Origin of the sequence: Streptomyces sp. CA-251387 (genome assembly GCF_050936625.1) — a bacterium.
Taxonomy (GTDB): Bacteria; Actinomycetota; Actinomycetes; order Streptomycetales; family Streptomycetaceae; genus Streptomyces.
The window spans coordinates 394,423-450,472 of the sequence record NZ_JBNJMJ010000001.1 but is presented as its reverse complement, the minus strand read 5'-3'; the positions used below and the strand labels follow the sequence as shown (position 1 = coordinate 450,472).

General features: G+C 71.1%; 50 protein-coding genes and 1 pseudogene (2 of these 51 running past the window's edge). 26 read left to right on the top strand and 25 right to left on the bottom strand.

Annotated features, from left to right (window positions below; genetic code table 11):
• On the bottom strand, positions 1 to 429 hold the start of the coding sequence (locus tag ACQEV2_RS02065; RefSeq protein ID WP_433035793.1) for a penicillin acylase family protein. The gene continues 2,001 nt to the left of window position 1, outside the view; 429 of the gene's 2,430 nt are visible here — the first part of the coding sequence; it begins with the start codon at positions 427 to 429; its stop codon lies beyond the left edge, outside the window.
• A gap of 132 nt (positions 430 to 561) precedes the next feature.
• Here ACQEV2_RS02065 and ACQEV2_RS02060 point away from each other — a divergent pair, with 132 nt between their 5' ends.
• Entirely contained in the window at positions 562 to 2,061 is a 1,500-nt protein-coding gene (locus tag ACQEV2_RS02060; protein ID WP_433035790.1) for an acyl-CoA synthetase, read from the top strand.
• Positions 2,062 to 2,094: 33 nt separating this feature from the next.
• On the opposite strand, the gene paaK is transcribed toward ACQEV2_RS02060, so the two are convergent.
• Positions 2,095 to 3,390, bottom strand: a complete 1,296-nt coding sequence (paaK, locus tag ACQEV2_RS02055; protein WP_433035787.1) for a phenylacetate--CoA ligase PaaK — start codon at positions 3,388 to 3,390, stop codon at positions 2,095 to 2,097.
• An 84-nt stretch (positions 3,391 to 3,474) separates the two neighbouring features.
• Between paaK and ACQEV2_RS02050 the strand changes: the two genes are divergently transcribed.
• Complete coding sequence (locus ACQEV2_RS02050; RefSeq protein ID WP_433035784.1) at positions 3,475 to 5,199, top strand: alpha/beta fold hydrolase; 1,725 nt, start codon at positions 3,475 to 3,477, stop codon at positions 5,197 to 5,199.
• A 15-nt stretch (positions 5,200 to 5,214) separates the two neighbouring features.
• On the opposite strand, the gene ACQEV2_RS02045 is transcribed toward ACQEV2_RS02050, so the two are convergent.
• The 3 genes from ACQEV2_RS02045 to ACQEV2_RS02035 all read right to left on the bottom strand — a co-directional run bounded on the left by ACQEV2_RS02045 (position 5,215) and on the right by ACQEV2_RS02035 (position 9,336).
• Positions 5,215 to 5,664, bottom strand: coding sequence for a hypothetical protein (locus ACQEV2_RS02045; protein ID WP_433035781.1), 450 nt, complete (start codon positions 5,662 to 5,664; stop codon positions 5,215 to 5,217).
• Positions 5,665 to 5,803: 139 nt separating this feature from the next.
• Positions 5,804 to 7,402, bottom strand: a complete 1,599-nt coding sequence (locus tag ACQEV2_RS02040; RefSeq protein WP_433054132.1) for a sulfatase — start codon at positions 7,400 to 7,402, stop codon at positions 5,804 to 5,806.
• A 305-nt stretch (positions 7,403 to 7,707) separates the two neighbouring features.
• Positions 7,708 to 9,336 carry an acyl-CoA synthetase gene (locus tag ACQEV2_RS02035; RefSeq protein ID WP_433035778.1) on the bottom strand — a complete coding sequence of 543 codons (1,629 nt, stop codon included), beginning with the start codon at positions 9,334 to 9,336 and terminating at the stop codon, positions 7,708 to 7,710.
• Between the two features lie 176 nt (positions 9,337 to 9,512).
• On the opposite strand from ACQEV2_RS02035, the gene ACQEV2_RS02030 reads away from it, so the two are divergent.
• From ACQEV2_RS02030 to ACQEV2_RS01995, 8 genes and pseudogenes are all read left to right on the top strand, one after another.
• Positions 9,513 to 10,316, top strand: a complete 804-nt coding sequence (locus ACQEV2_RS02030; RefSeq protein WP_433035775.1) for a crotonase/enoyl-CoA hydratase family protein — start codon at positions 9,513 to 9,515, stop codon at positions 10,314 to 10,316.
• A gap of 116 nt (positions 10,317 to 10,432) precedes the next feature.
• Positions 10,433 to 11,404 carry a Zn-ribbon domain-containing OB-fold protein gene (locus tag ACQEV2_RS02025; RefSeq protein ID WP_433035772.1) on the top strand — a complete coding sequence of 324 codons (972 nt, stop codon included), beginning with the start codon at positions 10,433 to 10,435 and terminating at the stop codon, positions 11,402 to 11,404.
• Positions 11,401 to 12,450 (top strand): thiolase domain-containing protein, encoded by a 1,050-nt coding sequence (locus tag ACQEV2_RS02020; protein ID WP_433035769.1) that lies wholly within the window; start codon positions 11,401 to 11,403, stop codon positions 12,448 to 12,450. Before ACQEV2_RS02025 ends, ACQEV2_RS02020 begins: the two co-directional genes overlap by 4 nt.
• A complete protein-coding gene (locus ACQEV2_RS02015; RefSeq protein WP_433035766.1) occupies positions 12,447 to 13,613 on the top strand; it encodes a thiolase domain-containing protein in 1,167 nt (388 codons plus the stop codon). Before ACQEV2_RS02020 ends, ACQEV2_RS02015 begins: the two co-directional genes overlap by 4 nt.
• Before the next feature lie 119 nt (positions 13,614 to 13,732).
• A complete protein-coding gene (locus ACQEV2_RS02010) occupies positions 13,733 to 13,975 on the top strand; it encodes a DUF397 domain-containing protein (RefSeq protein WP_433035763.1) in 243 nt (80 codons plus the stop codon).
• Between the two features lie 179 nt (positions 13,976 to 14,154).
• A complete protein-coding gene (locus ACQEV2_RS02005) occupies positions 14,155 to 15,060 on the top strand; it encodes a universal stress protein (protein ID WP_433035760.1) in 906 nt (301 codons plus the stop codon).
• A gap of 486 nt (positions 15,061 to 15,546) precedes the next feature.
• Complete coding sequence (locus tag ACQEV2_RS02000) at positions 15,547 to 16,044, top strand: hypothetical protein (RefSeq protein ID WP_433035757.1); 498 nt, start codon at positions 15,547 to 15,549, stop codon at positions 16,042 to 16,044.
• Positions 16,045 to 16,287: 243 nt separating this feature from the next.
• Positions 16,288 to 18,520, top strand: a pseudogene (locus tag ACQEV2_RS01995) (glycoside hydrolase family 95 protein).
• 18 nt (positions 18,521 to 18,538) lie between these two features.
• On the opposite strand, the gene ACQEV2_RS01990 reads toward ACQEV2_RS01995, so the two are convergent.
• Complete coding sequence (locus ACQEV2_RS01990; protein ID WP_433035754.1) at positions 18,539 to 20,506, bottom strand: N-acetylmuramoyl-L-alanine amidase; 1,968 nt, start codon at positions 20,504 to 20,506, stop codon at positions 18,539 to 18,541.
• 258 nt (positions 20,507 to 20,764) lie between these two features.
• Entirely contained in the window at positions 20,765 to 21,907 is a 1,143-nt protein-coding gene (locus tag ACQEV2_RS01985) for an aminoglycoside phosphotransferase family protein (RefSeq protein ID WP_433035751.1), read from the bottom strand.
• A gap of 245 nt (positions 21,908 to 22,152) precedes the next feature.
• On the opposite strand from ACQEV2_RS01985, the gene ACQEV2_RS01980 reads away from it, so the two are divergent.
• Positions 22,153 to 23,646: a DNA-binding protein NsdB gene (locus ACQEV2_RS01980; protein WP_433035748.1), complete on the top strand. Its 1,494-nt coding sequence runs from the start codon at positions 22,153 to 22,155 to the stop codon at positions 23,644 to 23,646.
• A 65-nt stretch (positions 23,647 to 23,711) separates the two neighbouring features.
• Here the strand turns inward: ACQEV2_RS01980 and ACQEV2_RS01975 are convergent, their stop codons facing one another.
• A complete protein-coding gene (locus tag ACQEV2_RS01975; RefSeq protein ID WP_433035745.1) occupies positions 23,712 to 25,148 on the bottom strand; it encodes a PP2C family protein-serine/threonine phosphatase in 1,437 nt (478 codons plus the stop codon).
• Between the two features lie 431 nt (positions 25,149 to 25,579).
• On the opposite strand from ACQEV2_RS01975, the gene ACQEV2_RS01970 reads away from it, so the two are divergent.
• Positions 25,580 to 25,993: an SsgA family sporulation/cell division regulator gene (locus tag ACQEV2_RS01970; RefSeq protein WP_433035742.1), complete on the top strand. Its 414-nt coding sequence runs from the start codon at positions 25,580 to 25,582 to the stop codon at positions 25,991 to 25,993.
• A gap of 66 nt (positions 25,994 to 26,059) precedes the next feature.
• Here ACQEV2_RS01970 and ACQEV2_RS01965 read toward each other — a convergent pair whose 3' ends face one another.
• Both ACQEV2_RS01965 and ACQEV2_RS01960 read right to left on the bottom strand, forming a co-directional pair.
• Positions 26,060 to 27,157 (bottom strand): chemotaxis protein, encoded by a 1,098-nt coding sequence (locus ACQEV2_RS01965; protein ID WP_433035740.1) that lies wholly within the window; start codon positions 27,155 to 27,157, stop codon positions 26,060 to 26,062.
• Positions 27,158 to 27,221: 64 nt separating this feature from the next.
• The gene (locus ACQEV2_RS01960) at positions 27,222 to 28,805 is read right to left on the bottom strand and encodes an alpha/beta fold hydrolase (RefSeq protein ID WP_433035737.1); all 1,584 of its coding nucleotides are present in this window, start codon (positions 28,803 to 28,805) and stop codon (positions 27,222 to 27,224) included.
• A 271-nt stretch (positions 28,806 to 29,076) separates the two neighbouring features.
• On the opposite strand from ACQEV2_RS01960, the gene ACQEV2_RS01955 reads away from it, so the two are divergent.
• Positions 29,077 to 29,745: a chaplin family protein gene (locus tag ACQEV2_RS01955; protein ID WP_433035734.1), complete on the top strand. Its 669-nt coding sequence runs from the start codon at positions 29,077 to 29,079 to the stop codon at positions 29,743 to 29,745.
• 205 nt (positions 29,746 to 29,950) lie between these two features.
• The gene (locus ACQEV2_RS01950; RefSeq protein WP_433035731.1) at positions 29,951 to 30,805 is read left to right on the top strand and encodes a GNAT family N-acetyltransferase; all 855 of its coding nucleotides are present in this window, start codon (positions 29,951 to 29,953) and stop codon (positions 30,803 to 30,805) included.
• On the opposite strand, the gene ACQEV2_RS01945 is transcribed toward ACQEV2_RS01950, so the two are convergent.
• From ACQEV2_RS01945 to ACQEV2_RS01930, 4 genes are all read right to left on the bottom strand, one after another.
• Positions 30,802 to 31,530 (bottom strand): class I SAM-dependent methyltransferase, encoded by a 729-nt coding sequence (locus ACQEV2_RS01945; protein ID WP_433035728.1) that lies wholly within the window; start codon positions 31,528 to 31,530, stop codon positions 30,802 to 30,804. The genes ACQEV2_RS01950 and ACQEV2_RS01945 overlap by 4 nt on opposite strands.
• Positions 31,531 to 31,537: 7 nt before the next feature.
• The gene (locus ACQEV2_RS01940) at positions 31,538 to 35,827 is read right to left on the bottom strand and encodes an aminotransferase class I/II-fold pyridoxal phosphate-dependent enzyme (RefSeq protein WP_433054129.1); all 4,290 of its coding nucleotides are present in this window, start codon (positions 35,825 to 35,827) and stop codon (positions 31,538 to 31,540) included.
• 154 nt (positions 35,828 to 35,981) lie between these two features.
• Positions 35,982 to 36,467: a nucleoside deaminase gene (locus tag ACQEV2_RS01935; protein ID WP_433035725.1), complete on the bottom strand. Its 486-nt coding sequence runs from the start codon at positions 36,465 to 36,467 to the stop codon at positions 35,982 to 35,984.
• A gap of 42 nt (positions 36,468 to 36,509) precedes the next feature.
• Positions 36,510 to 37,709: an MFS transporter gene (locus tag ACQEV2_RS01930; protein WP_433035722.1), complete on the bottom strand. Its 1,200-nt coding sequence runs from the start codon at positions 37,707 to 37,709 to the stop codon at positions 36,510 to 36,512.
• A gap of 58 nt (positions 37,710 to 37,767) precedes the next feature.
• Between ACQEV2_RS01930 and ACQEV2_RS01925 the strand changes: the two genes are divergently transcribed.
• A complete protein-coding gene (locus ACQEV2_RS01925) occupies positions 37,768 to 38,157 on the top strand; it encodes a MerR family transcriptional regulator (protein WP_433035719.1) in 390 nt (129 codons plus the stop codon).
• Positions 38,158 to 38,197: 40 nt separating this feature from the next.
• Positions 38,198 to 38,971 carry a GNAT family N-acetyltransferase gene (locus tag ACQEV2_RS01920; RefSeq protein WP_433035716.1) on the top strand — a complete coding sequence of 258 codons (774 nt, stop codon included), beginning with the start codon at positions 38,198 to 38,200 and terminating at the stop codon, positions 38,969 to 38,971.
• 204 nt (positions 38,972 to 39,175) lie between these two features.
• Here the strand turns inward: ACQEV2_RS01920 and ACQEV2_RS01915 are convergent, their stop codons facing one another.
• Both ACQEV2_RS01915 and ACQEV2_RS01910 read right to left on the bottom strand, forming a co-directional pair.
• Entirely contained in the window at positions 39,176 to 39,439 is a 264-nt protein-coding gene (locus ACQEV2_RS01915) for a GlsB/YeaQ/YmgE family stress response membrane protein (RefSeq protein WP_433035714.1), read from the bottom strand.
• Between the two features lie 69 nt (positions 39,440 to 39,508).
• Positions 39,509 to 40,078, bottom strand: a complete 570-nt coding sequence (locus tag ACQEV2_RS01910; protein ID WP_433035711.1) for a hypothetical protein — start codon at positions 40,076 to 40,078, stop codon at positions 39,509 to 39,511.
• Between the two features lie 78 nt (positions 40,079 to 40,156).
• Here ACQEV2_RS01910 and ACQEV2_RS01905 point away from each other — a divergent pair, with 78 nt between their 5' ends.
• The gene (locus ACQEV2_RS01905; protein WP_433035708.1) at positions 40,157 to 40,897 is read left to right on the top strand and encodes a phosphotransferase; all 741 of its coding nucleotides are present in this window, start codon (positions 40,157 to 40,159) and stop codon (positions 40,895 to 40,897) included.
• A gap of 22 nt (positions 40,898 to 40,919) precedes the next feature.
• Here ACQEV2_RS01905 and ACQEV2_RS01900 read toward each other — a convergent pair whose 3' ends face one another.
• Positions 40,920 to 41,399, bottom strand: coding sequence for a hypothetical protein (locus ACQEV2_RS01900; protein WP_433035705.1), 480 nt, complete (start codon positions 41,397 to 41,399; stop codon positions 40,920 to 40,922).
• 192 nt (positions 41,400 to 41,591) lie between these two features.
• Between ACQEV2_RS01900 and ACQEV2_RS01895 the strand changes: the two genes are divergently transcribed.
• Positions 41,592 to 42,359: an ArsR/SmtB family transcription factor gene (locus ACQEV2_RS01895; RefSeq protein WP_433035702.1), complete on the top strand. Its 768-nt coding sequence runs from the start codon at positions 41,592 to 41,594 to the stop codon at positions 42,357 to 42,359.
• A gap of 98 nt (positions 42,360 to 42,457) precedes the next feature.
• Here the strand turns inward: ACQEV2_RS01895 and ACQEV2_RS01890 are convergent, their stop codons facing one another.
• The gene (locus tag ACQEV2_RS01890) at positions 42,458 to 42,901 is read right to left on the bottom strand and encodes an SPW repeat protein (protein WP_433035699.1); all 444 of its coding nucleotides are present in this window, start codon (positions 42,899 to 42,901) and stop codon (positions 42,458 to 42,460) included.
• A gap of 236 nt (positions 42,902 to 43,137) precedes the next feature.
• On the opposite strand from ACQEV2_RS01890, the gene ACQEV2_RS01885 reads away from it, so the two are divergent.
• Positions 43,138 to 43,491: a YciI family protein gene (locus ACQEV2_RS01885; RefSeq protein WP_433035696.1), complete on the top strand. Its 354-nt coding sequence runs from the start codon at positions 43,138 to 43,140 to the stop codon at positions 43,489 to 43,491.
• Entirely contained in the window at positions 43,491 to 44,681 is a 1,191-nt protein-coding gene (locus ACQEV2_RS01880) for an RNA polymerase sigma factor (protein ID WP_433035693.1), read from the top strand. The genes ACQEV2_RS01885 and ACQEV2_RS01880 overlap by 1 nt, the downstream gene beginning before the upstream one ends.
• A 56-nt stretch (positions 44,682 to 44,737) precedes the next feature.
• On the opposite strand, the gene ACQEV2_RS01875 is transcribed toward ACQEV2_RS01880, so the two are convergent.
• Entirely contained in the window at positions 44,738 to 45,850 is a 1,113-nt protein-coding gene (locus tag ACQEV2_RS01875; RefSeq protein ID WP_433035690.1) for a substrate-binding domain-containing protein, read from the bottom strand.
• 158 nt (positions 45,851 to 46,008) lie between these two features.
• Between ACQEV2_RS01875 and ACQEV2_RS01870 the strand changes: the two genes are divergently transcribed.
• Together ACQEV2_RS01870 and ACQEV2_RS01865 are read left to right on the top strand one after the other, a co-directional pair.
• On the top strand, positions 46,009 to 46,452 hold the full coding sequence (locus ACQEV2_RS01870; protein ID WP_433035687.1) for a MarR family winged helix-turn-helix transcriptional regulator: 444 nt from the start codon (positions 46,009 to 46,011) through the stop codon (positions 46,450 to 46,452).
• Positions 46,453 to 46,702: 250 nt separating this feature from the next.
• Positions 46,703 to 47,413 (top strand): chitinase, encoded by a 711-nt coding sequence (locus ACQEV2_RS01865; protein ID WP_433035684.1) that lies wholly within the window; start codon positions 46,703 to 46,705, stop codon positions 47,411 to 47,413.
• Positions 47,414 to 47,663: 250 nt separating this feature from the next.
• Here the strand turns inward: ACQEV2_RS01865 and ACQEV2_RS01860 are convergent, their stop codons facing one another.
• Positions 47,664 to 48,986, bottom strand: coding sequence for a cytochrome P450 (locus tag ACQEV2_RS01860; RefSeq protein WP_433035681.1), 1,323 nt, complete (start codon positions 48,984 to 48,986; stop codon positions 47,664 to 47,666).
• An 88-nt stretch (positions 48,987 to 49,074) separates the two neighbouring features.
• Complete coding sequence (locus ACQEV2_RS01855; protein ID WP_433035678.1) at positions 49,075 to 49,254, bottom strand: hypothetical protein; 180 nt, start codon at positions 49,252 to 49,254, stop codon at positions 49,075 to 49,077.
• Positions 49,255 to 49,342: 88 nt separating this feature from the next.
• On the opposite strand from ACQEV2_RS01855, the gene ACQEV2_RS01850 reads away from it, so the two are divergent.
• Positions 49,343 to 51,001 carry an NAD-dependent malic enzyme gene (locus ACQEV2_RS01850; RefSeq protein WP_433035675.1) on the top strand — a complete coding sequence of 553 codons (1,659 nt, stop codon included), beginning with the start codon at positions 49,343 to 49,345 and terminating at the stop codon, positions 50,999 to 51,001.
• Positions 51,002 to 51,180: 179 nt separating this feature from the next.
• On the opposite strand, the gene sph is transcribed toward ACQEV2_RS01850, so the two are convergent.
• Both sph and ACQEV2_RS01840 read right to left on the bottom strand, forming a co-directional pair.
• Positions 51,181 to 52,107, bottom strand: coding sequence for a sphingomyelin phosphodiesterase (gene sph / locus ACQEV2_RS01845; RefSeq protein ID WP_433054126.1), 927 nt, complete (start codon positions 52,105 to 52,107; stop codon positions 51,181 to 51,183).
• A gap of 171 nt (positions 52,108 to 52,278) precedes the next feature.
• Entirely contained in the window at positions 52,279 to 52,737 is a 459-nt protein-coding gene (locus ACQEV2_RS01840; RefSeq protein ID WP_433035672.1) for a pyridoxamine 5'-phosphate oxidase family protein, read from the bottom strand.
• A 163-nt stretch (positions 52,738 to 52,900) separates the two neighbouring features.
• On the opposite strand from ACQEV2_RS01840, the gene ACQEV2_RS01835 reads away from it, so the two are divergent.
• Together ACQEV2_RS01835 and ACQEV2_RS01830 are read left to right on the top strand one after the other, a co-directional pair.
• Positions 52,901 to 53,287, top strand: a complete 387-nt coding sequence (locus ACQEV2_RS01835) for a VOC family protein (RefSeq protein WP_433035669.1) — start codon at positions 52,901 to 52,903, stop codon at positions 53,285 to 53,287.
• Between the two features lie 55 nt (positions 53,288 to 53,342).
• The gene (locus tag ACQEV2_RS01830) at positions 53,343 to 54,422 is read left to right on the top strand and encodes an adenosine deaminase (protein ID WP_433035666.1); all 1,080 of its coding nucleotides are present in this window, start codon (positions 53,343 to 53,345) and stop codon (positions 54,420 to 54,422) included.
• Between the two features lie 14 nt (positions 54,423 to 54,436).
• Here ACQEV2_RS01830 and ACQEV2_RS01825 read toward each other — a convergent pair whose 3' ends face one another.
• Both ACQEV2_RS01825 and ACQEV2_RS01820 read right to left on the bottom strand, forming a co-directional pair.
• The gene (locus tag ACQEV2_RS01825; RefSeq protein WP_433035663.1) at positions 54,437 to 54,946 is read right to left on the bottom strand and encodes a mycothiol transferase; all 510 of its coding nucleotides are present in this window, start codon (positions 54,944 to 54,946) and stop codon (positions 54,437 to 54,439) included.
• A 69-nt stretch (positions 54,947 to 55,015) separates the two neighbouring features.
• Positions 55,016 to 55,903, bottom strand: coding sequence for a LysR substrate-binding domain-containing protein (locus ACQEV2_RS01820; protein WP_433035660.1), 888 nt, complete (start codon positions 55,901 to 55,903; stop codon positions 55,016 to 55,018).
• Positions 55,904 to 56,041: 138 nt separating this feature from the next.
• Between ACQEV2_RS01820 and mgrA the strand changes: the two genes are divergently transcribed.
• Positions 56,042 to 56,050, top strand: partial view of an L-glyceraldehyde 3-phosphate reductase gene (mgrA, locus tag ACQEV2_RS01815; RefSeq protein WP_433035657.1) — the start only. The gene runs 987 nt beyond the window's last position; 9 of the gene's 996 nt are visible here — the first part of the coding sequence; its start codon is at positions 56,042 to 56,044; its stop codon lies beyond the right edge, outside the window.

The window sequence follows — 56,050 nt, the reverse complement described above, 5'->3', positions numbered from 1 at the left end:
GCTCGGGCCTTGCGGCGCCGCTTCGGCGAGCAGCTTCTCCACCGTGCGCGCCTGCCGTACGCCGCGGAAGTACAGGTCGCTGGAGAGGTTGCTGGTGGCCGAGGAGAGCGAGAAGTCGGTCGCCGCGTCCGGCCCGAAGAAACGCGACCGCTCGCCGCGCACGGTCACGAACCCGTCGGCGAGCGTGCACACCTGGTCGGCGGCCTGCGCCCAACCGGTGCCGAAACCAAGGTCCTTGTAGCCCTTGGCGACGATGTGCGGGATGCCGTACTCGGTGTAGCGAATGACGGCGGACAGACCGCCGTTCGAGAGGTGTTCCTGCCGGTCCTGCGAGTCCTGCCGCTCGGCCGCGGTCGCGGGCAGCCCGGCCGCCGTGGCGGCGAGCAGGGCGACGGCCGCGACGACGAGCCGTCTGGGGCGGGTGCGCATCGTGCCTCCCAACGTCATTGAGGGAAGGAGCCGTTGAGCGTACCAACGGGTATGTGTCCCCGGCACGGTGTTCTGTGTCCTGTGCGGTGTCCTGCTTGACCTGTCCGTGCGACGCACCGAGGATCATGTGTCATGACGCCTGGACACGGCAGCACGGTTGACGGGGTCCTGCGACGCAGCGCCCGGCGCACCCCCGCGCGCGTGGCGGTCGACTACCACGACCGCTCCTGGACGTACGAGGAACTCGACGAGGCCGTATCGCGCACGGCGAGCGTCCTGCTCGGTCAAGGCCTCACCCCCGGCGACCGGGTCGGCGCCTACGGCCACAACTCGGACGCCTATCTGATCGCCTTCCTCGCCTGCGCCCGTGCCGGACTCGTCCACGTCCCGGTCAACCAGAACCTCACCGGCGACGACCTCGCGTACATCGTCGGCCAGTCCGGCAGCTCCCTGGTCCTCACCGACCCGGACCTGGCGGACCGGCTCCCGGACGACGTCCGTACGGTGCCCCTGCGCGACGCCGACGACTCCCTGCTGGCTCGGCAGGTCACGGCGCCCGCGTACGACGGCCCGGAGGCGCGCAGCGAGGACCTCGTACAACTGCTCTACACCTCGGGTACGACCGCCCTGCCCAAGGGCGCGATGATGACCCACCGTGCCCTGGTGCACGAGTACCTGAGCGCGATCACGGCCCTGGACCTGAGCGCCGGCGACCGCCCCGTCCACTCACTGCCGCTGTACCACTCCGCGCAGATGCATGTGTTCCTGCTGCCGTATCTCGCGGTCGGCGCCACCAACACGATCCTCGACGCGCCCGACGGCGACCGGCTCTTCGACCTGATCGAAACAGGCCGCGCGGACAGCCTCTTCGCCCCGCCCACCGTATGGATCGGGCTCGCGGGCCGCCCCGACTTCACCACCCGCGACCTCGACGGCCTCCGCAAGGCGTACTACGGCGCCTCGATCATGCCGGTGCCGGTACTGGAGCGACTGCGGGAGCGGTGGCCGAAGCTGGCCTTCTACAACTGCTTCGGGCAGAGCGAGATCGGCCCGCTGGCCATGGTCCTGGCCCCGGACGAGCACAAGGGCCGCATGGACTCCTGCGGCCGTACCGTCCTCTTCGTCGACGCCCGAGTGGTCGACGAGAAGGGCGAGGACGTGCCCGACGGCACCCCCGGCGAGATCGTCTACCGTTCCCCGCAGTTGTGCGAGGGCTACTGGGACAAACCCGAGGAGACCGCAGAGGCCTTCCGCGACGGCTGGTTCCACTCCGGCGACCTCGCGGTGCGCGACCCGCACGGCTACTACACGATCGTCGACCGGGTGAAGGACGTCATCAACTCCGGTGGCGTGCTGGTCGCTTCACGCCAGGTGGAGGACGCGCTGTACACGCACGAGGGCGTCGCCGAGGCCGCCGTGATCGGCCTGCCCGACGAGCGGTGGATCGAGGCCGTCACGGCGGTCGTCGTGCCGCGCGGCGAGGTGACCGAGGCCGAACTGATCGAGCACGCCCGCGACAAGCTCGCCCACTTCAAGGCGCCGAAGCGGGTGGTGTTCGTGGACGGGCTTCCGCGCAACGCCAGCGGCAAGATCCTCAAACGGGAGCTCAGGGACCGCTTTTCGGGGAGCTAGGTCCTCTTCTCGGGCAGCCGGGTCATCGCGCGCCTAGCGTGGCCGCAGGTCCTCGATCCGCCGGATCTTGCCCACGGAGCGTTCCAGCGACTCCGGTTCGACGATCTCCACGGCGACCGACACGCCGATGCCGTCCTTCACGGCCGCCGCGATGGACTGCGCCGCGGCGTCCCGGGTCTCGGGGGACGCGTCGGGGCGGGCCTCCGCCCGTACGGTGAGCGCGTCCAGACGGCCCTCCCGGGTCAGGCGCAGCTGGAAATGGGGTGCGACCCCGGGCGTGCGCAGCACGATCTCCTCGATCTGGGTGGGGAAGAGGTTCACCCCCCGCAGGATCACCATGTCGTCACTGCGGCCGGTCACCTTCTCCATCCGCCGGAACGCCCGCGCCGTGCCCGGCAGCAGCCGCGTCAGGTCCCGTGTCCGGTACCGGACGATCGGCATCGCCTCCTTGGTGAGCGAGGTGAAGACCAGTTCGCCCTCCTCACCGTCGGGCAGCACCTCCCCGCTGATCGGGTCGACGATCTCGGGAAAGAAGTGGTCCTCCCACACATGGAGCCCGTCCTTGGTCTCCACGCACTCCTGCGCGACCCCCGGCCCGATCACCTCGGACAGCCCGTAAATGTCGACGGCGTCGATCGCGAACCGCTCCTCGATCTCCTGACGCATCTGCTCGGTCCAGGGCTCGGCGCCGAAGATGCCGACACGCAGGGAGGTGCCGCGCGGATCGACGCCCTGCCGCTCGAACTCGTCGAGGAGGGTGAGCATGTACGACGGCGTCACCATGATGATCTCGGGCTTGAGGTCCTGAATCAGCTGCACCTGGCGGGCCGTCATCCCGCCGGACGCCGGGATGACCGTACAACCCAGTCGTTCGGCACCGTAGTGCGCGCCGAGTCCACCGGTGAACAGCCCATAGCCGTACGCCACATGGACCTTGTCCCCAGGCCGTCCACCGGCCGCCCGAATCGACCGGGCCACCATGTCGGACCACAGGGAAAGGTCGGCGTCGGTGTAGCCGACGACCGTGGGGCGTCCGGTGGTGCCGCTGGAGGCATGGATGCGGCGGATACGGTTCTGGGGCACGGCGAACATCCCGTACGGGTAGTTCTCGCGCAGGTCGGCCTTGGTGGTGAACGGGAAGCGGGTCAGATCGGCGAGCGAACGGCAGTCGTCGGGCCGTACGCCGGCCTTGTCGAAGGACTCCCGGTAGAACGGCACGTTGTCGTACGCGTGCCGCAGCGAGGCTCGCAGCCGCTCCAGCTGCAACGCCCGCAGCGCCTCCGGGTCGAGCCGTTCCCCCGAGTCCAGTAGCTCCGTCGCATCCGCCATGGGGAGTTCTCCCTCGCCAACCGCATCAATCCGGACGACCGATCATTCGGTCCGGGTGTTCGGGATCAGTAATCCAGGCGGTGAATGATCAGACAAGAGGGCGGGCCGCACTTTCTGCGGCTGGCACAACTCGGTTGCCGCGGCGGTGTCTCGGCGACCAAGATCGGCGCCATGCCGTACTTCACCGCCACCGACGGGACCGAGATCGCCTACCACCTGCGGGGTGAGGGCGAACCTCTCGTCGTCCTCCCCGGGGGGCCGATGCGGGCCTCCGCCTACCTGGACGACCTGGGCGGACTCGCCGCGCACCGACAGCTCGTGCTGCTCGACCTGCGGGGCACCGGGGACTCGCCCGTACCGGCGGACCCGGCGACGTACCGCTGCGACCACCTGGTGGACGACGTTGAGGTGTTGCGCGCCCACATGGGGCTGGCCCACATGGATGTGCTCGCCCACTCGGCCGGCGGCAGCCTCGCCATGCTGTACGCAGCCCGGTATCCGGAGCGGGTGTCGCGGCTGGCCCTGGTGACCGCGAATCCGTGGGCCCTGGGGATGCCGGCCACCACCGAGGACCGGCTGGCCGCCGCTCGGCTGAGGGAGGACGAGCCGTGGTTCGCGGACGCCTTCCCGGCGTACGAAGCCTGGCTGGCGGGGACGGGCGACTACGATCCCGTGTTCGCGCCCTTCTTCTTCGGGCGCTGGGACGACGCGGCCAAGGAGCACGACGCGCGCGGCGACGACGAGACCAATGAAGAGGCCGCCGACATCTACGGGTCCGACGGCGCCTACGACCCGCCCGCCACCCGCTCCGCACTCTCCCGGCTCGCCGCCCCGGTCCTCGTCCTCGCGGGCGAACTCGACGTCGCCCCCGGCCCCGAGCTCGCCCACCGCACCGCCGACGTCTTCCCGAACGCCGAGGTCGCCGTGCAACCGGGCGCCGGGCACCATCCGTGGCTGGACGACGCGGAGTGGTTCGTACGGCGTGTCGTGACCTTCCTGGACGGGGGAGCGTCGCCTGCCGGACCAGGTCTGGTCAATGGCCAGGGCTTGATGAGGAACGGACGCCTGAGCGACCCAGGGCCACGTGAGCCGGGGTCCCGCACTGTCAAGGCAAACGGCATCACCCTGGCCTACCGCGCCTGGGGCCCCGATGACGCGCCGCCCGTCCTCCTGCTGCACTGCCGCGGCGCCGACGGCGCGGACTGGGCGCGGATCGCGGAAGGGCTGGCGGCGGAGCCGCGCCCACGTCGGGTGTACGCGCCTGATCTGCGGGGGCATGGGCGCAGCGACTGGCCCGGCACGGATCCGGGCGCGGGGCCGGAGGTGTACCGGTACGAGGTGATGCGCGACGACATACGAGCCTTCCTCGTCGCCCTCGGCCTCGACCGGGTCGATGTCGTCGGCCACTCGCTCGGCGGCGCGGTCGCCTACCTCCTCGCGCAGCAGTCACCCGAGGTCGTACGGCGGCTGGTCCTGGAGGACGTACCGGCACCGTTCCCGCTCGACCCGCCACGCCCGCCCGCTGAACGGCCGGAGGGGGAGCTGCCGTTCGACTGGGCCATGGTGCGGGCGACCGACGAACAGCGCAACGCCCCCGATCCTGTGTGGTGGGACCACATGGGTCGGATCACCATGCCGACCCTGCTGATCGGGGGCGGCCCCACCAGCCTCATCCCGCAGGCGCAGATCGCCGAGCTCGCCGACCTGATCCCCGACACCCGGCTGGTGACCTTCGACACGGGACATCTGGTCCACGAGACCCGGCCCGAGGAGTTCCTGGTGGCCGTAGAGGCGTTTCTGGCGGAGTGACGGTGCAGACCCGCCTCAGTGGCCGGTCCGACGCCGGTACACGACGTAACCGAGGGTCAGAGCCAGCGCACCGGCGGCCAAGCCGGCTCCCAGCGCCACTTCGAAGTCCGCCGGCCCTCGCCCACCGCCCAGGCCGCCCCTGACCCCCTGCGTGGGGATCACCGAGCGGGTCGGGGTCGGGAGGGGAGACAGCGTGGGCAGGGGCGTCAGCGTGGGGAGCGGCGGCGAGACGGCAACGTCCCGGCGCGGCAGCGTCTCACAGGCGATGCCGTCGTCCACTCCATGGTCCTCGTCCAGACGGTGCGGGTCCCCGGAGTCGCGGTTGAACTCCGCCTGTGCGTCTTCCCGGAAGGTGAAGTCGGCGCAGTCCAGGTCGTTCTGGGCGTGGGCAACGGGGGCCGCCGGTCCGGCGGTGACGAGAACGGTGATCGCAGTCGTGCATATCGCGCGGATGCGTCTCTTCACGGGGGTTCCCTTTCGGTCCAGCGGTCACGACGACCGTCATTGCGACCGTAGGGACGCCCCCCGCACACCGGCGCGTCCTGTTACGCCGTACGAAGCCTTTCGCTCAGCGAATGTCCCCGAACGGCCCAGCACCGGTTGCTCAGTCCGTCCGGGGCCCGTATGCGGTCATGAAGCGGTCCCGGAACTTGTCCATGCCCCACGTCGGTGCGTTCTCGGCGGGCTTGAGTCCGTCCGTCCAGCCCCAGTCGGCGATCCGGTCCAGAACCTTCTTGTCACGGGCGACGATCGTGACCGGAACATCCCGGTTGGTGCTGCCCGCGGTGACCGTCGGGACGGGCTGGTGGTCGCCGAGGAAGACGAGGACGGTGTTGTCGTCGCCGTAGCGCTCGACCCACTGGGTCAGGCTGTCCAGGGAGTACTGGATGGCCTTGCGGTACTCGGTCCGCACGCGCTTGGCGCTCTTCCAGACCTCGGTGGGGTTCGTGCCCTCCTTCTTGATCTTGTGGAAGACCGAACCGTCGCCGAGGTCGTTCCAGTCGATCGTGTGGGCGATGGGAGACCAGGGGTTGTGGCTGGACGCCAGGATGATCTCCGCCATGATCGGCTCGCGGTTCTTCTTGCCGTGCTCCAGCTTCTGGAAGGACTCCAGGCTGAACTGGTCCGGCACGGGCGTCCAGCTGAAGTACGGGCCCTGATAGCCGAGGTGGGTGGAGTCGTAGATGTGGTCGAGGCCGAAGTACTTGCCCTCGGGCCAGGACTTGCGGACGCCCGGGACGATGCCGACGGTCCGCCAGGCGCCGCTCTTCTGGAAGTAGCTGGTGAGGGTCGCGCGGTCACTGGTGGTCAGGGTGCGGTACCGCTGCTGGTTCTTGACCCACAGGCCGGACAGGAACGTCGAGTGGGCGAGCCAGCTGCCGGCGCCCGTCACGGGCGACCTGAGCCAGCCGCTGCGCGCCGCGAAACCGGCCGACGCAAGCCTGGCGTCGCCCTCCTTGAGCGTCGCGTCGACCTCCGGTGCCATCGCCGGATCGTCGATGGCCACCCGGCCGTAGCTCTCGATGAAGGTGAACATGACGTCCTTGCCGCGCAGTCCGGTCAGCAGCTGGTCGGGCGGGGTGTCGGCGAAAGCGTCGACAGGGAGCTGCTTCTTGAAGTCCTCGGCGTCCCCGAGGCCGTCGCGGACGTACTGCACACGGTTGGCGAGGTACTGGGCGTAGCTCTTGGTGGCGACCGTGACCCCGCCGAACTGCATCCCCAGGGTGAAGCAGATGATCCACACGACGCCGAGGACCAGCGTGGTGCGTACGGCCACGGGGCGGTGCCGGGCCAGTACATCCGCGAGCCGCATCACCGCGAGCGCGCTCACCACGAGCAAGGCGACGATCAGGACGATCACCCCGGCCACCGCGAGCACCTGCCCCGAGCGGCCGAGCGAGTCCTTCAGGAAGTCCGCCGCGTCGTACAGCAGCACCCAGTCGAAGACCAGGTCGAACGGCCGCGCCAGGGTCTGGCGGAAGCCCATGTCGAGGCACTTGAGAAGGGTGGACAGCCCGAGCAACGCCCCCAGGGCGACGGCCGTGATCCGCCGTGCCTTTGTTGGCAGTGCGAGCAGGACGGCCGCGAGGAAGATCGCCTCGACGGGGAGACGGAGGAACTGCTGGACCGTGATCCAGTCGAGGCGGTTCGGCACGAGGAGTGCGGCGAGGACCAGCGCACAGGCCAGGACATTCGTCCCCATCCGCACGGCACGTGCGGCGCGCGGGTAACGACGGCGCCAGCCGAACCAGCCGGGCCGGTCCGCGGGGCGGGGCGCGCTGGTCTCGTCGACCGGCTCGGCGGCCTCGGCCCCGTCGGCTTGCTCGACCGCTGCCGTCTCCGCTTCCTGCGTCTCTCGTCCTGCTTGCTCTGTTGCTGCCTCCTGCGACACCCGGAGGTCCTCCCGTGCGGTCTTGCGATGGCATGGCAAACAGCGCCCGATGACCGAGCCTGCCACCACGAGTACGTCCGCACGTCACCTTAGGTTCAATCGGGCCTGCCCGGAATTCATCCGTCCGCCGCCACCGCCACCTCCCGGGCCCACCGGTAGTCCGCCTTGCCGCTGGGCGAGCGCCGGATCGACTCCGTGATCACCAGCTGGCGGGGGATCTTGTACCCCGCGAGATGGGACCGGCAGTGCGTCTGGATGTCCGCCAGCGACGGCCGCACCGCGCCGGAGCGCAACTGCACGACGGCCGCCACGTGATGCCCCCACTTCGCGTCCGGCACCCCGGCCACGAGTGCGTCGTACACGTCGGGATGGGACTTGAGCGCCTGCTCGACCTCCTCCGGATACACCTTCTCGCCGCCGGTGTTGATGCACTGCGAGCCGCGACCCAGCACGGTGACGACGCCCTCGGCGTCGACCGTGGCCATGTCGCCGAGCAGCACCCACCGCTCGCCGTCCTTCTCGAAGAAGGTCTCGGCGGTCTTCGCCGGGTCGTTGTAGTAGCCGAGCGGTACATGGCCGCACTGCGCGACCCGGCCCACCTCGCCCACCGCGACCGGCTCGTGCGTGGCCGGATCGACCACCTGCGTACGGGAGTTGACGCGGATGCGGAAGCCCCGCTCGGGTCCGGAGTCCTCGGTCGCGGTGCCGTTGAAGCCGGACTCCGAGGACCCGAAGTTGTTCAGCAGCATCACGTTCGGGACCAGCTCCTGGAACTGCCGGCGCACCGTGTCGGACATGATTGCCCCGGACGAGGACACGCTGAACATCGACGAGCAGTCCGTGCCCTTCATGGGCCCGTTCAGCGCGTCGACGAGTGGCCGCAGCATCGCGTCGCCCACCAGCGACACGCTGGTGACCCTCTCCTTCTCGATCGTCCGCAGGACCTCCTCCGGCACGAACTTGCGGTGGATCACGATCCGCTGGCCGAAGTTGAAGCCGATGAAGGCGGTCAGCGTGGAGGTCCCGTGCATCAGCGGCGCGGTGGGGAAGAACGTGATCCCGTCGCCGCCCGCCGCCACGCGCTCGGCGAGCTCCTCCGGCTTCTTCACCGGCTCGCCGGTCGGCGCACCCCCGCCCAGCCCCGAGAAGAACAGGTCCTCCTGGCGCCACATCACACCCTTGGGCATCCCGGTGGTGCCGCCGGTGTAGATGATGAACTGGTCGTCGCCCGACCGCGCGGGAAACCCGCGCCCCGGTGACCCGGCCGCCTCGGCGTCCGCGAAGGCCACGGCGGGTACGACCGGTGCGTCGGTGGCACCCGGCGCCGCGGTGCCGACCCGCACGAGATGCCGTAGCCCGTCCACCTGTGGCAGCGCCGCCGCCACCCGGTCCATGAACTCCGCCTCGAAGACCAGGGCCACCAGATCGGCGTCCCGGTAGAGGTACACCAACTCCTCTTCGACATACCGGTAGTTGACGTTGACCGGAACGATCCGTGCCTTCAGGCAGCCCAGCACCGTCTGCAGGTACTCGACGCCGTTGTAGAGGTGGAGTCCGAGGTGCTCGCCGGGGCGTATCCCGCTGTCGATCAGATGGTGGCCGATCCGGTTGGCGGCCGCGTCCAGTTGCGCGTACGTCAGGCGGCGCTCCGCGCCCGTGCCCGGGTGGTCGACGTACACGAGCGCCTCGCGGTCGGGAACCGCGTCGACGACCGACTCGAACAGGTCGGCAAGGTTGTACTCCACCGCTCCTCCTGACCTCGACAGGGCCTGGCTCTCCGACGGTTGCCGGTCATCAGAGCAAAGGGCGGCACAACTGTGAAGCCTCCGCGCAAAAGAATCTGACTGACTGTCAGAAAACTCTTGAAGTGCCTCCGCGCCTACTGCAACCTGTTCTCGTTCTGGCAGAGGGGAGACGGGTCATGGGTGGGACAGAACACCTCACCGTGCGGCGCGAGGGCGCCACGCTGGTGCTCACGCTCAACAGGCCGGAGGCGAAGAACGCGCTCTCGTTGCCGATGCTGGTCGGACTGTACGACGGCTGGGTCGAGGCCGACGCGGACGATTCGATCCGCTCGATCGTGTTCACCGGAGCGGGGGGCTGTTTCTGCGCGGGCATGGACCTCAAGGCCCTCGCCGGGAACGGCGGTCTCGAGGGGGAGCACTACCGCGACCGGCTCAAGGCCGATCCCGACCTGCACTGGAAGGCGATGCTCCGCCACCACCGCCCGCGCAAGCCGGTGATCGCCGCCGTCGAGGGGTACTGCGTCGCTGGAGGCACCGAGATGCTTCAGGGCACGGACATCCGGGTCGCGGGCGAGTCGGCGACGTTCGGGCTCTTCGAAGTCAAACGAGGCCTGTTTCCGATCGGCGGCTCCACAGTCCGGCTGCAACGGCAGATCCCCCGCACGCACGCCCTGGAGATGCTGCTCACCGGCCGCCCCTACAGCGCCCGGGAAGCCGCCGACATCGGCCTGATCGGCCACGTCGTCCCCGACGGCACGGCCCTGACCAAGGCCCTGGAGATCGCCGAGCAGATCAACGCCTGCGGGCCGCTGGCCGTCGAAGCCGTCAAGGCGTCGGTCTACGACACCGCCGAGATGACCGAGACCGACGGCCTCGCCGCCGAACTGGGGCGCGGCTGGCCGATCTTCGACACCGCCGACGCCAAGGAGGGCGCCCGCGCCTTCGCGGAGAAGCGGCCGCCTGTCTACAAGCGTGCGTAGCGCTGCGCCGGCATGAGCCGGTTGGAAGCTGCGGGCCGGATGTGGCTGGTCGCGCAGTTCCCCGCGCCCCTGTCGGGGCGCTCCACGCACCCGACCTCCAAGGAGGCACGCCCCCGATGCCCGAAGTCCTCAAGGCTCCGCTGACCGTCGAATTCCCCTTCACCCGTTCCCTCAGTCCGGTCCAGAGCGCATTCCTGACCGGACTGCGCGAACGGATCGTCCTGGGTGTGCGAACCGCAGACGGCCGTACCCTCGTCCCACCCGTCGAGTACGACCCCGTCACCGCCGAGGAGATCCGCGATCTGGTCGAGGTCACCCCCACCGGGACGGTGACCACCTGGGCCTGGAACCACGCCCCCCGCCGCGACCAGCCCCTCGACACCCCCTTCGCCTGGGCGCTGGTCCGCCTCGACGGTGCCGACACCGCCCTCCTGCACGCCCTCGACGCGCCCGGCCCCGACGCCGTGCACACCGGCATGCGTGTCCGCATCCGCTGGGCCGAGGAGCGCATCGGCGCCATCACCGACATCGCCTGCTTCGAGCCGTACGAAAGCGAGCCGTACGAAAGTGCGCCGAACGACGGTGGTTCGGCCGAACGCACTGGCCACACCGGTGAGTTCGACGACCCGGTCACCGGCATCGTCGCCCAAGCCCGACTCGACTACACCTACTCGCCCGGCCGCGCCCAGTCCGCCTACATCAACGCCCTGGCCGAACACCGCAACGTCGGCGAGCGCTGCCCGTCCTGCCGCAAGGTGTACGTCCCGCCGAGGGGTGCGTGCCCCACATGTGGGGTCGCCACATCGGAACAGGTCGAGGTAGGTCCCAGCGGCACAGTCACGACGTTCTGCATCGTCAACATCAAGGCGAAGAACCTCGACATCGAAGTGCCGTACGTCTACGCCCACATCGCCCTCGACGGCGCTGACCTCGCCCTGCACGGCCGGATCGGCGGCATCCCCTACGACCAGGTGCGCATGGGCCTGCGCGTCGAACCGGTGTGGACGCAAGGCGCCCGCTTTCCCGACCACTACCGGCCCACGGGCGAGCCGGACGCGGACTACGACACCTACCGGGAGCTGCTGTGAACCGCGAGATCGCCGTCGTAGCCTTCGCACAGACCGACCACCGGCGCACCAGCGAGGAGCTCTCCGAAGTCGAGATGCTCATGCCGGTCCTGCACGAGGTGCTCGCGCAGACGGGCCTGAAGACCGCCGACATCGGCTTCACCTGCTCCGGCTCCAGCGACTACCTCGCCGGCCGCGCCTTCTCCTTCACCCTCGCCCTCGACGGCGTCGGCGCCTGGCCGCCGATCTCCGAGTCACACGTCGAGATGGACGGCGCGTGGGCGCTGTACGAGGCGTGGACCAAGCTGCTGACGGGGGACGCCGACACCGCGCTCGTCTACTCCTACGGCAAGTCCTCACCCGGCCCCCTGCGCGACGTCCTGACCCGGCAGCTCGACCCCTACTACGTCGCCCCCCTGTGGCCCGACTCCGTCGCGCTGGCCGCCCTCCAGGCCCAGGCGCTCATCGACGCCGGCCACACGGACGAGCCCGCGCTCGCCGCGGTCGCGGCCCGCAGCCGCGCCGACGCCGTCGCCAACTCCCATGCCCAGATGCGGGGTTCGGTGCCGCACGGCGAGTACGTCGTACGACCGCTCCGTACCGGCGACTGCCCGCCCATCGGCGACGGCGCCGCCGCCGTGATCCTCGCGGCGGGGGAGCGGGCCCGGGACCTGTGCGCACGGCCCGCCTGGATCCGCGGCATCGACCACCGCATCGAGGCACACGGCCTGGGTGTCCGTGACCTGACCGACTCGCCGTCGACCCGCCTCGCCGCCGAGAAGGCCGGGGCGTTCGAACGGCCCGTCGACACCGCCGAGTTGCACGCGCCCTTCACCTCGCAGGAGGTCGTCCTGCGCAAGGCGCTCAAGCTCGACGACAGGGTGCGTGTGAATCCGTCCGGCGGAGCGCTCGCCGCCAACCCCGTCATGGCCGCCGGGCTCATCCGCATTGGAGAGGCCGCGGCCCGTATCCAGCGGGGCGAGTCCGACCGGGCCCTCGCGCACGCCACGTCCGGCCCTTGTCTGCAACAGAACCTGGTCGCCGTACTCGAAGGGGATCCGCGATGAGCAAGGAGCCCGTGGCCGTCGTAGGAATCGGCCAGACCAAGCACGTCGCGGCGCGCCGGGACGTGTCGATCGCCGGACTCGTCCGGGAGGCCGCCCGAAGGGCGCTCGACGACGCCGAGCTGAGCTGGGCCGACATCGACGCCGTCGTCATCGGCAAGGCACCCGACTTCTTCGAGGGCGTGATGATGCCGGAGCTCTACCTCGCCGACGCGCTCGGCGCGGTCGGCAAGCCCATGCTCCGGGTGCACACGGCCGGCTCCGTCGGCGGATCCACCGCCCTCGTCGCCGCCAACCTGGTCGCGGCCCGCGTGCACGGCACCGTCCTGACGCTCGCCTTCGAGAAGCAGTCCGAGTCGAACGCCATGTGGGGCCTGTCCCTGCCGATCCCCTTCCAGCAGCCCCTGCTGGCCGGGGCGGGCGGGTTCTTCGCACCGCACGTGCGCGCGTACATGCGGCGCAGCGGCGCACCCGACACGATCGGCTCCCTGGTGGCGTACAAGGACCGGCGCAACGCGCTGAAGAACCCGTACGCGCACCTCCACGAACACGACATCACCCTGGAGAAGGTCCAGGCCTCGCCCATGCTGTGGGACCCGATCCGCTACTCGGAGACCTGCCCGTCCTCCGACGGCGCGTGCGCGATGATCCTCACCGACCGCGCCGGGGCCGCACGGGCGCCCCGCCCGCCCGCCTGGATGCTGGGCGGCGCGATGCGCAGCGAGCCCACCCTCTTCGCGGGCAAGGACGCGGTGTCGCCGCAGGCGGGCAAGGACTGCGCGGCCGACGTGTACCGGCAGGCGGGGATCGCCGATCCGCGCCGCGAGATCGACGGTGCCGAGATCTACGTGCCGTTCTCCTGGTACGAGCCGATGTGGCTGGAGAACCTCGGATTCGCCGACGAGGGCGAGGGCTGGAAGCTCACCGAGGCCGGGGTGACCGAGCTCGACGGTGACCTGCCCGTCAACATGTCGGGCGGGGTCCTGTCCACCAACCCGATCGGGGCCTCCGGGATGATCCGGTTCGCCGAAGCGGCCCTTCAGGTGCGCGGACAGGCCGGGGAACACCAGGTGGAGCGGGCCCGGAAGGTGCTCGGGCACGCCTACGGCGGCGGGTCCCAGTTCTTCTCGATGTGGCTCGTGGGCTCCGCGCCCCCGGACGCCTGAGACGGCTCCCCGGACGGCGGCGGAGCGGCCACCGCAAAGGTCCCCCTCACGTGGCCTGTTGACACCCGGACCCGATCGCTAGGCTGGCCGCGTTCGGACGAATCGGGAGGAGCACGGACGTGGCCGAGAGCACCATCCAGCAGCAGCCGCTCGCGGGCTGGGACAAGCCGGAGCTGGACCTCAGCAACGCCGAGTGGCACTCGGGCAGCCGCGGCCTGGGCGATGTCCAGATCGCCTTTGTCGAGGGATTCATCGCGATGCGCAACAGCGACCGGCCGGAGAGCCCTTCCCTGATCTTCACCCCCGCCGAGTGGGGTGCCTTCGTGTCGGGCGCGAGGGAGGGCGAGTTCGACCTGACGTGATGTGCGGGTCCGGGTGTGCCGGCGGGCGGTCGCGCCGCGCGTCGGCCGCCGTCGGGCCGATCCGGGCGTGTTCCGCCCGTTTTTCCGGACACGCGACCTTGAGAAGCCTCCTGGGGCCGACCCCTGAGCGAGGCTGGCCCCGGGAGGGGCGAAGGTCGTCTTCCGGAGGTGAGGAACCCATGAGCACCCTGCCGGTCATCGCGGCGGTCGACGGATCGGACGACAGTCTGGTCGCGCTCGACTGGGCCGTCGAGGCCGCCCTGGTGCGTGAGGCGCCGCTGCGGGTGGTCCACGTACAGCAGTACCCCGCCTGGGCCAAGCCGGACGTCCTGCCCGCCGGGCGGCCGGAACCGGAGGACGACCCCGTGCTCGACCAGGTACGCCGGTATCTGGCGGGGCGGGTCGAGCGCCCGGTGACGGAGTACGCCGCCCTGGAGGGCGCACCCGGCGCGGTGCTGCCCGAACTGGGTGCCACCGCCGAGCTGTTGGTGCTCGGCTCCCGGGGCCGCGGCGGGTTCGCCAGCCTGCTGCTCGGCTCCAACGGCTTGGCCGCCGCACGTGACGCCGAGTGCCCGGTCGTGGTGGTGCCCAAGCCGGGGCGCGAGGTACACGACGCCATGCCGATCGAGCCGGGGCCGCGAGTCGTCGTCGGCCTGCAGGTCGACGGCCCCGACGAGGCCACGCTCTCCTTCGCCTTCACGGAGGCGGCCCTGCGCGGCGCCCGGCTCCAGGTCGTCGCCGCCTACTCATGGCCGGCGCACATCTGGACGGCGGCTCCCGGCCTGGTCCTGCCGCCGGCCGTCGACCAGGACGCCGTCGAGAACGAGACCCGCGCCCTCGCCGAGGGCTTCCTCGCCCCGCACCGCGAACGCCACCCCGATGTCCACGCCGAGCCGTACGTGGCCCCGGGCGACGCCGCCGGCCTCCTCGTCTCGGCCTCCCGGGACGCACACCTGGTCGTCGTGGGCCGCCACCGGCGCCGTCTCCTGGCCCCCGCCCGCATGATGGGCTCGGTGGCCCAGGCGGTCCTGCTGCACGCGGCGAGCCCCGTGGCGGTGGTGCCACCTGCTCCGCCGGAGGAGTGACGGGCCCGCGGGACGTGTCATGCCGTACCCGACCAGGCCTCGGCCGGAGTCGGCGGCGTGCCGTCCGTCGGAGCGACCAACTCCCGTCGGTACCAAGGCGATTGCTGTACGTCCAGCAATGCGTACGCGAGCAGCTGGGCAGGGTCGAAGGCGGTGCCGTACGACGTGGTGGGCCGGGCCGGGATCTGCTCCGGCCAGGCGGCCGGCAGCCCACGCTCGCGCTGTCGGCGGACCCGCGGTGCCGGTATGGGCAGCCGTCCCTGGACATGGGACGCAGGTCTTCCGCGCCGGCCCGCATCACCGTCTCGTCGGGGGCGACGGCGTCCCACTCCTCGTCCGTTTCCACCGGTGGCGGCACGATCGGGACCGTAAGGCGTCGCATCCTCGGCGTGCACCGAAATTTCCGAGGTACGGCGGTACGGCAAAACCGCCCGTGAACCTCCGCCCGCACGTCACGGACCTGGTCCGGCCACGTACCATGGCGACATGTCGTTCCTCCGCCGCCGCAGCGCCACGCCCGCCGGGCCCGACTTCGACGTACTGGCCATGGACCCGGGCGACTGGCCCGGGAATCTGGGTGCCGGACTGCTGCCCGCCCCCGACGGCAGCTGCCAGGGCGTCTTCCTGCGTTACGACCTCTTCGGCGGCCGCGGCCCCGCGATGATCATCGGCAACCTCCCGGAGGGCTCGCCGGCCCGCGAGGTCGCCGAGGGCGAGATCCCGTTCGAGGTGGCACAGCTGCTGCTGGCCCTGGAGAACGAGGAGGAGGTCACCGTCGTCGGCAGCGAGGACGTGCCCGTGATGCAGGGCGACAACCTCCTCATCGTGCGCCGTCTGAAGCTCTCCGAGAGCCGGATCTCCTGCGTGCAGTTCGACCGCAGCGACAACGTCCTGGTCACCATCGCCGCCTGGGACCGCCCGATCACCGACGACCTGTACGCCCTCCTGAAGCCGCTGCCCGCGGAGCTCTTCCAGCAGGGCTGAATGCCGCGCCCTCCCGCCGCTCCCGCTACGGCCGCACTCTGGGGGCCTCGCGCGTGTTGTCATGACCCTTGCCGCTGAGTCATCGGACCTCTAGCGTCAAGGGCCATGTCGTATGAGTCGCACGGGATCACCCGTAGAACCACGCTGAAGGCGACAGTCGCAGGGGTGGGAGGGTTAACCCTGGGTGCCGCGGTCGAGGAGGCAGCCGCCGCTGATTCCTCCGATGTATCGAGGGAGTCATCGGTGCTGTGGTACGGCTCCCCGGCCGCCGACTGGGAGCGCGAGGCCCTGCCCATCGGCAACGGCGCCCTCGGCGCCATGGTGTTCGGCACCCTCGCCTCCGAACGGCTGCAGTTCAACGAGAAGACCCTCTGGACCGGCGGTCCCGGCTCCGCCCAGGGCTACGACCACGGCAACTGGCGAGCACCCCGCCCCGGCGCGATCACCGCCGCCCAGGACGACCTCGACGCGCGGACCACTCTCGACCCCGAGTCCGTGGCCGACCGGCTCGGCCAGCCACGGATCGGCTACGGCGCCCATCAGACTTTCGGCGACCTCCACCTCGACCTGCCCGGCGCACCGACCCCCGGAGGACTACCGCCGCGAACTCGACCTCGAGCGCGCCGTCGCCTCGGTCGCCTACACCCACCAAGGCGTCCGCCACCAAAGGGACTTCTTCGCCTCCCACCCCGACGGCGTGATCGTGGGCCGCCTCGCCGCCGACCGGCCCGGCAGCGTCACCTTCACCCTGCGCTTCACCTCGCCCCGCGCCGACTTCACCACCACCGCGGCCGACGGAACCCTGACCGTGCGGGGCGCGCTCGCCGACAACGGGCTGCGCTTCGAAGCGCAGGTCCGGGTGCGCAGCCGGGGCGGCACGGTCACGTCCGACGCCGACGGCAGGATCACCGTGACCGGGGCCGACAGCGCCTGGTTCGTCCTGGCCGCGGGCACCGACTACGCCGACACCTACCCCGCCTACCGCGGCGCGGACCCGCACACCGCCGTCGCCCGTGCCGTGCAGCAGGCGGGCGACGACAGTTACGAGGCGCTGCTGGTCCGGCACCTGCGCGACCACCGTGCCCTCTTCCGCCGAGTCGCCCTCGACATCGGCCAGTCACTCCCGGCAGACGTGCCCACCGACGCGCTCCTGGCCGCGTACACCGGCGGCACGAGCGCGGCGGACCGCGCCCTCGAGGCCCTCTACTTCCAGTACGGCCGCTACCTGCTCATCGCCTCCTCACGGCCCGGCTCCCTGCCCGCCAACCTCCAGGGCGTCTGGAACCACAGCACCACGCCCCCGTGGTCCGCGGACTACCACACCAACATCAACATCCAGATGAACTACTGGCCCGCCGAGGCCGCCAACCTCGCCGAGACGACCGCGCCGTACGCCCGTTTCGTCGAGGCCCTGCGCGCCCCCGGACGCCGTACGGCACAGGAGATGTTCGGCTCGCGCGGCTGGGTCGTGCACAACGAGACCAACCCGTACGGCTTCACCGGCGTGCACGACTGGGCGACCGCGTTCTGGTTCCCCGAGGCGGCGGCGTGGCTCACCCAGCAGCTGTACGAGCACTACAGATTCGGCGGCTCCACCGACTATCTGCGCATCACCGCGTACCCGGTGATGAAGGAGGCCGCCGAGTTCTGGCTCGACAACCTGCGCACCGACCCACGCGACGGAACCCTTGTCGTCACCCCCAGCTACTCGCCCGAGCACGGCGACTTCACGGCCGGCGCCGCCATGTCGCAGCAGATCGTCCACGACCTGTTCACCAACACCCTCGAAGCCGCCCGGACCCTGGGCGACACGCCCGACTTCCGCCGCCGCGTCGAGGACGCCCTGAACCGGCTCGACCCAGGTCTGCACCTCGGCTCCTGGGGCCAACTCCAGGAATGGAAGGAGGACTTGGACGACCCCACCGACACCCACCGGCATGTCTCCCACCTGTTCGCCCTCCACCCCGGACGGCAGATCGAACCCGGCAGCAAGTGGGCCGAGGCCGCCAAGGTCTCCCTCACCGCACGCGGTGACGGCGGCACCGGTTGGTCCAAGGCCTGGAAGATCAACTTCTGGGCACGGCTGCGGGACGGCGACCACGCCCACAAGATGCTCGGCGAACAGCTGAAGTCCTCGACCCTGCCCAATCTCTGGGACACCCACCCGCCGTTCCAGATCGACGGCAACTTCGGCGCCACCTCCGGAATCGTGGAGATGCTCATCCAGAGCCAGCACGACATCATCGACGTGCTGCCCGCCCTGCCCGCCGTCTGGCCGGACGGCTCGGTGCGCGGCCTGCGCGCCCGCGGCGGCGCCACCCTCGACATCGCGTGGGCGGACGGCAGGGCGACCCGGATCGCCCTGAAGGCGTCCCGGACCCGTCGACTCACCGTCCGCAGCGACCTGTTCGAGGACGGTGACCTGACCTTCAGGGCGGTCGCCGGGCGTCGGTACACCTGGGAGAGGGAGGGCTGACGCCGCCCGGTGGTGCCGTCAGGAGCCCGACGGCACCACCCGCACATCCGCCGCCCGCACGAAGGCGACCCGGTGACCGAACTGGATCTCGTAGTACTCGTCCTTGCCGACCACGACCCGGTGGGAGGCCTCGTCGAACGTCACCGCGTAGTAGTACTCGCCCGGTGTCCTGTCGCCCACCGCGTACTGCTGGCCCGACGGCAAGGTGTACGGCAGCGGCGACACCGCCTGGGCGGGAACGTCCGCCGGATAGGCCGAGGCCTCGGGATAGGCACGCCCGTACACCGGGACGCTCTCCACGCCGTCCTTCGGCGTCACGACCGGCCCGGCCGCGTTCACCGCGGTCGGGTTCTTCTTCGGGTTCCTGAACCACGCCTTCTGACCCAGGTACCAGATCGCCGTCCAGTCGCCCTCCCGGCCGGCGACCGCGTACTGCTGACCCGTCGAGACCCGGGAGGAGAGGTCGTTCACCCCGGTGCTCGGAGTGGTGCCCAGGCCGACGTCCTTGATCAGGGGATACGACTCGCCGGGCCCGGAGTACAGCCGTACCGCGCTCGAACCGTGGGCCGCGCACGGCTGACCCGCGGAGACGCAGCCCGTGTACTCGGGCCGGTTGGTCGCGTAGTCCGGGCGGATCGTCACCAGGCCGCCGTACGGGCCGGCGGTGGGCACGAAGGGACGGCCCAGCAGCTCGAAGTAGTGCCGCCAGTCCCAGTAAGGGCCCGGGTCGGTGTGCATACCCCGGATGTTCGACGCGGTCGGGCCCGGCACGGTGTCGTGGCCGAGGATGTGCTGCCGGTCGAGCGGGATGCCGTACTTGTCGGCGAGATACGTCACCAGGCGTGCCGAGGACCGGTACATCGCCTCCGTGTACCAGGCGTCCGGCCGCGCCAGGAAGCCCTCGTGCTCAAGGCCGATCGACTTGGCGTTGACGTACCAGTTGCCCGCGTGCCAGGCCACGTCCTCGGCCTTCACATGCTGGGCGATGTGGCCGTCGGTGGAGCGCAGCGAGTACTGCCAGGACACATAGGTGGGGTCCTGCACCATCTTGAGGACCCCCTCCCAGGAGCCCTCGGTGTCATGGATGACGATGTACCTGATGCCCTGCGACGCCGGACGGTCGCCCAGATCGTGGTTGCCGTAGTCGCCCTCCCCGAACTGCTCGTACGGCGCCGGGATCCACTCGCAGGACACGGTCGGCGGGCACTCGGTCTCATCGCTTTCGAGGGTGCGCAGTCCCGCCCGCTTCAGCTGCCCGGTGTCGGGGGAGAGGCCCGGCCGGCCGGTCAGGGCGACCCGTTGGCCCGCGTCCGTGCGGCGTTCCTGGCCGGTGCGCAGCACGTCGTAGACGTCGTTCGCGTACGCCGCCGCCGTCGCGGTGTCGTCGGCGCCGGAGAAGCGGGCCACCGCGCCGTACCAGTCCGCCGGATCGGAACTCGGGGGCGCGCCCAGCGCCTTCTGTTCGGCGGCGAGCAGGGCGGCCCCACCGGCCACATTGGCGGCCGGGTCCGTACGCAGCTCCCGCGGACTCAGCCCGGTCAGTTCGGCGGCCCTCGGCAGGGTCCTGAGGCGGGCCGGGATCTTTCCGGTGTCCGGGAGCTTCGCTGCGGGGGACAGGGGCGCGCGGGCGCTGTCGCCGCGCGGGTCCTCCGCGCCCTCACTGTGGTGCGGGACTGTCCCGGCGAGCGCGGTGCGGGCGTCGGTGAGGTGCATCGGGCCGTAGCCGCCGGTCACGCTGGGCGCGCCGCCGTGCGTGTCCCAGCGGGACTGCAGATAGGAGACGCCGAGCAGGACGCTGACCGGCACGTGGTACTTGGCGGCGGCGGAGGCGAAGGCCTGCTGCAGGCCGTCCGTCGAGGTACGGGCATCGGGCGGGGCTGCTCCGAGCAGCGGCAGCAGCAGCGCCGCGGAAGCCAGCGCGCCGACGGTGGTCCGCCTGAGTCGGTGCCCGGCCGCTCTGCTGGGGTCGGTGACGGATCCGCGCATTGCAGCCTCCTGGGACGGTCGGGCGCGATGAGCCGTGCGGGGCCGGGCGTGCGTCAGTGGTACCGGCTGTCCGACGATCCGTCAATCATGCCAAGAGGCAGGCGTCTTCCCTTGTCAACCGGGGGTCCCGGGAGTTTCGCGGCCAGGGCGCGCTGGCCTGCGGCGCGTCAGTGGCGTACACCAATGGGGGTGGGCGAGCGGACATACGAAGGTCCGCGGTGCGCCGTTCTCCCGGCTCACCGCGGACCACCGTCCCCGTCAGCGAGTGCCGACCGCCGCGCGCACGGCCCGCCGGGCCAGCTGGCAGTCGTCGTGCAGCCGCCGCAGCAGCAGGCGCTGTTCCTCGCCGGACGGCGCAGCACCCGGGTGGGCCTGACCCGGTGCCGCCGGGGTCGTGTCGTGCATCGAACGCTGCACGGCCGTCTCATAGGTACGGATCTCACGGGTCAGCACGAGCATCAGGTTCACCAGGAACGCGTCCCGTGAAGCCGGGCCCGCCGACTGGGCGATCTGGCTGATCTGCCGCCGGGCCACCGGTGCGTCCCCGAGCACCGACCACAGCGTCGCCAGGTCGTAGCCCGGCAGATACCAGCCCGCGTGCTCCCAGTCCACCAGCACTGGACCGGCCGGTGAGAGCAGGATGTTCGCGAGCAGTGCGTCGCCGTGGCAGAACTGGCCCATGCCCTGCCGGCCCGCGGTCGCCGCGATGCCGTGCAGCAGCTTCTGCAGATCGCCCATGTCCCGGTCGGTGAGCAGGCCCAGCTCGTGGTACCGGGAGATCCGCGTCGCGTAGTCCAGCGGCGCGTCGAACGTGCCCGCCGGCGGTCGCCACGCGTTGAGCCGGCAGATCGCCCCGAGTGCCGCTCTGATGTCGGCACGCGGCGGCGCCTCCAGCGGGTGGCGCTGCAGTGCCGCCACCCGGCCCGGCATCCGCTCGATGACGAGCGTGCAGTTGTCCGGATCCGCCGCGATCAGTCTCGGCACCCGCACCGGGGGGCGGTGCCGGACGAACGAGCGGTATGCCGCTATCTCGTGCCGGATCCGCTCGGCCCACGCCGGGGAGTGGTCGAGTAAACACTTGGCGACGGCCGTGCTGCGCCCGGTCGTGCCGACCAGGAGCACGGACCGTCCACTGCGGCGCAGCAGCTGCACCGGGGTGAACTCCGGGCAGATCCGGTGCACCGACGCGATCGCCGTACGCAGCTGGGCGCCCTGAGGGCCGGACAAGTCGAGTCTCCCGCTGAGCGGTTGGGTGCCGATCCCCGCGGGGCGGCGGGCCCGGCCCGCACCGAGCACGGGGGCGGCCGCCGGCCGCGCGGGGTCGAGGTAGGGGCCGCTGCCCGCCGGGCGGGCTCGCAGCGACCGGGGCGGGGCGGACACGGAGGACGATGCTGCGTACATGGGAGAGACAGATCCCTTCGTGTGCCTGAGATGTCAAAGCGCTGCCCGATCCGGCCGCCCGGGTGCACCCTGGGGAATGCACCAGCCGTGGCAAGAAGGCGACCGGGTCGGGGTGGCGCGTTCCTACCTGACACCCGATGCCCGGTGGCACACCATCTGGCGCACCCTGGCGAACCCTGGCGAATAGTCCCGGGGCAACTCTCACCCGGCTACTGTCAACTCAGCCGAGAACCTGGGGGCTTGACGTGAGCGGAGTACCCAACACCCGCCTTTCGGATCTGTTCGGCCTGGCCGGCTGGTCCAAGGGCGAACTCGCGAGGCTGGTCAACCGGCAGGCGGCGGCCATGGGCCACCCCCAGCTGGCGACCGACACCTCGCGGGTGCGGCGGTGGATCGACATGGGAGAGATCCCGCGCGATCCCGTGCCGCGGGTGCTGGCAGCCCTGTTCACCGAGCGTCTCGGCCGTGTCGTGACCATCGAGGACCTCGGTCTGGTCCGGCACGGGCGTGCGGGGAAACGGCAGGACGGCGGGAGTGCGGAGCATCCCGACGGTGTGCCGTGGGCGCCCGAGCGGACGGCTGCGGTCCTCACCGAATTCACGGGAATGGACCTCATGCTCAACCGACGCGGCTTGGTGGGCGCGGGTGCCGCGCTCGCCGCGGGATCCGCACTCAGCAGCGCCATGCACGACTGGCTGCACACCGACCCGGCCCTCAAGGCCGACGCCCCCCAGATCGACGACCCCCTGCACGCCGACCCCGCCGGGTTCGACCGCTACGAGGCCGCCCCCATCGGGTCGCAGGAGATCGAGGAACTGGAGCGCTCGGTCGAGGTGTTCCGGGCCTGGGACGCGGCCCGCGGCGGCGGGCTGCAGCGCAAGGCAGTCGTAGGACAACTCAACGAGGTGGGCGGCATGCTCGCCTACCGTCACCCCGACCATCTGCAGCGGCGCCTGTGGGGCGTCGCCGCCAACCTCGCCGTCCTCGCGGGCTGGATGTCGCACGACGTCGGCCTGGAACCCACGGCCCAGAAGTACTTCGTCATCGCCGCCCACGCGGCCCGAGAGGGCGGCGACCGGCCCCGCGCCGGGGAGGCGCTCTCCCGAGCGGCTCGCCAGATGGTGCACCTCGGCCGGCCCGACGACGCACTCGACCTCATGAAACTCGCCCAGTCCGGCTCCGGCGACGAGGTGCTGCCGCGCACCAGGGCCATGTTCCACACCATCGAGGCCTGGGCGCAGGCGTCGATGGGCAAGGGCCAGGCCATGCGCCGCACCCTCGGCCAGGCGGAGGACCTCTTCGTCTCCGACCGGGGCGACGTGCCGCCGCCGAGCTGGATGCAGACCTTCAAGGACGAGGATCTGTACGGCATGCAGGCCCTGGCCTACCGCACGCTGGCCGAGTTCGAGCCCGGCGCGGCCGTGCACGCCCAGCACTACGCGGAGAAGGCCCTGGCGCTGCGCGTCGACGGCCGGGAACGCTCGAAGATCTTCGACCATCTGTCCATGGCGTCGGCCTGCTTCATCGCGGACGACCCCGAACAGGCGGACCGGTACGCACGGCTGGCCCTGATGTCGATGGGTTCGAACTCGTCCGGCCGCACCTGGGACCGGCTGCGCCAGATGTACCGGCTGACCGCCGAGTACTCCAGCTACCCGAAGATCCACGAACTGCGGGAGGAGATCCGGTTGGCGCTGCCCAAGGCGAAGAAGCCGGGCGGCGGCAGCGCACGGGCATAGCGCACGGGCATAGGGGGCCTGTGCGACCGGTCGATCCTCGTCCGTTCCAGGACGTCACCGGCGTCCTACGACATCACCCTGGCCACGAGCACGCAGGCACCGTCCTCGCGCTCGCTCTCACCGAACTCCTCCACGACCAGCCGTACGCAGTCCTCTGCGCTGTGTGCCCCGCCGATGCGGGGGGCCAGGCCGAGGAGACGGTTCATGGAGTCCGCTCCGCTGTCGCTGTGCCTGGGCGCCAGTCCGTCCGTGTGCAGCAGGAGCAGGTCGCCCACCTCGAGGGTCTCTTCGGCCTGGGCGTAGACGGCACCCGAGGTGGCGCCGAGCAGGACGCCGTCCGGCGCGTTCAGCCTGCGCCCCGTCCCGTCGCGGAACAGCAGCGGGGCGGGGTGTCCGGCCTGCGCCCAGGTCAAGGTGCGGGTCCCGGGCCGGTAGCGGCAGCAGACGGCGCTGCCGAGGGCCGGCTGGACGGTGGCGTCGAGCAACTGGTTGAGCCAGGACATCAGTTGCCCCGGCTGGGTGCCCGCCATCGCCATGCCGCGTACGGCGCCCAGCAGGGTCGCCATGCCCGACGTCACGGCGACGCCGTGCCCGGTGAGGTCGCCGACGCTGAGCAGCGTTTCGCCGTCGGCCAGTTCGAGGGCGTCGTACCAGTCGCCGCCGATCAGCGCGCTCGTCGGCGACGGCAGACAGCGGGCGGCGAGGTCCAGTGTCCGCGGGCCCCGGTGCGGGAGCCGCAGGGAGCCGCGCCACGGCGGCAGCACGGCCTCCTGCAGCTCGACCGCGAGCCGGTGCTCGGTCTGCGCCTGGTGCTGCCGGCGTTGGAGCGAGTCACGGGTCTCACTCACCGCCCGCTGGCTCAGGCGCAGTTCGCTGACGTCCCGCAGCACGGCCCACATCGAGGCGGTGCTGCCGTCAGTGTCGAGCACGGGCTCGCCCATCATGTGCACGGTCCGGGCCTCGCCGTCCGGCCGTACGATCCGGAACTCACCGTCGATGGGCTGGGCGTCGACCAGGCAGTGGGTGACCATCGCCGTCAGCTTCGGCCGGTCCTCGTCGAGCACCACGGATGGCAGCTCGTCGAGGGTGAGCGGCGGAGCGGCGGGGTCGCGGCCGAGGATCTGGTAGAGCTCGCCGGACCAACTGGCCTCGTCCGTCAGCAGGTTCCACTCCGCGCTGCCGACCCGGCTGAGCAGAGAGCCGTGCCCGGAAGCGGGTGCCACGGTCCGGTCGGCCGGTGCGGCCGCGGGAGCCGGGGAGGCCGGGGCCGGGCCGTCCCGCAGCTGCGCCAGGTGCTCGTCGAGGTCGTTGAGCTGGTGCAGGGCGAGGTCGCACAACGCCCGCTGCCATCGCTCCTGCGGGTCCGAACCGTCGCTCTGCGTGCCCCGCCGTACGGCGTCGACGTCGCCCTTGAGCCGTCGTGTCTGCGATATGAGCGCGTCGACCGAGCCGCGTCCGGGCGGCTGAGCGGCGGGGCGGTCCGCAGAGAGATGGGACGGCATGACGCACTCCGATGCGGGAACGGTACGACCAAGGCTGACGGAAGGACCGTTACGACTGTTGCACAGCCCGCGACGCGCTGTAAGGGATTTGGCAACACCCGATACGGTGGTGCGTCTGGCATATGCCAGAGTCTTCACAGAGGGCTCGTGCCGTGCGAATGGCGTACGTCACCGGAGCGGTCAAGTCGTAGGCGGCGTACGTGATTTGAGGGTGCGCGGACGTGGTCGGCCTGGCGTTCATTCGAGTGTTCGACGGCCGGATGTTCTAGGAGTGGGGCCGCAGTGGGCGTCGGCCGGACGGTTGCACGCGTTGGCAGTGATGCAGATCACATAAATGAGGTCGGCTTCGGTGTAATGCGAGGGGCACCTGCGGGGTCCTAAAGGCACAGCGGCAAAACAGTCCGACTTCCGACCCGCAGGGGAGACCGCCCATGGACATCGCCCTCGAGCAGCCCGCCCGCGCCCGTCTGATCACCGGCGAGGAGCGCGAACTCCCCGTTGCCGCCAAGCTGCGGTACGCGTCCACGGACCCGCTGGCGGTGCACCTCGAGTTCCCGGGCGAGGTCTCCCTCGACGGGCAGGGGGCCACCTGGATCTTCGCCCGCAGCCTGCTGGAGGCCGGGCTGCGCGGGCCGGCCGGGGACGGGGACGTGCACCTCTGGCCGTGCGGGCCGGAGCGCACGGTCGTGGAGCTGCACTCGCCCCACGGCATGGCGCTCCTCCAGTTCGACACCCCGGCGCTGCAGCGCTTCCTGCTGCGGACGTATGCGGCGGTCCCGGCCGGCGAGGAGGACCTCGAGGCGGTCGTGGAACGCGGCCTGAGCGCGCTCTTCGGAGGCGTATGAGGACGCCCGCCGTACGAGGAGGCAACCGCCACCGGATGGCCGCCGTGCCTCCTCGACGCTCCGGCGTCAGTACCGCAGCACCCCTGCGATCCCCTGGGCATCGCCCAGCGTGCCGTCCGGTACGAAGCGGACCTCGGCGCCGGTCTCCAGGCACTGCTCGACGATCTCGTCCACGATGTCCTCGCGGGCGTCGAGCTCGCCGCTCTCGGCCGGGATCAGATGGCCGCCCTCCTCGCCCCGCACTGTCACGCGGTAGTTCTCCTCGACGGCCAGCAGCCGGATACGGCCTTCGCGGGCGCTGCGCCAGACCTCGTCGACACCGGCCGCGAACGCCTTGTGGCCCATGGCCGATTCGAGTTCCCGCGCCACGGCGTCGGTGTCCTTGCGGGCCTCGGCGGCGATCACTGGCTGGATCGCCTGCCACACCGCCTCGCGCGTGCCGTGGGCGAGCCCGCCGTGCGGGATGTGCACGGCGTCCTTGGTGGCGCCGCCGATCTCGTCCAGCAGGGACAGCGCCGCCGGCTCGCCGGTGATGTACAGCGCCCGCGGATCGCGGCGGAGGATCGCGCTCATGGCGGAGTCCGCGTCCTTGAGGAAGTGGCGGGTGTCCTCGTCCCGGAACTTGCTCGGACTGTCGCCGATCTGCTCCCGGCGCTCGGGGTCGAAGTTCTCGGCTCTCCTGGTCAGCGGGAAGCCGCCCATGCGGGCCTCGGTGATGCGGTCGAGGCTGCCGTTCCACAGGGTGACGCGGTCGGCGGAGACCGAGAGCACCCAGTAGGGTCGCTCGGCGGCGTGCGCGGAGACGAGATTGCGGGTCAGGAAGGTGTCCGAGAGCACCACGCGCTCGGGCACCGTGCGGGCGAGCGACCACACCTGGTGCTCCCCCGGGGCGGCGAAGATCGCCAGGCCGTCCTCGGCGTACGTGAGATCGACTTCGGCGAGGGCCTGGTCGAGCTGCCGCTCGACTTCCGCCCGGCGCTCGCGGGTGACCGACGGGTCGGCCTCCAGCTGCTTCTTGGCCGCGGCCACGACATTGCGCAGCCGGACCTGGTCCTGGGCCCGGTAGGGCTCTCGGCGATGGGTGGGCGTCAGCACGGACACGGCCGGATAGGGGCGCGGGCGCCGCAGCTCGGTGAGGGTCGTGGGACTGAGTGCGTGCTCCATAACAGCACGATAGGACCGATTCGCCGATCGGGCATTAGGGGCAATCCACTGCATCGCCCGGGCCCTACTCCCGGCCGTCCTCGGGCCCGCAGGAACTGCCGTCGGCCGGCAGCGTGCCGTACAGCAGGAACGCGTCGACCTTGCCGTGCACGCACTTGGAGGAGGTGTATCCGGTGTGGCCGCTGCCCTTGTTGTCCAGCACCACGGCCGCGGGGCCGAGCCGCCTCGCCGTCTCCACGGTCCAGCGGTACGGCGTCGCCGGGTCGCCGCGGGTGCCCACGAGGAGCATCTTCGGCGTGCGCAGGTCCTTCACCTCGTCCCGGATGAAATCCGTGCCCTTGGGGCGGCCGTAGCACATCAGCACCCCGGTGAGCCGGTAGGGACCGAAGACCGGCGACGCCTGCGCGTACTGGGCGCGCAGCCGGTCGAGATCGCTGACGATCTGCTTCGCCGCAGGACGGTCGGGATCATCGGCGCAGTTGATCGCCATCAGCGCCGCGGGAGCGTTGTCGAGGGGGATGTCCTCGTCGTCGACGAGACCGCCGTCGGGGTCCTCGGTCTGTTTGCGGCCGGTGGGCGCGGCTCCGCCGAACGCGAAGGTCTCCACGGCGTGCGTGTCGCCGTCCTCGACCAGCGAGGCCAGGGCCCGCTCCAGGGAGGGCCACAACTCCTCGCTGTAGAGCGCCTGTCCGATGGCGCCGACCAGGTCCTGCCCGGTGAACGGCTCGCCGAACGCCGACGGCACCGGATCCTCGTCCAGCGAGTCGACGAGTCGTACGACCTGCTTCCTGGCCTCGCGCGGATCCTGCCCGAACGGACAGGCGATGTCCTTCACGCACCAGTTGATGAACTCCTCCAGCGCCTTCTGCTGACCCTGGGCGCCCGCCACGCCCTGCTCGGTCAGCGGTTCGGTCAGCGTGTCGACGCCGTCGAGCACCAACCGGCCGACCTTCCCGGGGAACTGGGCGGCATACACCGCGCCGAGCCGCGTGCCGTAGGAGAAACCCAGGTAGTTGAGCTTCTTGTCGCCGAGGGCCTGGCGCATCACGTCCATGTCGCGCGAGGCGTTGACCGTGCCGATGTGCGGCAGTACGGGTCCGGAGTGCCGGGCGCACGCGTCGGCGGCCTGCTTCAGATGCGCGAGGACGGACTGCGGATCGCGGCCGAGTTCCGTCCCGTCGTCCGACATGTCGACGTTCTCCTCGCCGTCCCCGCAGCTGACCGGCGAGGACCTGCCGACGCCGCGCGGATCGAACGTCACGATGTCGTAGCCGTCCGTCAGCTCCATGAAGTCCTTGCCGCCGGCGGCGAATTCGGGGATGCCGGCGCCGCCGGGGCCGCCGAAGTTGAGCAGCACCGAGCCCCGCTTCTCACCCGTGGCCCGGTAGCGGGCGAGCGCCAGATCGAGGGTCGCCGCCTTGGGGTGGGCGTAGTCGAGGGGCACGGTGACCTTGCCGCACTGCATGTCCTTCGGCAGTCCCTCGCCCGGGCACTTGCCCCAGGCGACCTTCTGCCGGTAGAAGCGGGTGAGGTCGGGCTCGGCGTTGTCCGTGACCGTCGGCAGACCGGTGCCGAGCAGGACCACTCCGACCGCGCCGGTGACCGCGCAGCGTCGCAGCATGGGCCGCGTTGACAGCTTTGCCGGCATCGATGCCTCCAGGGACGCCCGTCGCGGACCGGGATACGGCGTTCTCGATCACGATAAGCGGGCCCCGGAACACACGCCTCCGGACGTGCGGGACGGCCCGGGCCGCCGTACCCTGCGCCCCTTGCGTGCCTATCGGGCGTTTTTGCCGCTAGTTCGACAAGCGTGCCACTCGATGGGGTGAAAGGCCGATAAGCCATAACTCGAATGGTTCGCCTGCGTTTTATCCGATGCGGGCGAGGGCCCGCGACCATGTCTGGAAGGCAGGGAACCTATGAAACGGGTTACCCGAAACGGTGTGATCGCCTTCGCCGCCACCGGCGCGATGGCTGTGGCGGTGCCGGTGTCCGCCGCTTTTGCGGCACACGCGGCTTCCGCGGCGGACGGAGCCGCGGCCGACTCGCCGGGGCTGCTCTCCGGGAACACCGTCCAGCTCCCGGTGCACGTCCCGGTGAACGTGTGCGGGAACACCGTGAACGTGGTGGGACTGCTCAACCCCGCCGCGGGCAACAAGTGCGCCAACAAAGACGGTGCAGGCAAGCCAGCCGCCGCGTCGCGCGGTGGCGCCTCGGCCGAAGGGAGCGGAAAGGATTCGCCCGGCGTCGGGTCCGGCAATGTCGTGCAGCTGCCCGTCCACCTCCCGGTGAACGTCAGCGGGAACTCCGTGAACGTGGTCGGCGTCGGCAACCCGGCGACCGGCAACGAGTCGGTCAACGGCCCCGGCGACAGCCCTTCGGAGAAGCCGGCGCCCAAGCCGTCCGAGCCGCGCACCCAGCCGCCGCGGCCGAAGACGGTGCCGCCGGCGGTCGTCCCCCACAGGCCCGAGGGCTCCCTCGCCCAGACGGGAGCGGACCAGGCCCTCGTCGCCGCGGCGGGCGGCACGGTTCTCCTGCTGGGCGGGGCCGTCCTGTATCGGCGCTTCCGCCCCCAGGCGGTGCGCTGACCCCGCGTCGGCACGAGCGGCACGGAAGGCCCCACCGGGCGGTCGAGCGGTGGGGCCTTCGTCGGGCGAACGCCTGTCCGGTCATGTCCCCTTGTGCGGCAACGGCTTGATCATGCCGTGACGCCCTCCCGGACGATCCGAAAGGATGCTGCGGGCGCGATCGATCACCGTGCGCACGCAGAAGCCGACGGAATGGAGCACACCCATGGCCTCTTCGGCCCCCGAAGACCTCGTCGTCACCCAGGCCGCCCTCGACGACTGGCCGGTCGTCCGCGCATGGGCCGTGGACGAGGGCTGGAACCCGGGAGTCGCGGACAGCGCGGCCTTCTTCGCGCAGGACCCGGAGGGCTTCTTCATCGGCCGGATCGACGGCGAGCCCGTCTCGGCGATCTCCGTCGTCAACTACGTCTCCGACTACGCCTTCCTGGGCTGGTATCTGGTCCGCCCCGACGCACGCGGCCGTGGCTTCGGCCTCACCACCTGGAAGACCGCGCTGGCCCACGCCGAGAACCGCACGGTGGGCCTCGACGGAGTCGTCGCCCAGCAGCACAACTACCGCCGCTCCGGCTTCGAACTCGCCCACCGCACCTTCCGGTTCACCGGAGCCGCGCCCGCCGCCGAGGCTCCCGCGGACGTGCGGCCCGCAGGGCCCGAGGACCTGGCGGACATCACCGTCTACGACAGCGCCTGCACTCCCGCCGACCGCCCCCGCTTCCTCGCGCACTGGCTCACCGGCCCCGGACATCACACCGTCGTCCGCCGTAGCGACGACCGCGTCACCGGTTACGGCGTGATCCGCCCCGGCCACGACTGCCCGCGCATCGGCCCGCTCTTCGCCGACACCGCCGAGGACGCGCGGGCCCTGTTCGCCGCCCTGACCGCCCAGGCGGGCGGCCGCGAGGTCGCCATCGACGTGCCCGAGACCAACAAGGCGGCCGTCGCCCTCGCCGAGGAGGCCGGCCTCACGCCCTCCTTCGAAACGGCCCGCATGTACACCGGCCCTGTGCGGCCGTACGCCCAGGAGCGTGTCTTCGGCGTCACCACCCTGGAACTGGGCTAGCGCGTGCGCCCCGTCAGCAGCACCATCCCGGAGTCTCCGTAGTCCGGCAGCGTCGGGTCGCTGTCGATGTGGGTGACCGCCAGCTCGCGGGTCAGCGGTGTGAACACATCCGTGACGATGTCCGGGTCGACCGGGCAGCCCGGCCAGCGTGAGGCGGGGCCGATGCGGTAGGTCGGCATGTTCTCCATGAAGGCCGCCACCAGGTACCCGCCCGGCGCCACGCACCGTACGAACGCCCGGCAGAACTCGGCGAATTCGGCGCGGTCCTCGGTGGCGCCCTCGGCGACGAAGTGCATGGACCCCAGGTCGTAGTCGCCGGGCGGCAGGCCGCGGACGTCCGCGTGGACGACGTTCACGTGGGCCAGTGCCCCGGCCAGGGTGGCGGGCAGGTCGGGGTTGAGCCGACGGCACAGCGCGTGGAACGGCAGCCAGCTCGCGTCGGGCTCGACCAGGATCTGCCGTTCCAGATAGGCGACATTGCCGGCGCCCGCCTCCACGGCGTCGATCCGGCGGCTCGCCGCGGCCGCGAGGATGAGGGGATACAGGTTGGGGCCGGCGCCGAACTCCACCGAGCAGCCGAGGGAACGCGGGGCGAGACGACGGTAGAACGCCGAGTGATGGGCGATGACGGCCGCGTCGGAGGGGTGCACATCGCGGTAGTTCTCCGCGAGATAGTCCACCACGGGCCAGCTGTCCCAGTCCACGTCGTCGTTGTGCGTGATCATCGTCGGCTCAGCTCTTCGGGCGCAGCGGGAAGCGCGCGGACAGACGGGTCAGGGTGGTGGTCAGCCGGTCGATGTCGGCGTCGGAGTTGAGCGCCGTGATCTGGACGCGGAAGCCCACCCGGTCACGGGGCACGAGGGGATAGGCGGCCAGCGTCACGTAGATGCCCTCCTCCCACAGGAACGCCGCGACCGCTTCCAGGTCGGCCGGGTCGGCGAGGGGGATCTCGATGATGGGCAGCCGGTCGGTGTTGAGGGTGCTGACGCCCAGGGCGTCCAGGTGGTCGAGGACCCGGGCCGTCCTGCGGTACAGGTCGGCGCGCAGGGCGTCGCCGCGCCGGTCGTTGACGCCCAGGCCGGCGAGCGCGGTGGCCAGGGACGCCGTGGGCGACGGGCCCGAGTAGAGGTAGGGCGCGGCGGCCGTCTTCAGCCGGTTCTTGAGCTCGGTGGGCAGGGCGAGGAACGCCAGCAGCGAGGAGTACGCCTTGGAGAAACCGGCGACGAGGACGATCCGGTCGTAGGACTCACCGGTGTGCCGGACCAGGCCGTTGCCGCGCATGCCGTACGGACAGGGCTCGTTCGGACCGCGTTCGCCGATCACGCCGAAGCCGTGCGCGTCGTCGACGTACAGCGTGGCGTCCCGTTCGCGGCACACCGTGGCCAGCGCGGGCAGGTCGGGGATGTTGCCGGTCATGCTGTTGACGCCGTCCAGGCAGACCAGGCGGGGGGCGCCGACGGGGGCCGCGGCCAGCAGGGAGTCGAGTTCGTCCGGCCGGTCCGCGTGGAAGCGGCGCAGGGTCGCGCCCTGGCCGCGGGCCACGACACAGCCGTCGTACACCGTCCGGTGCGCGGCCGCCTCGACGAAGACATGTCCCTCGTCGGCCAGGACCGGGATCACCGAGGCATGGATGAGGGTCAGTGTCGGCAGCAGCAGCGTGTCCGGGGCGCCCAGCAGCGCCGAGAGACGTTCCTCGATCTGCGGGTACAGCCGCGGGCTGCCCAGTAGCCGCGACCAGCTCGGGTGCGTCCCCCACTGCCGTATGGCCGGACCGATACAGGCGGCGATCTCCGGGTCCCAGTCGAAACCCAGGTAGTTGCAGGAGGCGAAGTCGATCAGCCAGTGGTCCCGGCTGCGGATGTGCCGGCCCCGCACCTCGTCGAGGACGGCGTCGCTCATGGGACTGGTGCGCCGCAGATGGTCCAGTTCCGTCCACCGCGCCTCCCGCCTGCTGCGCAAGGGCAGGTTCCGGTGGTCGGGCGGCCGTTCCGGGACGCCGGAGCCCGGCGCGAAACGGTTCCCGTCGCGCCGCAGCACCTGCCGACTCTGCTCCACCGTCATCGGCCGCGCGAACAGGAAGCCCTGCCCGAACCGGCACCCCATGCCCGCGAGGAGATCCCGCTGGGCGGGATTCTCGATCCCCTCGGCGATCACCTGCAGCCCCATGGTGTCGGCGATGCGCACGATGCCCTCGACCAGCGCGACCTGCTGGGCGTCCCGGGTGATGTCGTCGATGAACGACTTGTCGATCTTCAGTACGTCGATGGGGAAGTCCCGCAGATACCGCAGCGAGGAGAATCCGGTGCCGAAGTCGTCGACGGCGATGTGCACGCCCAGGTCCTTCAGGGCGTGCAGCACCGCCTGGATCTGGGCGTCGCGGCGCAGGAGCACCGTCTCGGTGAGCTCCAGCTGCAGCGAGCCGGGCGCGAGGCCGGGCGTCCGCAGCGCCTGGCCGACCTGGTCCACGAACCCGGTGTCACGGAACTGGCGCGCGGACACGTTCACGCTGACGTACGGCGGGCCGCTCTGCCGGGGCAGCCGTTGCAGCCCCGCGATGTCGTTGACCGCGTTCTCCAGCACCCACGACCCCAGCACGGCGATGTGCCCGGTCTCCTCGGCCAGGGCGATGAACTGCTCCGGCGTCACCGGCCGGCGCGGGGCGCGCGGCCAGCGGACCAGCGCCTCGAAGCCGACGACCTCGCCCATGGTGATGTCCACCACGGGCTGATAGCGCAGCGCGAACTCCTGGCCGGCGACCGCCTGGGCGAGTCGGCTCTGCAGGTCGTGCCGCTCGATCATGCGGGTGTGCAGCAGGGGCTGGAAGCGGCGCCACTGCCGCTTGCCCGCCGACTTCGCCGAGTACAGCGCGAGGTCGGCGTGCCCGAGCAGTTCGTCGGCGTCGGTGCTGTCGTGCGCCGTCGCCACCCCCACGCTGGCGGAGACGGTCACCGACTCCCCGCCGAGCCTGAACGGCCTGCTCAGGGTCTGGATCACCTGCGCGGCCAGCAGCTCGGCGTCGAGCGGCTCGCGTGCGCCCTCCATCAGCACGGCGAACTCGTCGCCGCCGAGCCGGGCCGCGGTGTCGGTGCGCCGCAGCATCTGGGACAGCCGGGTGCCGACGTCCCTCAGCAGCTGGTCGCCCGCCGAGTGCCCCAGCGTGTCGTTGACCAGTTTGAAGTCGTCCAGGTCGATGAAGAGCAGAGAGGTCAGCGAGGATTCGCGGCGGCCGCGCAGCAGGGCGCGCTCGATGCGCTCCAGCAGCAGCGTCCGGTTCGGCAGGCCGGTCAGCGAGTCGTGGAAGGCGCGCTCGGTCAGCTCGTGCTCCAGCCGGCGCTGCTCGGTCACGTCCCGCAGGGTGACGACCAGTCCGGCAACGGTCCGCTCGTCCCGGAAGTCGCTGCACCGCACCTCCACCTCGACCCGCCCGTCCGGGTGCTGCACCCACCAGTGGTCGTGGGTGGCCCGCGGCCCGATCTCGCGTACGGCCGCCAGCTGCCGGGCCGCCCGGTGCCGGTCCCGGGGGTCCACCAGGTCCGGCAGCGGCCGGCCGACCAGGTCCGTGCTGCCGAACACGGACGCGGCGGACGGGCTCGCGTACCGGATGGTGTCGTCGTCCTCCAGGATCAGGATGACGTCGGAGGCGTTGCGCACGAGGGTGCGGAAGTACGCCTCGCTCTCCCGGCGGATGACCTCCTGACGCAGCGTGACGCGTTCCGTGGCGAGGCCCGCGTGCGAGGCGAGGATCTCCAGCGAGCTGCGCGTCTCCCTGAGCCGCCCGGGCGGGCCGGCGACCAGCAGCACGCCCGGGAGGTCGCCGGCCGGACGGTCGGGCGGGGTCATGGGGCACACCAGGACGGAGGTGAAGTCGCTCAGCTCGGCCGTGATGCCGGGATCCAGGGCGTCGGCGCCGACCAGCCGGCCGTGGCGCGGGGCGAGCCCGGCGGCCCGCTCGGCCGGCAGTACCAGGGTGCGGTGGCGGACCGTGGGGCCGAGCAGCCGGTCGACAGCCGCCTCGCAGGAGCGCGCCACCTCCTGGTGCCGGACGGCCGACACCAGCGAGGCCCCCGCCGCGCGCAGCGCCAGCTCCCGTTCCACCGCCCGGCGGTGGGCCACGACCATGCCCGCGAGACGCAGGATGACCAGGAAGAACAGCACTCCGGAGAAGGCGGCGATCACCGGAACGCCGTGCGGCTTCTCCTTGATCCCCTGGTGCAGCAGGATCGCCGGGGCGATGAAGGTGGCCACGGCCAGCATCAGCACCCGGTGCGGCGGCGGGAGCAGGGACTCGCGCACAGGCGCAGAGGCGGTCAGGTCCACCATGGCGGGGTGCAGCGCGGCCAGGCCCCACGCCGTGTAGAAGACGATCCAGCCGGAGTCGATCAGGGTTCCCGTCTGCCACATGTCGTTGAGCTGCAGGATGCCGTACGCGATGTCGAAACCGAGCAGCGTCAGCGTGCCGACGACCAGCAGTCCCACCGACCGGTTGTGCCCGGCCCACGGCCCAGGTGTCAGCAGCCGGGCCAGCAGGGCCAGCACCAGCACGTCACCGAGCGGGTAGGCGATGCTGATCGCCCGCTGCTGCCAGGTCAGCCCCTGGAGCTCGGTCAGCGGCTGGACCAGGAACACCCACACCGGCAGGGCGAGCCCCGCGGTGAAGATCAGCGCGTCGAGCAGACTGGGCAGGTCGCGGCCTTCCCAGCGGTAGCGCACCAGGCCGGAGAGGCCGATGGCGAAGAGCGCGTAGCAGGCGAGGTAGCAGGCGTCCGCGGGGGAGGGGAACGGGTTGGAGGCGTCGAAGTACTCCTCCACCACGTTGTAGTACGTGTCGCCGGCGATGAAGGAGAGCAGACCGGCCGCCAGGAACCACCAGGGCCAGCGGTGGGCAGGGCGGTGCAGATACGTGCCGGTCAGCATGGCGGCGACACCGGCCAGACCGATGACGGCCCACACGGGTGCGAGCGCGGCGGGGACCGTCATGTAGACGATCGTGGCCACGGTGACCAGCGTGATGTAGGCGGCCATCAGCCGCCGAGCCGGCAGCAAGGGCAAGCGCCTCCTCCCATCGGAGGAGACCGGGCCGTCCACCTGGTCTGGGTCCACTTCTGATCGTAGGCACCCCGGACAGGCGCCTGCATCTCGAGCGGGCCGACCTGCGGCGCGCGAAACGTCGCCCGGCTCAGCCCGTTCGCCGGTGGAACCGGAAGTGCAGCGTGCGGACGTCCTCCGCGAGCGCGGGCACCGGGCCCTCCACGGCCACGCCCGGCGCGACCTCCTGGACCGGCAGCGTCCGCACGGGCGGGGCGGGCACGGCCAACTCGGCCAGCCACCCGGCCAGTTGCTCCGACGAGGCGACGTACACGATGCGTCCCAGACCGACCCACGCGTGCGCGGCCGCGCACATCGGGCAGTGCTCGCCGGAGGTGTACACGGTCGCCGCCGCCCGCTCCTCGGGCGTCATATGGGCGGCGGACCAGCGTGCCAGCTCGAACTCGGGGTGCCGGGTGCGGTCGCCCGAGGCAACCCGGTTGTGGTCCTCGGCGAGCACCGACCCGTCGGCCCCGACCAGCACCGAGCCGAACGGCTCGTCCCCGGCCTGAAGCGCCTCGGCCGCGAGCTCGACACAGCGGCGCAGGTACGGCAGTTCGGCGTCCTTCACGACCATGACGTACGGCCCTCCTCGCGGAACGATCCCTCCCTGCGCACCCTATGATCGCCGCCGCACGGCCGGGAAGGCGTCCCGGCGGCCGAGTGCCACCGCGACGAACGCGCCCGTGACCAGCGGGAGCGAGGTCCACGGCAGAGCGCCGGCGCCCACGTGCTCCAGGACCACTCCGCCCGTGAGGGAACCCGCCGCGATGCCCGCGTTGTAGACCGTGGTCTGCAAGGACGTGGCCACGTCGGCGTGCGCGGGACCCGAGGCGTCGACCAGCGCGGTCTGGATCAGCGTCGGCGCCCCGCCGAAGGCGACGCCCCACAGCGCGACGCAGCCGAGCAGTACCACCGGAGTCCCGGCGAATCGGCCGAGGACGACCATGACCGCCGCGCACAGGGCGAGCGCACCCAGCAGGGCCGGCCGAAGTCGCCGGTCGACCAGGACGCCGGTCAGCCAGATCCCGGCGACCGTGGCGGCCCCGAACACCATCAGCACCAGGCCCGTACGCCCGAATCCGGCGTGCGCGGCGAACGGGGCGACGTAGGTGTACATCACCTGGTGGCCCAGCAGCAGGAGCAGGGTGACGGACAGGACCACCGGAATACCGGGGAGCAGTGCCACCCGGCGCAGCGGCAGCCGAGCACCCCGCGGCTCGCCCGGGAAGCCGGGCACCCGCCACCGCACCCATCCCGCCAGCACCACCGCCAGCCCGGCCAGGGCGCCGAACGTCGTGCGCCAGCCGAGCGCCTGGGCCAGCGCCGTCCCGGCAGGTACGCCCAGCGACAGCGCGAGCGTGATGCCGGCGAGCACGATCGCGATCGCCCGGCCCCGCCGCTCGGCCGGCACCATCCGGGCCGCATACCCGACGAGCATCGCCCACAGCGTGCCGCCCGTCAGCCCGGCCACGAGCCGCGCCGCGAAGGTGAGGCCGTAGGACGACGACAGCGCGACCACCGCGTTGCTCACCGCGAAGCCCAGCAGCGTGCCGATGAGCACCGGCCGCCGCGGCAGCCCCCGCAGCAGGACGGTGAGCGGGATCGCGCCGGCGAAGGAGGCGACCGCGTACCCCGTGACCAGAAAGCCGATCTGGGACTCGGACACCCTCAGCGCCGGCGCCATCCGTGGCAGCAGTCCCGCCGGGAGCAGTTCGGTCAGGACGGCGGTGAAGGCGGCCGCGGACAGGGCGAGAAGCCCGGACCACGGCAGTGACGTGGGCAGGGCTCGGCCCTTGGCCATGGATGCGGTGGACATGCGACCATGTTCGAACCCTCACATCAGTGTGAAGGCAAGCCCGACCGGCGAGGCAGACATGAAGATCGGCGAACTCTCCCGCCGCACCGGCGTTCCGACCAGGCTGCTGCGCTACTACGAGGAACAGGACCTGCTCCACCCGGACCGCTCGGACAACGGCTACCGGGACTACGCCGAGTCGTCCGTTCAGGACGTCCAGCAGATCCGCGGACTCCTCGACTCCGGCCTGACCACGGAGATGATCCGCACGATCCTTCCCTACCTCTCGGGTCCCGACGAGATCCTGCTGCCCGCCGAGCACCTCACACCCGGGACAGCCGCCTTCCTCCAGGGGCACATCGATCGCATCCAGGCCCGCATCGACTGTCTGGCGCGCAATCGGGACCGGTTGGGCGCCTATCTGGCAGCGGTGCGGCCGGAGCGTGGCCAAGACGTCGTCGACCGGTAAAGCGGTTGCCCCGGGCTCCGCCCGATGCTGGAGTGAACCCATGGATCATGCCGCGATACTCGCCCTGTACGACCGTGACATGCGCGAGGGCGCACAGCCGGACAGCCCGGACGCCCGGGTCGAGCGGATCGGGCGCGTGGTCCGCCAGGTCTCCGCACAGGGATGGAACGGCGTCGTGTGGTCCGACCTGGACGAGACGATCGCCGAGACGGCGATCGCCGAGCAGATCGCCCACTTCACCGGGACCGGCCACGAGTTCGAGTGGAAGCTCTACGGGCACGACCTCCCGCTGGACCTCGGACGGCGGCTCAGGGACGCCGGCTTCACGGCCCAGCCCGAGGAGACCCTGATGATCGGCGAGGTGGCCGGTCTCACCCTGGACGCCGAGCCGCCGGAGGGCATCCGCATCCTGCCCGTGACCGACGCGCAAGGCGTCGACCGGGTGGCCGAGGTGCACGAGAAGGCGTTCGGCACCGACAGCTCCCGGATGCGCCACCAACTGCTCGCCCGCCTCGCGGCCGACCCGGACACCGTGGTCGCCGTGGTCGCGCTGGCCGGGGACACACCGGTGAGCGCCGCCCGCATGGAGCTGGTGCCCGGCACCCGGTTCGCCGGACTGTGGGGCGGCGGCACCGTCGAGGCCTGGCGCGGTCGCGGCATCTACCGTGCCCTGGTCGCCCACCGGGCCCGCGCGGCCGCGGACCGCGGCTACCGGTACCTCCAGGTCGACGCCATGAGCACCAGCCGCCCGATCCTGGAGCGGCTCGGCTTCGCGCCGTTGACGACCACGACGCCGTACGTGTACGTGCCGTAGCGAGCGCCGCCTGTCCCGGCACCTTCGCTCACGTCGCCGACCGCCCTCCGACGGGCTCGGAGGTCATGTCTGGTACGTGGCAGGGGAGTTCGGGCCGGACGCCCGCGCGCCCCACGGTCCGCGCGGTCTCGCCGCGATGCGGGTCACCGTGGGGCACGCGTGACATCCCTGCGCGCCGTTGCGCCTCGCTGTCCGCCTACGACGTCAGCGGCGTGCCTTCGCCCGGTCCAGTGCCGCCACGCCCAGTGCGGCCAGGCCGATCTGGATGAGCCACTCGATCCAGTCGACGCCGTCGGTGTCGGCCACGTCGAGGCCGGCCGCGAGTGCCGAACCGAGCAGCGCGGCCACGATGCCGACGGCGATCGTCCACAGGACCCCGATGCGCTGACGGCCCGGAATCACGAGACGCCCCAACACACCGATGATGATGCCGATAACAATGGCACTGATGATGCCCGAGATCTCCATGTCGTCCCTCTTCCTCCTGTCCCCGCATGGTTCGGGTTCCCCGTGGACGGAGGGACAGTCAGTTCCGCTTCAGCCGGTGACCGGCACCGAGCCGCTCGCGACCCCGCCCGGGCCCCACCCGGTGGCGGCCACCACCTCCGCCGCGATGTCGATCACCGTGCGGCCGTCGGTCGCCACGCGCAGCACCTCCGCGGGCGCACGCTCGTCCAGGAGCCGTGATTTGCGGGCACTGCTCCTCACCTCGTGCTCCAGCTCGGAGCCGAGCTCACGCCCGAACAGCCGCCGCTCCGCGGTCTCGTCGGTGGCGGTGAGCAGAACCCGTACGAGCCGCACGTCGTCGCCCATGGCACGGCGGAACATGGGTGTGGCCTCGTCGAGCACGCTGACGGTGTTCGTGTAGACGAGGCGCCGGTGTCCGAGCTCGGCGTAGTTCGCCCACACGGCAGCCAGGTTCCGTTCCGTGATGCCGGCCCGGTGCGCGTCGCCGTCCGGGGCCGGATGGACGGCGCCCATGAAGTCGCCGTCGATCACGGCGTGCGAGACCCGTGCCGTCCGCAGCCGGGCCGACACCTCCCAGCCCACCGTGGTCTTGCCGACCCCGGCCCGTCCTCCGATGAGCAGTATCTCCGCGTGATCCATACCGGCAGCGTGGCCTGGGACGGGCATGCTTGGCGAGTGGTTTTGGCTCGGGCTCGTCCTGATCGGCGGAGGTGCGGGATGGAGGAGCGGGTGCTCGGTGGCGGAGCGGTCAACGAGGTCGTGCGGGTCGGGACGACCGTCCGGCGTGCGCCGCACGAACGTTCAGGATACGTGCGGGAGTTGCTCGCGTTCTTCGAGGGACGGGGTTGGGAAGGGGCCCCGCGGCACATCGGGACGGACGAGCGGGGGCGTGAGGTCTTCGGATACATCGAGGGGCGAGCCGCGCTCACTCCTCGCGAGCGGGCGGCGGCGCGCACCGATGCGGGGCTCGTGCGGGTTGCTCAACTCGTCCGCGCTTTCCACGACATGACGCACGGCACCCCGCTGGCCGGCGACCAGGACGTCGTGTGTCACAACGACCTCGCCCCGAAGAACACGGTCTATGCGCTGGACGGCGCCGAGTGGTGGCCGACCGCCTTCGTCGACTGGGACCTCGCGGCGCCCGGCGAGCGGGTCCACGACCTCGCCCATGTGTGCTGGCAGTACCTGGATCTGGGCCCGGGCGTCACCAATGTGCTCGAGGCGGCCCGGCGGATCGCGCTCCTCTGTGACGCGTACGGGCCGGGCTTCGGCGGTGAAGGGATCGTCGACGTGGTCCTGTGGTGGCAGGACCGCTGCTGGAGAGGGATCGAGGCCGGTGCGACGCGCGGTGAGCCCGCCATGGTCGGGCTGCGGGAACGCGGGGCCGTCGAGGAGGTGCGAAACGCCTACGCATGGGTTGCCGAACACCGGCGCGAGCTGGGGATGTTCCTGGCCTGACGCCCCGCGAAGGGCGGTGGCGTCAGCGCGTGGGTGCCGCGCCCGGTACCGGCGTCCCGTCGACCCATGAAGTCAACTGACCGTCCGGCCGCAGTGCGACGCGCAGCCCGTTGTTCTCGCCGTGTGCGGCGCGGCCGTTCGCGACGAGGGTGTCGAGCCGTCCGCCGTTCGCCAGGATGTCGGCCTCGTAGTGGTCGGCGGTGAGCCGGTAGAGATTCGCCGTCGTCACCCCGTCCGCCAGCGTCGCCGTGGCGACCAGCAGGCGCTGGACCACGGGCTTGGGCTCCGGGCGGGGCTCGGCCCGCTCGACCCAGGACGTCACCTTGCCGTTCGGATGGAGTGTGATGTGCAGCCCGTTGTTCAGGCCGCGTGCGGCCCTGCCCTCTGCGTACAGGGTGCCGTGCTTGACGCCCTCGGCCCAGATCTCCGCCTCGTAGCGCATCTTGCCGATCTTGTAGACCTTGGCCTGGCTGACCTGATCCGCGAGTTTCACTGTCTTCACGTACACACGCTTGGCTTTCGAACGGGGGATTGGTTCCTACGCGTTCGACGCTACGGGCCGTCCATGAAGGAGCCCCATACGTCATGTAACAGTTAATCGACGCATATAGATCGAATCGGACGAACGGCGCCGATTGACATGCAGGTATTTACCTGCATAACGTTGAGTGTGCGATCAGGGAGCGACCCCGGTATGGACAAGGTCTTCAAGGCGCTGGCCGACGACACGCGCAGGCGGCTCCTGGACCGGCTGCACGAGCACAACGGACAGACGCTGGGGGAGCTGTGCGCGCGCATCGACATGGCGCGCCAGTCGGTGACCCAGCATCTGGCCGTCCTGGAGGCCGCCCACCTGGTCAGCACGGTGCGGCGGGGGCGGGAGAAGCTGCACTACCTCAATCCGGTCCCGCTCCACGAGATCCAGGAGCGGTGGATCGACAAGTTCGAGCGCCCGCGGCTGCGCGTGCTCGGGGCAGTGAAACGACGAGCCGAGGAAGCCATGACCGACAAGCCCACATTCGTGTATGTCACCTACATCGAGAGCACGCCCGAGAAGGTATGGGACGCGCTCACCGACGCCGACCTGACCGCCGCCTACTGGGGGCACAGCAACGTCTCGGACTGGCGGCAGGGTTCCCGCTGGGAACACGTGCGTACGGACGGCTCGGGCGTCGCCGACGTGGTCGGCACCGTCGTGGAGAGCGAGCGTCCGACCCGCCTGGTCACCACCTGGGCGGCGCCGGACGAGGAGGGGCAGGAGGACAAGTACTCCCGGGTCACCTTCGACATCGAGCGGCACGGCGACATCGTCCGGCTGACCGTGACCCACGAGGACCTGCCCGACGAGAGTGCGCGCGCCGACGTGTCGTCCGGCTGGCCCGCGGTGTTGTCCAACCTCAAGTCGCTCCTGGAGACCGGCCACGTCCTGCCGCAGGAGCCGTGGCTGATGCCGGCCCGCTGAACGGGGCTGCCGTGAGCCGGGGCTGCCGTGAGGGGGCGCGAGAAGGCCGGTCCGCGGGCGCGGACCGGCCGGCATGGCTTCCTCTCGGATGTGGGTCCCTACGGCCTGGAGGCGCTCTTCGCGGCCGTAACGGCGCACATCGCCCCGAGTATCACGGCCAGCGCGCCGATGACGATGTTGTTGACGACGACACCTGCGTCAGGGCTGTCGCCGACGATCCACGGCGCGATGATCATCCATGCGCCCATCGCGCAGAAGGCCCAGCTGAGGCCGTACATGCGCTCCGGGGCCCGGGTGAACCCGAGGGCCAGCAGGCCGATCGCGATCCCCACGATCAGGTTGTGGGTCACGAGCGGCGGCTGGCTGGTCGTGTAGTGGAGTATCCAGGGGGACACCGCACAGTACAGACCGAGCAGGAACACCGGTCCGTCCATGAGCACCACGTCACGACCGCCGAGCATACGGTCGTAGCGCTGCCGCATTTCGGATACATCGGGGTGAGCGGTTATGTCACCACCTCTGGTGGGCTGCACATTGGCCATGACTCGTCTCCTTTGACTCGCAGGCCTGACCGCGTCTGGTGCGGTATGCGGTACGCGCCGCCTAGGGACATTCTGCGCTTATTTCTTCTTTATGTGTAGAGGTCGACGGGTTCATGGCGAGGTAAGCGGAGCCGCTCTCCGGAAGTTTCTCCCGAGCCGCGCGCGAGGTGTCGATCCGGGGGCCGGCTGTTCGTGTAGGAGGTGAGAGACCACGACGAGGGTCCGAGGAGGCCGTCATGAAGTACTACCTGCTCAATGTGATGCAGCCCGTCGGCGAACCCCCCGCCCCGGACGTTCTCGGTGAGATCGAGAAGAGGCTCGACGCCCTCAACCGGGAGCTGCGCGAAGCGGGCGCCTGGGTCTTCGCCGGGGGACTGCACGGCCCGGAGTCCTCCACCGTGCTCCGGCCCCGGGACGGCGACGTCCTGGTCACCGACGGGCCGTACGCCGAGGGCAAGGAGATGCTGGGCGGCATCAGCCTGATCAAGGCACCCGACCTGGACGCCGCACTCGAATGGGGCCGCAAGCTGGCGCTGGCGACCACTCTGCCGATCGAGGTGCGGCCGTTCATGGGCGAAGCCGAGGACTGATGGCGGCCCTGGACGTCGAAGACGTCTTCCGCGCGGAGTACGGCCGCGCGGTCGCCGTCCTCGTCCGCGTCCTCGGCGACATCGACCTCGCCGAGGACGCGGTCCAGGACGCCTTCACCACGGCCGTGCGGAGCTGGCCGGAGACCGGGGTGCCGCCGAGCCCGGCCGGGTGGATCATCACCACCGCCCGCAACCGGGCGATCGACCGGCTGCGGCGCGAGGCCAAGCGGGACGAACGCCACGCCCAGGCGGCCCTGCTGCACGCCCCCGACGCACCGCCCGAGGAGGGCCCCGTGCGCGACGACCGGCTCCGGCTCATCTTCACCTGCTGTCATCCGGCCCTCGCCCTGCAGGCGCGGGTCGCCCTCACCCTGCGCCTGCTCGGAGGACTCACCACCGCGCAGATCGCGCGTGCCTTCCTGGTGCCCGAGCCGACCATGGCCCAGCGACTAGTACGGGCCAAGGCGAAGATCCGCAACGCCGGGATCCCGTACCGGGTGCCCCGCGACGCCGACCTGCCCGACCGGCTCACGGGGGTGCTGGCCGTCGTCTACCTGATCTTCAACCAGGGGTACGAGGACGAGGCGGGCCTGTGCCAGGAGGCCGTACGCCTCGGACGCCTGTTGGCCGAGCTCATGCCGGACGAACCCGAGGTCACCGGGCTGCTCGCGCTGATGCTGCTGGTCGAGTCGCGCCGGGACGCCCGCCGCGGCGGCCATGGGGAGCTCGTGCCGTTGCCCGAGCAGGACCGCGACCGGTGGGACCGGGAGCTGATCGCCGAGGGGCAGGGGCTCGTCCGGCGCTGTCTGCGCCGGAACCGGCCCGGGCCGTACCAGATCCAGGCCGCCATCCAGGCCGTGCACAGCGCCGCGCCGACCGCCGAGGCCACGGACTGGGGGCAGATCCTCCAGCTGTACGACCAGCTCATGGCCATCGCCCCCAGCCCTGTCGTGGCCCTGAACCGGGCGGTCGCCGTCGCCGAGGTCGAGGGCCCGGGGCAGGCCCTGGATCTCGTGGACGCCCTGGACCTCGACGACTACCACGTCTTCCATGCCGTCCGCGCCGACCTCCTGCGCCGGCTCGGGCAGGACACGGAGGCGGTACGGGCGTACGAGGCGGCCATCGCGCTCACCGAAAGCGCGGCGGAGCGCGCCTTCCTCCAACGGCGCATGGAGACCCTCACACGCTGAGCGCCTCCCACGGCACGACGGCGGACAGCAGGACCTCGAGTGTGGCCGGGTGCAGGTCAGGGGCGGGCGGTGTCGAGGTCGAGCTGGGTCAGGACGTCGAAGTCCATGCCGTCCGCCCGGGCGAGGTAGATGCGCTGCTTGACATGGCTGCCCCTGAGCCGCAGCAGCCCGCGCGGTCCTTCGTACGACACCGAGTCCGCCGTCGCGCCGATGACGGCGACGTCCAGCGTCCGGGCCCGGGCGATGAGCGCGGCGAGCAACAGCACACCCTCATAGCACGATTCGCCGAGACTCCCGGGCGCCGGCGCCTCGATGCCGTACCGCCCGGCGTACCGGCCGTGGAAGTCGAGGGTGTCCTGGTCGGCGAGCGAGGCGAAGAACCCGGCGGTGCTGTAGAGGTCCGCGGTGGCCGTGGGCCCGCTGGCCATCAGCATGTTCTCGTCCATGAGCGTGCTCAGGCGCAGGCTGCGCTGGTCGAGACCGGCGGCGGCGAAGGCCCGGTTGAAACGGACGGCGTCGCTGCCCACCAGGAGCATCAGGACGGCGTCCGCCTCCGACTGCTCGATCCGCCGCAGCACCCCTTCGAACTCGTGGGTGCCGAGCGGCAGATACGCCTGCCCGCAGACGACGCCCCCGGACTCGCGTGCGTACGCGTACGCGGCCCGCGCGGTGCGGCGCGGCCAGACGTAGTCGTTGCCGACGACGAACCACCGGCGCACCTTGCGCTCGCCGGCCAGCAGCCGCATCGCGGGCCGCAGTTGGTCGTCGGGTGTCTCGCCGGCCAGGAAGACGCCCGCGGTGCGCTCCCCGCCCTCGTACAGCGCCGTGTAAACGTACGGCACGCGGTGCGCGATGCGCGGGGCGAGCGCCTGGCGGACGGAGGAGATGTGCCAGCCGGTGACACCCTGGACGACGCCGAGTTCCACCAGTGCCTCGACCCGGTCGGCGATCTCGCGGGGCTCGCCGCCGCCGTCCACCGGTAGCAGCCGCAGCTCCTTGCCGAGCACGCCGCCCGCGTGGTTGACCTCCTCCGCGGCGAGCCGTGCGCACAGCTCGCAGGCCGGGCCGAAGAGGCCCGCGGCGCCCTGCATGGGGAACACGAGCGCGACGCTGAGCACGGAGTCGTCGACGGTGAACCAGTCGAGCGGCGAGGGGTCGAGCTGGAACATGCGGTCATGATTCCGGGTCCGTTCGGTGAACTCCAGTCCGTCTCGTGGTCCGGGCGGTGGGGGAGTGGTGGACGCCCACGATCCTGTGGTGACACGTCGACGATCCTTGGGTGGAGCGGCACTTGTACGATGACGGCACCCAGGGACCGAGGAGCAGGATGCCTACGCCACCTCCGCGTCAGCCCCAGGATCTGATGCAGCTGCTGACGCGTGCCGAACGACTGGCCGCGCGCAGGCTGCAAGGTGTCCTCGACGAGCACGGCTGCTCGCTCGACGCATGGCGGGTGCTCGCGCAGCTCGCCGATGGTGAGGGCCACTCCATGACCTCGGTCGCCGAAGCGGCCTTCCTGCCGCCGGCGACGCTCACCAAGCTGGTCGACCACCTCGTCGACCGGAACCTTGTGCACCGGCGCGTCGATCCGCTGGACCGGCGTCGCATCCTCGCCTTCCTCACGCCGCGCGGGGAGAGCTACTGGCGGCGGATCGACCGCGAGGTCCGTGCGAAGTGGCCGGTGCTGAGCGACGGTGACGACCAACTGCTGCGTGTGCTGCTGGAGAGGATGATCGGGGCGGTCGAGGGGGCGGCGAGGACCGCCACCTGATCGCCCGAGGACCGCCACCTGATCGCCCGTCTGGATCCCCCTCGCCTGAATCCAACTCGTTCGAAATCCCGGCCAAGTTGACTGGTCTACACCCTTGACTGGTACAGACCAACGCGGTTGAGTGTGCCTCCACACCCCCCACCACGGCCGCCCCCACGCCGTGGCCGACTTGGTCGGCGCGTGCGCACAAGGCTCTGGTTCGCCCTGCCCTTGACCGGGAGCGGCCGTGCTCCGCAGAGGAGTTGATCCTGTGTCGAGGCGCCGCATAGCCGCAGTCCTGTCCTCACTCGCCCTGGGCAGCGCCGCCCTGGTGCTCCAGCCGGCACCGAGCGCGTCCGCCGCCGGCTTCGTCGTCAGCGAGTCCCAGTTCAACCAGATGTTCCCGAACCGGAACTCCTTCTACACGTACAGCGGCCTCACCGCCGCCCTCAGCGCCTACCCCGGCTTCGCCAACACCGGCAGCGACACGGTGAAGAAGCAGGAGGCGGCCGCCTTCCTCGCCAACGTCAACCACGAGACCGGCGGCCTGGTCCACATCGTCGAGCAGAACCAGGCCAACTACCCCCACTACTGCGACTGGAGCAGGCCGTACGGCTGCCCGGCAGGCCAAGCCGCCTACTACGGGCGCGGCCCCATCCAGCTCAGCTGGAACTTCAACTACAAGGCCGCGGGCGACGCCCTCGGCATCGACCTGCTCAACAACCCCTGGCGGGTGCAGAACGAGGCGGCCGTCGCCTGGAAGACCGGCCTGTGGTACTGGAACACACAGAACGGCCCCGGCACCATGACCCCCCACAACGCCATGGTCAACAGCGCCGGCTTCGGCCAGACCATCCGCAGCATCAACGGCTCCCTGGAGTGCGACGGCAAGAACCCGGCCCAGGTGCAGAGCCGAGTCGACGCCTACCGGCGGTTCACCTCGATCCTCGGGGTCTCCCCGGGCGGCAACCTCTACTGCTGACCTCCGGGCGACCTGTCCGTCGGCCGCGTCGCCTTCGGTGCGACGCGGCCGACGGTGCGCCGGGCGGGTCGTGACTCTCTTTCCGCCCTGCCCAGCCCGCAGAGATATTGCGCGAAGTCTTGACGGCCGAGCTCGGCTGCTTGCATATGTCTGCCTGCACCGGCCGTGCCCCGCTCACGGCGACGACAGGGTGCCTGCGGGCGCCGAGCTGGAACTGGGCGCATGGGACGTACGCGTGTTGGCGTGACGTCTACCGCCGTTCCACGGCCACCTTCAGCGGTGCCCTGAAGGACAACAGTCCGAGCATCGGTGGCTCCGCCGCTTCCGGTGTCGGCCGGACGTCCGGGAGGGCGTGGGCTGTCGCCCGCAGGGCCACCGCTGCCTCCGTGCGGGCCAGGGACGCGCCCGGGCAGCGGTGGCGGCCGACGCCGAAGGCCAGGTGGTGGCGGATGTTCCCCCGGTGCGGGCACATCCGTTCCGGATGCGGGAAGACCTCCGGGTCGGAGCCGCTGCCCATGAGCATCAGCAGCAGCTGTGCGCCCTCCGGCAGCCGCACCCCGCCCAGCTCCGTGGCCTGTCCGGTGACCCTGCGCCAGGTGGTCACCGGCGGCTCGCGCCGCAGGGTCTCTTCCACCCAGGCCTCGGCCAGGCCCGCTTCCCCGGCCACACGCGGCCACATGCCGGGCTCGGTCAGCGCCCGGCGCAGCACCGTGGCGATGAGTTGCCCGGTGGTGGACTGCCCGGCGATGAAGACGAAGAAGCACGCGCCGACCGCGGTCTCGACGTCCAGCAGCCTGCCGTCGGGCAGGCGATGGCGGGCGAGTGCCCCGATGAACGAGTCGGCAGGGGCCGTGCCGCTGCGCACGGTGTCGGTGAGCCACCGGTGGAAAGCCGCGACGAGCTCCGCCAGCTCCAGTTGCCGTTCGAGTGCGGGTTGACCCCAGAACAGTTCCAGTGAGGCGTCGCTCCAGCGGATGAGCGTGGCCGGGTCGACGCCCCGGATGCCGAGGAGCTCCATCAGCACCCTGCACGGCAGGACCTGGGCGAATGAGGTGAACAGGTCGCAACCGCCGGTCGAGCCGAGCCGCGACCGCACCCCGTCGAGCAGTTCACCGGCGATGCGCTCGATCACCGGTACGGCGGCTTCTACACACCGTGCGTTGAAGAACCGGGTGACCACCCGGCGCAGGCCGGCGTGGCTCGGGCTGCCGTTGTTGGCGAGCGCGGGCGGAAGGGTGAAGCCGGCCCGGACGAGGATGCGCAACACCGGGACGGGCAGCGGGGTGACGGCGTCCTGGGCGTTGTCCGGAAGGAAGACATCCGGGTCCAGCAGTACCTGGCGTACGTCCTCATGCCGGCTGACCAGCCACAGCCCGGTAGCGGGGTCGTGGTGCACGGGAGACCCGGACCGCAGGAGGTCCAGCCAGGGGTACGGGTCGCGGACGAAGGGATCGCCGAACAGGTCGAGCAGACCGAGCGGATCACGGGCGTCGGCAGATCCGGGGCCGGCCGCCGGACCGCCCCTTGTCGCTCCGCTGCCGGGTGCGGGTGTGTCCAGAGCCGGGAAAACCACGGCGGGACGCTAACACGCGCCAGGCGCAGCTCAGAGGGTGTGTGCGCGGCATCACTCGGATACCCACCGGCTTCCGGTACGGCGGCAACTACGTCAAGGCGGACGGCGACCTGCAGATGCTCACCCTCCTGTTCTCCCAGAACACACCGCCGCTCTTGACCAGGTGCTCCGGAGGCTGCTCGATGTGGAGGATGCCCGCGCCCGCGGTCATCCTGGGGTAGGTGACGGTCTCGAAACCGCGGTGCCGGTGCCACCAGGTGCTCGACATGCGCGCGGCAACCTGCGCAGCATTCCCCGTCCCAGACTCCCGCTCACCCAGCCCGTCCGAGGAACGTCCAGTCCATCCGAGGAACGCCATGACATCGACCAACCCAGCCGGCGCCCACGGGGCGGCCCTGCTCGCCGATCCGCTGCTGAACAAGGGAACCGCTTTCAGCCCGCAGGAGCGTGCCGAACTCGGCCTGGACGGGCTGCTGCCGCCGGCGCCGGAGACGCTCGAGGAGCAGGCGGGCCGTGCGTACGAGGCGTTCCTCGCGTACGACAAGCCCCTCAACCGGCACATCTATCTGCGGCAGTTGCAGGACACCAACGAAGTGCTCTTCTACGACCTGCTCACCCGGCACCTGGAGGAGATGCTGCCGATCGTCTACACCCCGACGGTCGGCGAGGCCTGCCGCCGCTTCAGCGAGATCTACCGCAGGCCGCGCGGTCTGTTCCTGACGTACGAGGACCGGCACCGCTTCCGCGAGATCCTGCGCAACCGGCCGAACCACGAGGTCGACGTCATCGTCGTCACTGACGGCCAGCGCATCCTGGGCCTGGGCGACCAGGGCGTCGGCGGCATGGGCATCCCGATCGGCAAGCTCAGCCTCTACACCGCCATCGGCGGCATCCATCCCGCACGCACCCTGCCGATCCTGCTCGACGTCGGCACCGACAACGAGGCACTGCTGGCCGGCGAGCACTACCTCGGCCGCAGGCGGCACCGCGTCACCGGTGCCGAGTACGACGAGATGATCGAGGCGTTCGTCTCCGCTGTGCAGGCCGAACTCCCCGGTGCCCTGCTGCAGTGGGAGGACTTCGCGACGGCGCACGCCCGTCCGATCCTCGGCCGCTACCAGGACCGGCTGCTGACCTTCAACGACGACATCCAGGGCACCGCGGCCGTGGCACTCGGCGCGCTGACCACCGCCACGAAGGTCGCCGGAGCACGGCTGACCGACCACCGCATCGTGGTCCTGGGCGCGGGATCGGCGGCGATCGGCGTCGCCGACATGATCCGCACCGCACTCGTCGACGAAGGACTTGGCGACCAGGAGGCAGCCGACCGCTTCTGGATGGTCGACGTCGACGGCCTGCTGGTGCGCTCCCGCACCGACCTCACGCCCGAGCAGCGGGTCTATGCGCGCGATGACGCGGAGGTACGGGACTGGGGTGCCGGTGCGCTCGATCTGGCGCGGGTCGTCGGCGAGGTGCAGCCGACGGTGCTGATCGGGCTGTCCACGGCGCACGGCGCGTTCACCGAGCAGATTGTCCGGGACATGGCCGGCGCCGTCGACCGGCCGGTGATCCTTCCGCTGTCCAACCCGACCTCGCACTCCGAGGCCGACCCCGCCGACCTCGCCCGCTGGACCGACGGCAGGGCGCTGGTCGCCGCAGGTTCGCCCTTCCCGCCGCTGAAGCTGAACGGGCGCGAGGTGCCGGTCGCGCAGGCCAACAACGTCTATGTCTTCCCCGCCGTCGGCCTGGCCGTGATCGCCTGCGGGGCCACACGGGTCACCGACCGCATGATGGTCGCGGCGGCGCGGGTCGTCGGGGAGTGCGCGGTGCGCGCGGGCTCCGACGAGGCGACCCCGCTGCTGCCGCCGCTGGCGGGCATGCGGGACGCGGCCCGCGAGATCGCGCTTGCCGTGGCGCAGGCTGCCGTCGAGGACGGCGTCGCCCCCGAGGCCACGGAGACCGAGCTGCGCACCGCGATCTCGGCGACGCAGTGGACACCGCGGTACGCGTCTTAGCCGACCACGTCCCCTGTACGTGAGGGGCCGTCAGCATCCTGGCAGCCCCTCACGGACGTTCCTGGTCAGGCAGTGTCCGATGCCATCCCCGTTGGGGGGCGTCGTTACCTGCCCCGGGCTCCGCCCGGCTCAACTCGGCGCGCCGCCAGACCGGTTGAGCCGAGCCTCCCCCTGACTGCTCAGCCGGCGTACCCGGTCACCGGATAGTGGTCCGAGAGGTTCGTGTACGTGTAGTCCGTGCCCCAGCTCGTCACCGTCCAGGGCGCGCTCTGCTCCTTGACGACCTCGTTCTTCCAGGCCGCCGGACGGGCGTGACCCGCGCGGTGCAGGACGTAGTCCAGGTCCTCGCGCGGGTCGTCGGGGTAGCGGTCGTGGGCGATGGAGTTGTCCTGCGTGTCGAAGGAGTACGGGTGGCCGGTGCGCGCGTCGGCCCCCACCAGCCCTCCGTCGGCGAGCATCGAGGCGTACTCGGGTGTGCGCGAGTCGACGTTCAGGTCACCGGCGACCAGGACCTGCTCGCTCGCCGGGATGTTCTTGGCGTCCAGGAACGCGTCGATCGCCTTGAACTGCCGGCTGCGCATCGCGGCGGCCTCCCCGGCGTCACAGCCCGGATCCGTCGACTGCGCGTGCGTGCCGACGACGTGCACCTTGGTTCCGTTCACGTTCAACGCCACATATGCGAAGCCCTTGTTGGACCACCAGTCCGCCCCGCACGCGTCCTTGTACACGTACTGCTCCTTGCGCAGCACCGGCCACTTGCTGAGGATCGTGACCCCGCCGTCCTCGGGCGTCGTCGCCGAGTACGCACCGCCCGTCGCGTCCCAGCCGTCCTTGGTCCGTCCCACCACCGGCGTCTGGTACGGATACTCGCCCGCCACCGCGGACTTCAGCGCGTCCGACGCCGAGTTGTCGAACGCCTCCTGCACCACCACGACGTCGTTCCCGCGGAAGAAGGACGCCTTCGCGATCTCCGCGGCCCGGTGGTCCTGGCCCCAGTTCGGGTAGAGGGTCTTGCTGAAGAGAAACACGTTGTACGACAGCACCCGCAGGGGCGGTGCCTGGCCGGCGGCCGAGGCAGTGGGGGCGGCACCCGCGAGCCCGGTCATGGCGAGCGCGAGGGCGAGCACGGCTGCGCCCGGGGTGCGGCGCGGTGCGAAGAGCGTCACTGGATCTCCCTGAGGGTGAGGGGGTGAGTGGCGCCGCACATCAAACCACCGCAGATTACTCTCAGGTAACTCCCGTGCAGGGAAAGAATGTCGGGCAGCGGTACGCCGGGATCAGACCACCCATACGCCGTCGCGCATGAGATGCCGGCCGGGCATCTCGTGCTCCCCGTTCCGTGCCTGCACCGTACGCGGACGTACCCGGAAGTAGACGTACGTGGCCTCGTCCGCCCGAGGATCCCAGCCGGTCTTCGCGAGGAACGCCTCGGCCGCCGTTGCCGGTACCTCGTCGGCGCCGTACATCTCCGCCCGACCGTCGATGAGGACGACGTCCAGGGTGTCCCCGAGGGCCAGCCGGGTCCGTCCGCCGTCCCGGAGGTTGCGGCCGGTCGGAGTGGTCGGCCGGGTTGCGAGCCACACGGAATCGCCGTCCCAGAGGAACCAGAGCGGGACCATGCACGGCAGCCCGCCGGCGTCGGCCGTGGCCACCCAGATGTCCATCTCCTTCTCCAGGCGGGCAAGGAGATCGCGCTTGCGCTGTCCGGGGCTGCGGGGCTGCTCGGTGATCTTCATGGCCGGGACGGTATCGGGGGAGCCCGCCGTGCGGATCGGGCCCGGGGCCGGTCTCGGTTGCGGCCTGAGTGCTAGGACCACGGCGTCTGTCCCGAGGGCGACTGGCGCCCGTTACGTTTTACGTATAACCTCTCCGGTCAATCGCACCTCCCGGAAGGCCCCGATGAGACGCATCGCCCTGGTCACCCTCGTCGTCGACGACTACGACGAGGCGATCCGCTTCTACACCGAAGCCCTCGGCTTCCGGCTCGTCGAGGACGCCCCGCGCCCGGACGGCTCCCGGTGGGTCGTCGTCCAGCCCGACGACCAGGGCACCTCGCTGCTGCTTGCCCGGGCCAAGGGTGACGAGCAGCGGGCCCGGGTCGGCGACCAGACCGGCGGGCGTGTCGGGTTCTTCCTGCACACCGACGACTTCGCCCGCGACCACGCCCGCATGCTCGCCGCGGGCGTGACCTTCCTGGAGGAGCCCCGGCACGAGCCGTACGGCTCGGTCGCCGTCTTCCAGGACCTGTACGGCAACCGCTGGGACCTGCTCCAGCCCGCCGACTGAACCCCCGCCCCGCCGCTTGAACCGCCCCGCTCGAAGAAAGACCACGGACCACGCCATGACTGCTACGCGCGTAGACGACGCCCTGATCCGCCGCCTTCCCAAGGCCGTCCTGCACGACCACCTCGACGGCGGCCTGCGCCCCGCCACCGTGGTCGAGCTCGCGGAGGCCGTCGGCCACACCCTGCCCACCACCGACCCGGACGAGCTGGCCGCCTGGTACTTCGAGGCCGCGAACTCCGGCGACCTGGTGCGCTACATCGCCACCTTCGAGCACACCCTCGCCGTGATGCAGACCCGGGAGGGGCTCCTGCGCACCGCCGAGGAGTACGTCCTCGACCTGGCCGCGGACGGGGTCGTCTACGGTGAGGTGCGCTACGCCCCCGAGCTGAACACCAGGGGCGGACTGACCATGAGCGAGGTCGTGGAGACCGTCCAGGAAGGCCTCGCCGCCGGTATGGCCAAGGCGGCCGCCGCCGGGACGCCCGTCCGGGTCGGCACCCTGCTGTGCGGCATGCGGATGTTCGACCGTGTCCGCGAGGCCGCCGACCTGGCCGTGGCCTTCCGCGACGCCGGCGTCGTCGGCTTCGACATCGCCGGCGCCGAGGACGGCTTCCCGCCCGCCGACCACCTCGACGCCTTCGAGCACCTGCGCCGCGAGAGCGTCCCCTTCACCATCCACGCCGGCGAGGCGCACGGCCTGCCCAGCATCCACCAGGCCCTCCAGGTCTGCGGCGCCCAGCGCATCGGCCACGGCGTGCGCATCACCGACGACATCGCCGACCTCGCGACCGGCAAGCTCGGCCGCCTGGCGGGCTGGGTGCGCGACCGCCGTATCGCCCTGGAGATGTGCCCGACGTCCAACCTCCAGACCGGCGCCGCCACCTCGATCGCCGAGCACCCGATCACCGCGCTGAAGGACCTCGGCTTCCGCGTCACCCTCAACACCGACAACCGCCTGGTGTCCGGTACGACGATGACGCGCGAGATGTCCCTGCTGGTCGAGCAGGCCGGCTGGACGGTCGAGGACCTGCGCACGGTCACCGTGAACGCCGTCAAGAGCGCGTTCATCCCGTTCGACGAGCGCAAGGCCCTGATCGAGGACGTCGTCCTGCCGGGTTACGCCGCCGCGCTCTGAAGCGGCGCGCGGGACTACGAGCTCTGCAGCAGCCCCCGCACATAGGCGGCCTGTCCGACGTGCTGCAGATCGTCGGACAGGACGCTGACCAGCCGTACGCCCAGAGTGACCGGCGGATCCCAGCGCTCGTCCACGATGCGCTCCAGATCCTTGGCGGCCACCTCCCGCAGCGCGCCGAGGGTCTGGGCGTGCACGGCGTCGTAGTAGCGGGTCAGCAGGTCACCCGAATCGACCCGCACCTTGGCGACCTTCGCGGCGGTGTGACCGTAGCCGGTGTCGTGGCGCGGCAGGTCGAGCCCGAAGGTCTTCTGGAAGTCCTGGGTCAGCCAGACCTGGTCGAGACCGAAGGCGTCGGCGATGTGGTCGTCCTGGACGCGAGTGAGATGCCAGATCAGCCAGGCGATGGAGTTGGCGTCGGCGGAGGGGCGGGCGTGCAGGTCGTCCGGGTCGAGGCCCTCGACGGCGGCGTGGACTTCTTCCTGGATGCGGTTGTATCCGTCGATGAGGATGTCCTTGGCATGCATGGCTCCACCATCGCGCACCCGTGCGTCACGCGCCTTCCGTTCGCGCGTCACGGGCCTTCTGTTCGCGCGTCACGCGCCTTCTGTTTCGAGCAGCGCCATGAGGGCCCGGGCCGCCGGGCTCGTGGCCTGTGCCGGCGGCAGCAGGGCGACCGTCTCGTAGACGGTCTCGCCGGTGCCCTTCACCGGCAGCGCGGTCAGTGACCGCCGCTTCTGCCGGAAGTGGCGCGGTACGACCGCGATGCCGAGGTTCTCGTCCACCAGGTCCAGGAGGCTGTGCACGTCGTTGACCTCCAGGGCGACGGACCGCCGTACGCCCGCCGCGGCGAACACGGCGTCGGTCGTGCGGCGCGGCCCCCAGTCCGGGTGGAAGTCGACGAAGACCTCCCCGCCCAGTTCCTCCGGAGTGACCGCGGCGCCGGCGGCCGCGAGCGGGTGGCTCGGATGGCACAGGACGATCATCGGCTCGCCGGTCAGCGGCACGGCCCGCAGCTGGTCGGTGTCCTCCTCGGCCGTCCGTACGGCGAAGGCCAGGTCCAGTCGGCCGGCCGCGACCTCCTCCGCGAGCGCGCCCGCACCCGCCTGCCGCAGGCAGATCTCCACGTCCGGATGCCGGCGCCGGAAGGCCGCGAGCAGCCCCGCCACATGCACCCCGGCGATGCACTGCTCCGACCCGAGCGCCAGCATCCCGCGCAGGACGCCCTGCACCGCGGCCACCGCCTCATGGGCTGCCCGCACCTGCGCCAGGATCCGCTCCGCCTCGCACAGCAGGGCACGGCCGGCCGGGGTGAGAGTCACCCGGCGGGTGGTCCGTACGAACAGCGGGGTCTGCAACTCGCGCTCCAGTGCCCGGATCGAGGCCGACAGACCCGACTGGGACACCATCAGGCGTTCGGCCGCCCGGGTGAAGTGCTGGTCCTCGGCGACCGCCACGAAGTGCTGGAGATGGCGCAGTTCCATGATTGAGCAGCGTAACCGCTGAATCCCATCGGATTTACCTGTTGGACCACTGCCCGCAGGTCACGCAAGAGTGGATGCCGACTGGAATACCCGGCTCTGCGGAGCCGTCCCTCGTGTGCCAACCCCTCTGGAGTCGCGTTGTACACC

Bases quoted from the DNA above. Each gene is read 5' to 3' on its own strand.
- ACQEV2_RS02060 (WP_433035790.1), top strand. From the start codon at position 562: ATGACGCCTGGACACGGCAGCACGGTTGACGGGGTCCTGCGACGCAGC.
- paaK (WP_433035787.1), bottom strand. From the start codon at position 3,390: ATGGCGGATGCGACGGAGCTACTGGACTCGGGGGAACGGCTCGACCCG.
- ACQEV2_RS02050 (WP_433035784.1), top strand. From the start codon at position 3,475: ATGATCAGACAAGAGGGCGGGCCGCACTTTCTGCGGCTGGCACAACTC.
- ACQEV2_RS02040 (WP_433054132.1), bottom strand. From the start codon at position 7,402: ATGGGGACGAATGTCCTGGCCTGTGCGCTGGTCCTCGCCGCACTCCTC.
- ACQEV2_RS02030 (WP_433035775.1), top strand. From the start codon at position 9,513: ATGGGTGGGACAGAACACCTCACCGTGCGGCGCGAGGGCGCCACGCTG.
- ACQEV2_RS02025 (WP_433035772.1), top strand. From the start codon at position 10,433: ATGCCCGAAGTCCTCAAGGCTCCGCTGACCGTCGAATTCCCCTTCACC.
- ACQEV2_RS02015 (WP_433035766.1), top strand. From the start codon at position 12,447: ATGAGCAAGGAGCCCGTGGCCGTCGTAGGAATCGGCCAGACCAAGCAC.
- ACQEV2_RS02005 (WP_433035760.1), top strand. From the start codon at position 14,155: ATGAGCACCCTGCCGGTCATCGCGGCGGTCGACGGATCGGACGACAGT.
- ACQEV2_RS02000 (WP_433035757.1), top strand. From the start codon at position 15,547: ATGTCGTTCCTCCGCCGCCGCAGCGCCACGCCCGCCGGGCCCGACTTC.
- ACQEV2_RS01990 (WP_433035754.1), bottom strand. From the start codon at position 20,506: ATGCGCGGATCCGTCACCGACCCCAGCAGAGCGGCCGGGCACCGACTC.
- ACQEV2_RS01985 (WP_433035751.1), bottom strand. From the start codon at position 21,907: ATGTACGCAGCATCGTCCTCCGTGTCCGCCCCGCCCCGGTCGCTGCGA.
- ACQEV2_RS01975 (WP_433035745.1), bottom strand. From the start codon at position 25,148: ATGCCGTCCCATCTCTCTGCGGACCGCCCCGCCGCTCAGCCGCCCGGA.
- ACQEV2_RS01970 (WP_433035742.1), top strand. From the start codon at position 25,580: ATGGACATCGCCCTCGAGCAGCCCGCCCGCGCCCGTCTGATCACCGGC.
- ACQEV2_RS01965 (WP_433035740.1), bottom strand. From the start codon at position 27,157: ATGGAGCACGCACTCAGTCCCACGACCCTCACCGAGCTGCGGCGCCCG.
- ACQEV2_RS01960 (WP_433035737.1), bottom strand. From the start codon at position 28,805: ATGCCGGCAAAGCTGTCAACGCGGCCCATGCTGCGACGCTGCGCGGTC.
- ACQEV2_RS01955 (WP_433035734.1), top strand. From the start codon at position 29,077: ATGAAACGGGTTACCCGAAACGGTGTGATCGCCTTCGCCGCCACCGGC.
- ACQEV2_RS01950 (WP_433035731.1), top strand. From the start codon at position 29,951: ATGGCCTCTTCGGCCCCCGAAGACCTCGTCGTCACCCAGGCCGCCCTC.
- ACQEV2_RS01945 (WP_433035728.1), bottom strand. From the start codon at position 31,530: ATGATCACGCACAACGACGACGTGGACTGGGACAGCTGGCCCGTGGTG.
- ACQEV2_RS01940 (WP_433054129.1), bottom strand. From the start codon at position 35,827: ATGGCCGCCTACATCACGCTGGTCACCGTGGCCACGATCGTCTACATG.
- ACQEV2_RS01935 (WP_433035725.1), bottom strand. From the start codon at position 36,467: ATGGTCGTGAAGGACGCCGAACTGCCGTACCTGCGCCGCTGTGTCGAG.
- ACQEV2_RS01930 (WP_433035722.1), bottom strand. From the start codon at position 37,709: ATGTCCACCGCATCCATGGCCAAGGGCCGAGCCCTGCCCACGTCACTG.
- ACQEV2_RS01925 (WP_433035719.1), top strand. From the start codon at position 37,768: ATGAAGATCGGCGAACTCTCCCGCCGCACCGGCGTTCCGACCAGGCTG.
- ACQEV2_RS01920 (WP_433035716.1), top strand. From the start codon at position 38,198: ATGGATCATGCCGCGATACTCGCCCTGTACGACCGTGACATGCGCGAG.
- ACQEV2_RS01915 (WP_433035714.1), bottom strand. From the start codon at position 39,439: ATGGAGATCTCGGGCATCATCAGTGCCATTGTTATCGGCATCATCATC.
- ACQEV2_RS01910 (WP_433035711.1), bottom strand. From the start codon at position 40,078: ATGGATCACGCGGAGATACTGCTCATCGGAGGACGGGCCGGGGTCGGC.
- ACQEV2_RS01905 (WP_433035708.1), top strand. From the start codon at position 40,157: ATGGAGGAGCGGGTGCTCGGTGGCGGAGCGGTCAACGAGGTCGTGCGG.
- ACQEV2_RS01895 (WP_433035702.1), top strand. From the start codon at position 41,592: ATGGACAAGGTCTTCAAGGCGCTGGCCGACGACACGCGCAGGCGGCTC.
- ACQEV2_RS01890 (WP_433035699.1), bottom strand. From the start codon at position 42,901: ATGGCCAATGTGCAGCCCACCAGAGGTGGTGACATAACCGCTCACCCC.
- ACQEV2_RS01885 (WP_433035696.1), top strand. From the start codon at position 43,138: ATGAAGTACTACCTGCTCAATGTGATGCAGCCCGTCGGCGAACCCCCC.
- ACQEV2_RS01880 (WP_433035693.1), top strand. From the start codon at position 43,491: ATGGCGGCCCTGGACGTCGAAGACGTCTTCCGCGCGGAGTACGGCCGC.
- ACQEV2_RS01875 (WP_433035690.1), bottom strand. From the start codon at position 45,850: ATGTTCCAGCTCGACCCCTCGCCGCTCGACTGGTTCACCGTCGACGAC.
- ACQEV2_RS01870 (WP_433035687.1), top strand. From the start codon at position 46,009: ATGCCTACGCCACCTCCGCGTCAGCCCCAGGATCTGATGCAGCTGCTG.
- ACQEV2_RS01855 (WP_433035678.1), bottom strand. From the start codon at position 49,254: ATGTCGAGCACCTGGTGGCACCGGCACCGCGGTTTCGAGACCGTCACC.
- ACQEV2_RS01850 (WP_433035675.1), top strand. From the start codon at position 49,343: ATGACATCGACCAACCCAGCCGGCGCCCACGGGGCGGCCCTGCTCGCC.
- sph (WP_433054126.1), bottom strand. From the start codon at position 52,107: ATGACCGGGCTCGCGGGTGCCGCCCCCACTGCCTCGGCCGCCGGCCAG.
- ACQEV2_RS01840 (WP_433035672.1), bottom strand. From the start codon at position 52,737: ATGAAGATCACCGAGCAGCCCCGCAGCCCCGGACAGCGCAAGCGCGAT.
- ACQEV2_RS01835 (WP_433035669.1), top strand. From the start codon at position 52,901: ATGAGACGCATCGCCCTGGTCACCCTCGTCGTCGACGACTACGACGAG.
- ACQEV2_RS01830 (WP_433035666.1), top strand. From the start codon at position 53,343: ATGACTGCTACGCGCGTAGACGACGCCCTGATCCGCCGCCTTCCCAAG.
- ACQEV2_RS01825 (WP_433035663.1), bottom strand. From the start codon at position 54,946: ATGCATGCCAAGGACATCCTCATCGACGGATACAACCGCATCCAGGAA.
- ACQEV2_RS01820 (WP_433035660.1), bottom strand. From the start codon at position 55,903: ATGGAACTGCGCCATCTCCAGCACTTCGTGGCGGTCGCCGAGGACCAG.